This is a genomic window from Oceanobacillus salinisoli (assembly GCF_009733865.1).
GTDB classification, from domain to species: domain Bacteria; phylum Bacillota; class Bacilli; order Bacillales; family Amphibacillaceae; genus Oceanobacillus; species Oceanobacillus salinisoli.
In genome coordinates this window covers 1-57,671 of the sequence record NZ_WOFB01000022.1, presented here as the reverse complement: position 1 = coordinate 57,671, position 57,671 = coordinate 1, and the positions used below count along the sequence as shown (strand labels likewise).

At 39.2% G+C, this 57,671-nt stretch carries 52 protein-coding genes and 6 riboswitches (1 of these 58 running past the window's edge); of the genes, 46 read left to right on the top strand and 6 right to left on the bottom strand.

Going from position 1 to position 57,671, the window contains the following annotated elements:
- The 4 genes from GMJ66_RS15755 to GMJ66_RS15740 form a co-directional block, all read left to right on the top strand.
- On the top strand, positions 1–3,027 hold the 3' portion of the coding sequence (locus tag GMJ66_RS15755; protein WP_156291275.1) for a capsular polysaccharide export protein, LipB/KpsS family. It extends 1,509 nt beyond the left edge of the window; 3,027 of the gene's 4,536 nt are visible here — the last part of the coding sequence; the start codon falls outside the window, past its left edge; the stop codon is at positions 3,025–3,027.
- Positions 3,028–3,309: 282 nt separating this feature from the next.
- Complete coding sequence (locus tag GMJ66_RS15750; protein ID WP_156291274.1) at positions 3,310–4,407, top strand: capsular polysaccharide export protein, LipB/KpsS family; 1,098 nt, start codon at positions 3,310–3,312, stop codon at positions 4,405–4,407.
- 30 nt (positions 4,408–4,437) lie between these two features.
- Entirely contained in the window at positions 4,438–5,142 is a 705-nt protein-coding gene (locus tag GMJ66_RS15745; protein WP_156291273.1) for a CatB-related O-acetyltransferase, read from the top strand.
- 155 nt (positions 5,143–5,297) lie between these two features.
- A complete protein-coding gene (locus tag GMJ66_RS15740; RefSeq protein ID WP_156291272.1) occupies positions 5,298–5,831 on the top strand; it encodes a hypothetical protein in 534 nt (177 codons plus the stop codon).
- A 193-nt stretch (positions 5,832–6,024) separates the two neighbouring features.
- On the opposite strand, the gene GMJ66_RS15735 is transcribed toward GMJ66_RS15740, so the two are convergent.
- On the bottom strand, positions 6,025–7,551 hold the full coding sequence (locus tag GMJ66_RS15735) for a Na+/H+ antiporter NhaC family protein (RefSeq protein ID WP_156291271.1): 1,527 nt from the start codon (positions 7,549–7,551) through the stop codon (positions 6,025–6,027).
- A gap of 925 nt (positions 7,552–8,476) precedes the next feature.
- Between GMJ66_RS15735 and GMJ66_RS15730 the strand changes: the two genes are divergently transcribed.
- The 6 genes from GMJ66_RS15730 (at position 8,477) to GMJ66_RS15710 (ending at position 14,476) form a co-directional block, all read left to right on the top strand.
- On the top strand, positions 8,477–10,522 hold the full coding sequence (locus GMJ66_RS15730; protein WP_156291270.1) for a catalase: 2,046 nt from the start codon (positions 8,477–8,479) through the stop codon (positions 10,520–10,522).
- A 101-nt stretch (positions 10,523–10,623) separates the two neighbouring features.
- Positions 10,624–11,082, top strand: a complete 459-nt coding sequence (locus GMJ66_RS15725; RefSeq protein ID WP_197046729.1) for a PaaI family thioesterase — start codon at positions 10,624–10,626, stop codon at positions 11,080–11,082.
- A 294-nt stretch (positions 11,083–11,376) separates the two neighbouring features.
- On the top strand, positions 11,377–12,057 hold the full coding sequence (locus tag GMJ66_RS15720; protein WP_231514952.1) for a M15 family metallopeptidase: 681 nt from the start codon (positions 11,377–11,379) through the stop codon (positions 12,055–12,057).
- Positions 12,058–12,127: 70 nt separating this feature from the next.
- Positions 12,128–12,505 (top strand): hypothetical protein, encoded by a 378-nt coding sequence (locus tag GMJ66_RS20790; RefSeq protein ID WP_231514951.1) that lies wholly within the window; start codon positions 12,128–12,130, stop codon positions 12,503–12,505.
- Between the two features lie 11 nt (positions 12,506–12,516).
- Complete coding sequence (locus GMJ66_RS20785; protein ID WP_231514950.1) at positions 12,517–13,182, top strand: helix-turn-helix domain-containing protein; 666 nt, start codon at positions 12,517–12,519, stop codon at positions 13,180–13,182.
- Positions 13,183–13,255: 73 nt separating this feature from the next.
- Positions 13,256–14,476, top strand: a complete 1,221-nt coding sequence (locus GMJ66_RS15710; protein WP_156291268.1) for a DUF819 family protein — start codon at positions 13,256–13,258, stop codon at positions 14,474–14,476.
- 296 nt (positions 14,477–14,772) lie between these two features.
- Here the strand turns inward: GMJ66_RS15710 and GMJ66_RS15705 are convergent, their stop codons facing one another.
- The gene (locus GMJ66_RS15705; protein ID WP_156291267.1) at positions 14,773–16,116 is read right to left on the bottom strand and encodes a DUF5667 domain-containing protein; all 1,344 of its coding nucleotides are present in this window, start codon (positions 16,114–16,116) and stop codon (positions 14,773–14,775) included.
- 78 nt (positions 16,117–16,194) lie between these two features.
- A riboswitch (cyclic di-GMP riboswitch) is annotated at positions 16,195–16,276 on the bottom strand.
- 153 nt (positions 16,277–16,429) lie between these two features.
- Entirely contained in the window at positions 16,430–17,836 is a 1,407-nt protein-coding gene (locus tag GMJ66_RS15700) for an alanine/glycine:cation symporter family protein (RefSeq protein ID WP_156291266.1), read from the bottom strand.
- A 204-nt stretch (positions 17,837–18,040) separates the two neighbouring features.
- Between GMJ66_RS15700 and GMJ66_RS15695 the strand changes: the two genes are divergently transcribed.
- From GMJ66_RS15695 to GMJ66_RS15580, 24 genes are all read left to right on the top strand, one after another.
- Positions 18,041–18,718: a YIP1 family protein gene (locus GMJ66_RS15695; protein ID WP_197046728.1), complete on the top strand. Its 678-nt coding sequence runs from the start codon at positions 18,041–18,043 to the stop codon at positions 18,716–18,718.
- A 496-nt stretch (positions 18,719–19,214) separates the two neighbouring features.
- Positions 19,215–22,448: a dynamin family protein gene (locus tag GMJ66_RS15690; protein WP_156291264.1), complete on the top strand. Its 3,234-nt coding sequence runs from the start codon at positions 19,215–19,217 to the stop codon at positions 22,446–22,448.
- Positions 22,449–22,458: 10 nt separating this feature from the next.
- Entirely contained in the window at positions 22,459–24,390 is a 1,932-nt protein-coding gene (locus GMJ66_RS15685; RefSeq protein ID WP_156291263.1) for a dynamin family protein, read from the top strand.
- 6 nt (positions 24,391–24,396) lie between these two features.
- Complete coding sequence (locus GMJ66_RS15680; RefSeq protein ID WP_156291262.1) at positions 24,397–26,181, top strand: dynamin family protein; 1,785 nt, start codon at positions 24,397–24,399, stop codon at positions 26,179–26,181.
- Positions 26,174–26,578, top strand: a complete 405-nt coding sequence (locus GMJ66_RS15675; RefSeq protein ID WP_156291261.1) for a DUF3892 domain-containing protein — start codon at positions 26,174–26,176, stop codon at positions 26,576–26,578. Before GMJ66_RS15680 ends, GMJ66_RS15675 begins: the two co-directional genes overlap by 8 nt.
- 303 nt (positions 26,579–26,881) lie before the next feature.
- A riboswitch (cyclic di-GMP riboswitch) is annotated at positions 26,882–26,966 on the top strand.
- A 134-nt stretch (positions 26,967–27,100) separates the two neighbouring features.
- Positions 27,101–27,358, top strand: coding sequence for a hypothetical protein (locus GMJ66_RS15670; RefSeq protein WP_156291260.1), 258 nt, complete (start codon positions 27,101–27,103; stop codon positions 27,356–27,358).
- 8 nt (positions 27,359–27,366) lie between these two features.
- Complete coding sequence (locus tag GMJ66_RS15665) at positions 27,367–27,579, top strand: DUF2187 family protein (protein WP_156291259.1); 213 nt, start codon at positions 27,367–27,369, stop codon at positions 27,577–27,579.
- Between the two features lie 378 nt (positions 27,580–27,957).
- A riboswitch (cyclic di-GMP riboswitch) is annotated at positions 27,958–28,041 on the top strand.
- A 186-nt stretch (positions 28,042–28,227) separates the two neighbouring features.
- Entirely contained in the window at positions 28,228–28,806 is a 579-nt protein-coding gene (locus GMJ66_RS15660; protein ID WP_156291258.1) for a sigma-70 RNA polymerase sigma factor region 4 domain-containing protein, read from the top strand.
- A complete protein-coding gene (locus tag GMJ66_RS15655; RefSeq protein ID WP_331279692.1) occupies positions 28,769–29,263 on the top strand; it encodes a response regulator in 495 nt (164 codons plus the stop codon). The genes GMJ66_RS15660 and GMJ66_RS15655 overlap by 38 nt, the downstream gene beginning before the upstream one ends.
- Positions 29,260–29,475 (top strand): helix-turn-helix domain-containing protein, encoded by a 216-nt coding sequence (locus GMJ66_RS15650; RefSeq protein ID WP_156291257.1) that lies wholly within the window; start codon positions 29,260–29,262, stop codon positions 29,473–29,475. Before GMJ66_RS15655 ends, GMJ66_RS15650 begins: the two co-directional genes overlap by 4 nt.
- Positions 29,476–29,666: 191 nt before the next feature.
- The gene (motA, locus tag GMJ66_RS15645) at positions 29,667–30,452 is read left to right on the top strand and encodes a flagellar motor stator protein MotA (protein WP_156291256.1); all 786 of its coding nucleotides are present in this window, start codon (positions 29,667–29,669) and stop codon (positions 30,450–30,452) included.
- A complete protein-coding gene (motB, locus tag GMJ66_RS15640; protein ID WP_156291255.1) occupies positions 30,445–31,224 on the top strand; it encodes a flagellar motor protein MotB in 780 nt (259 codons plus the stop codon). Before motA ends, motB begins: the two co-directional genes overlap by 8 nt.
- A gap of 328 nt (positions 31,225–31,552) precedes the next feature.
- Positions 31,553–31,636, top strand: a riboswitch (cyclic di-GMP riboswitch).
- A gap of 111 nt (positions 31,637–31,747) precedes the next feature.
- Positions 31,748–32,323 carry a GTP cyclohydrolase I FolE gene (folE, locus tag GMJ66_RS15635; RefSeq protein ID WP_156291254.1) on the top strand — a complete coding sequence of 192 codons (576 nt, stop codon included), beginning with the start codon at positions 31,748–31,750 and terminating at the stop codon, positions 32,321–32,323.
- A gap of 16 nt (positions 32,324–32,339) precedes the next feature.
- Complete coding sequence (locus GMJ66_RS15630; RefSeq protein WP_156291253.1) at positions 32,340–33,155, top strand: 6-carboxytetrahydropterin synthase; 816 nt, start codon at positions 32,340–32,342, stop codon at positions 33,153–33,155.
- Between the two features lies 1 nt (position 33,156).
- Positions 33,157–33,873: an SDR family oxidoreductase gene (locus GMJ66_RS15625; RefSeq protein ID WP_156291252.1), complete on the top strand. Its 717-nt coding sequence runs from the start codon at positions 33,157–33,159 to the stop codon at positions 33,871–33,873.
- Positions 33,874–33,892: 19 nt separating this feature from the next.
- Complete coding sequence (locus GMJ66_RS15620; protein ID WP_156291251.1) at positions 33,893–34,828, top strand: ATP-binding protein; 936 nt, start codon at positions 33,893–33,895, stop codon at positions 34,826–34,828.
- Entirely contained in the window at positions 34,809–35,864 is a 1,056-nt protein-coding gene (locus GMJ66_RS15615; RefSeq protein WP_156291250.1) for an alpha/beta hydrolase, read from the top strand. Before GMJ66_RS15620 ends, GMJ66_RS15615 begins: the two co-directional genes overlap by 20 nt.
- Before the next feature lie 3 nt (positions 35,865–35,867).
- Entirely contained in the window at positions 35,868–36,098 is a 231-nt protein-coding gene (locus GMJ66_RS15610; protein WP_156291249.1) for an acyl carrier protein, read from the top strand.
- A gap of 341 nt (positions 36,099–36,439) precedes the next feature.
- Complete coding sequence (locus GMJ66_RS15605) at positions 36,440–36,757, top strand: STAS domain-containing protein (RefSeq protein ID WP_231514949.1); 318 nt, start codon at positions 36,440–36,442, stop codon at positions 36,755–36,757.
- Entirely contained in the window at positions 36,758–37,591 is an 834-nt protein-coding gene (locus GMJ66_RS15600; protein WP_156291247.1) for a PP2C family protein-serine/threonine phosphatase, read from the top strand. It begins immediately after the preceding gene.
- 17 nt (positions 37,592–37,608) lie between these two features.
- Entirely contained in the window at positions 37,609–39,696 is a 2,088-nt protein-coding gene (locus tag GMJ66_RS15595) for a flagellar assembly protein A (RefSeq protein ID WP_156291246.1), read from the top strand.
- Between the two features lie 25 nt (positions 39,697–39,721).
- Complete coding sequence (locus GMJ66_RS15590; RefSeq protein WP_156291245.1) at positions 39,722–40,033, top strand: STAS domain-containing protein; 312 nt, start codon at positions 39,722–39,724, stop codon at positions 40,031–40,033.
- Positions 40,034–40,299: 266 nt separating this feature from the next.
- Positions 40,300–40,384: riboswitch (cyclic di-GMP riboswitch) on the top strand.
- Between the two features lie 73 nt (positions 40,385–40,457).
- Positions 40,458–41,186 (top strand): EAL domain-containing protein, encoded by a 729-nt coding sequence (locus tag GMJ66_RS15585; RefSeq protein WP_156291244.1) that lies wholly within the window; start codon positions 40,458–40,460, stop codon positions 41,184–41,186.
- 121 nt (positions 41,187–41,307) lie between these two features.
- Entirely contained in the window at positions 41,308–43,353 is a 2,046-nt protein-coding gene (locus GMJ66_RS15580; RefSeq protein WP_197046727.1) for a methyl-accepting chemotaxis protein, read from the top strand.
- Between the two features lie 210 nt (positions 43,354–43,563).
- On the opposite strand, the gene sda is transcribed toward GMJ66_RS15580, so the two are convergent.
- Positions 43,564–43,713 carry a sporulation histidine kinase inhibitor Sda gene (gene sda, locus GMJ66_RS15575; protein WP_156291242.1) on the bottom strand — a complete coding sequence of 50 codons (150 nt, stop codon included), beginning with the start codon at positions 43,711–43,713 and terminating at the stop codon, positions 43,564–43,566.
- A 534-nt stretch (positions 43,714–44,247) separates the two neighbouring features.
- Between sda and GMJ66_RS15570 the strand changes: the two genes are divergently transcribed.
- From GMJ66_RS15570 to GMJ66_RS15560, 3 genes are all read left to right on the top strand, one after another.
- The gene (locus GMJ66_RS15570) at positions 44,248–44,976 is read left to right on the top strand and encodes an SIS domain-containing protein (protein ID WP_156291241.1); all 729 of its coding nucleotides are present in this window, start codon (positions 44,248–44,250) and stop codon (positions 44,974–44,976) included.
- Positions 44,977–45,233: 257 nt separating this feature from the next.
- On the top strand, positions 45,234–46,694 hold the full coding sequence (gene nagE / locus GMJ66_RS15565; protein WP_156291240.1) for an N-acetylglucosamine-specific PTS transporter subunit IIBC: 1,461 nt from the start codon (positions 45,234–45,236) through the stop codon (positions 46,692–46,694).
- A gap of 88 nt (positions 46,695–46,782) precedes the next feature.
- Positions 46,783–47,679 carry a DUF7916 family protein gene (locus GMJ66_RS15560; protein WP_156291239.1) on the top strand — a complete coding sequence of 299 codons (897 nt, stop codon included), beginning with the start codon at positions 46,783–46,785 and terminating at the stop codon, positions 47,677–47,679.
- Between the two features lie 41 nt (positions 47,680–47,720).
- Here the strand turns inward: GMJ66_RS15560 and GMJ66_RS15555 are convergent, their stop codons facing one another.
- Positions 47,721–48,449, bottom strand: coding sequence for a GntR family transcriptional regulator (locus tag GMJ66_RS15555; RefSeq protein WP_156291238.1), 729 nt, complete (start codon positions 48,447–48,449; stop codon positions 47,721–47,723).
- A gap of 134 nt (positions 48,450–48,583) precedes the next feature.
- Here GMJ66_RS15555 and nagA point away from each other — a divergent pair, with 134 nt between their 5' ends.
- Together nagA and nagB are read left to right on the top strand one after the other, a co-directional pair.
- On the top strand, positions 48,584–49,756 hold the full coding sequence (gene nagA, locus GMJ66_RS15550; protein WP_156291237.1) for an N-acetylglucosamine-6-phosphate deacetylase: 1,173 nt from the start codon (positions 48,584–48,586) through the stop codon (positions 49,754–49,756).
- A gap of 5 nt (positions 49,757–49,761) precedes the next feature.
- Positions 49,762–50,508 carry a glucosamine-6-phosphate deaminase gene (gene nagB / locus GMJ66_RS15545; RefSeq protein ID WP_156291236.1) on the top strand — a complete coding sequence of 249 codons (747 nt, stop codon included), beginning with the start codon at positions 49,762–49,764 and terminating at the stop codon, positions 50,506–50,508.
- Positions 50,509–50,585: 77 nt separating this feature from the next.
- Here nagB and GMJ66_RS15540 read toward each other — a convergent pair whose 3' ends face one another.
- Positions 50,586–50,780: a DUF4176 domain-containing protein gene (locus GMJ66_RS15540; RefSeq protein ID WP_231514958.1), complete on the bottom strand. Its 195-nt coding sequence runs from the start codon at positions 50,778–50,780 to the stop codon at positions 50,586–50,588.
- Positions 50,781–51,108: 328 nt separating this feature from the next.
- Positions 51,109–51,219, top strand: a riboswitch (TPP riboswitch).
- A gap of 206 nt (positions 51,220–51,425) precedes the next feature.
- Here GMJ66_RS15540 and GMJ66_RS15535 point away from each other — a divergent pair.
- From GMJ66_RS15535 to GMJ66_RS15505, 7 genes are all read left to right on the top strand, one after another.
- Positions 51,426–52,034: a thiamine phosphate synthase gene (locus GMJ66_RS15535; protein ID WP_156291235.1), complete on the top strand. Its 609-nt coding sequence runs from the start codon at positions 51,426–51,428 to the stop codon at positions 52,032–52,034.
- Positions 52,018–53,130, top strand: coding sequence for a glycine oxidase ThiO (thiO, locus tag GMJ66_RS15530; RefSeq protein ID WP_156291234.1), 1,113 nt, complete (start codon positions 52,018–52,020; stop codon positions 53,128–53,130). The genes GMJ66_RS15535 and thiO overlap by 17 nt, the downstream gene beginning before the upstream one ends.
- Before the next feature lie 12 nt (positions 53,131–53,142).
- Positions 53,143–53,346 carry a sulfur carrier protein ThiS gene (gene thiS, locus GMJ66_RS15525; RefSeq protein ID WP_156291233.1) on the top strand — a complete coding sequence of 68 codons (204 nt, stop codon included), beginning with the start codon at positions 53,143–53,145 and terminating at the stop codon, positions 53,344–53,346.
- Positions 53,347–53,348: 2 nt separating this feature from the next.
- The gene (locus GMJ66_RS15520) at positions 53,349–54,116 is read left to right on the top strand and encodes a thiazole synthase (RefSeq protein ID WP_156291232.1); all 768 of its coding nucleotides are present in this window, start codon (positions 53,349–53,351) and stop codon (positions 54,114–54,116) included.
- Positions 54,113–55,132 (top strand): ThiF family adenylyltransferase, encoded by a 1,020-nt coding sequence (locus tag GMJ66_RS15515; RefSeq protein WP_156291231.1) that lies wholly within the window; start codon positions 54,113–54,115, stop codon positions 55,130–55,132. Before GMJ66_RS15520 ends, GMJ66_RS15515 begins: the two co-directional genes overlap by 4 nt.
- Positions 55,133–55,403: 271 nt before the next feature.
- Positions 55,404–56,375, top strand: a complete 972-nt coding sequence (locus GMJ66_RS15510; RefSeq protein ID WP_156291230.1) for a thiamine pyrophosphate-dependent dehydrogenase E1 component subunit alpha — start codon at positions 55,404–55,406, stop codon at positions 56,373–56,375.
- Between the two features lie 12 nt (positions 56,376–56,387).
- Positions 56,388–57,383, top strand: coding sequence for an alpha-ketoacid dehydrogenase subunit beta (locus GMJ66_RS15505; RefSeq protein ID WP_156291229.1), 996 nt, complete (start codon positions 56,388–56,390; stop codon positions 57,381–57,383).
- The last annotated feature ends 288 nt before the right edge of the window (positions 57,384–57,671 follow it).

Here is a 57,671-nt window from a genome sequence, read left to right as displayed (position 1 = left end):
GGTGCCGGCCATAGCTTGCCAATGTCCATCGTTGCGGATGAAAAGGGTCTTTATTTTGATTCGCGCGGACCATCGGATTTAGAGGAAATCCTGCAAACCTATGACTTTAGAAAACGACCTGATTTACTAGAACAGGCAAAAACGAATATGGATAAGCTTATCCAGACAGGTGTCAGCAAATATAATCATGTCGGTCCGGCAAAAGTAAAGAAAATTTATGGAGAAAAAACGAAGAAACGTGTATTGGTGATCGGTCAGGTAGAGGAAGATGCTTCGATTCAATATGGCTGTGACCGGGAAATCACCAATAATGATTTAGTCTGGGCAGCTTACCGGGAGAACCCGGATGCCGAGATCATTTATAAGCCACATCCAGATGTATTAACCGGACATCGGGATAAGCTCTCTAATCCAAATGATGTTACCCATATTGCTAAGGTGATAAAGGAACCGCTTGGCCTAGTGGACGCGCTGGAGACGATTGATCATGTCTATACGATTACATCCTTGGCTGGTTTCGAGGCACTCATGAGAGGAATCAAGGTCACTTGCTTCGGGATGCCTTTTTATGCAGGATGGGGCCTAACGGATGACAGACAAGTGAATACTCGGCGTACACGAAAATTAACGCTTGAGGAATTATTTGCTGGGTCTTATTTACTGTACCCAAGATATATCAGTTTGCAAATGAATGAATTAATCGATTGTGAACAGGCCATCGATGAGCTGGCAGAAGAAGTCAAACTCGACCGCCTTCAAAAAGAAGAGGAATACAAACGAAAAATAGTGAAAAAGAAAAACAAAAAGAAAAAGCCATTTGTCGAAGTGGGAGAAAACTGGGAGGAGTCGGCTTCTGATAAGCCGATTGCCTATATGATTGGCTTCAATCCATGGAAACGGGAGCATATCAGTCGCTTCTTTCCGGAATACAGAACCGCTTTCACATTTGGAAAAACGGATTTAGAAAAACTATTGCCTTACATTATCGATGATTCCAATTTTGTATTCATTGTTTGGGGATTTAAGGAATCCGATGAAATTCGCGAATATGCAGAGGAACATGGGATTAAGCTCATTCGAACGGAAGATGGTTTTGTTCGCTCCTTAGGTTTAGGTGCTGGTCACAGCTTGCCCATGTCGATTGTGGCCGATGAACAAACATTGTATTTTGATTCCCGCGGATCATCTCACTTAGAGCATATACTGCAAACCTATGATTTTAAGAGCCGGCCGGAATTATTAGAAACTGCAAGACGGAATTTGGATAAGCTGGTTCACACAGGGATTAGTAAATATAATCATGTCGGTCCAACTAATATTGAAAAAATTTACGGAAAGAAAACGAAAAAACGAATTTTAGTTATTGGTCAGGTAGAAGAGGATGCTTCGATTCAATATGGCTGTAACCGGGAAATTACGAATAATGATTTGGTAGGGGCTGCTTACAAGGAGAACCCGGATGCCGAGATTATTTATAAGCCGCATCCCGATGTACTGACAGGTCATCGAAATATGGTGTCTGATCCAATGGCCGTGGCGCATATTTCCAAAGTCGTAACCGAGCCTTTAAGCTTAGTAGATTCCCTGAAGACGATTGATCATGTCTATACGATCACTTCCCTGTCAGGATTTGAAGCGTTAATCCGTGGAATCAGCGTTACATGCTTTGGTTCTCCATTTTATGCTGGCTGGGGGTTAACGGATGATAGACAGCCAAATGATCGACGTACTAGAACACTTACGATGGAAGAATTATTTGCTGGTGCATACTTGTTGTATCCAAGATATATTAGTCTCGAAACGAATCAATTAATCGATTGTGACCGAACGATTGATGAGCTTCTTTCCACAAAAATAGACCATTTGATGGGGAAAGTACAAGAAAATAGAACGGAAGCAGGCATAGCTGACCTGGAACAATTAATCCAAAAAGCAATCCAGCTGGACGTAAATGTTCAGGAGCATTACTTGAAGTTAGCACAGTTGGCTGAATTAAAGCATGCTTATCAAGAAAGCATCAACTACTATGAAACGGTTTTGGATATGTGCAAGGATCAAACATTGAAAGCAGATGTTTGCTATAAAATTACTGATCTGAAAATAAACATTGGTGATTTTTACAGAGTAAAAGATTATCTCTATACCGCAATGAATGCAACGGATCATCATAATTCACTCGTCCTTTTAGTGAAATATATTTGGGAAAATGAAGGGTTAACCGAGGAATGCCTGCAATTAGCAGAAAGGCTGGAAATGAAGCTGGACAGTCTGTCAGCAGAGGAAGTCATCCTTCTCGCAGCAATCAGAAATGATGCTGGTTTATATCATCAAGCATTACAGTTAGTGGAAAAAGCAGTAGCGATGGACAGTAAAGTCATGAAAAACTGCAGATATCTGGCACTGGTTGCCATGCTGGACTATCGAATGCCAGAGTTCATTCCAAATTCAGACATAGAAAATGAGTATTACAACAGATTAACGTATTTTGAAGGAACGTTTGAACAGATGGTGAGAGATGCAGACGGTGATATTTGCATTGTCGGCAACCATCCGTCTGCGGAGGATGCCTGTAAAGGTGAATGGGTGAACAGCAGAGAACTGGTTATTCGCATTAATGACTATTCCATCGATTTCCCTCTGTCACAGGATTATGGAACGAAAACAGACATATGGATCAAAGAACCAGCATATGACCAAAGTTATCGGAGAAATGTGAATGATTTTGATTTAGTCGTGATTAGCGGACCAAATATCGAACATACAAATGAAAATGGAGTGGATCTTTTCATTGATTTTCTCGATGCGGAAAAGCCAGTACAAACAATCCCGCATCCTGTTTATACAGAACTTGCTGGTAAGCTGGATGCAAAGCCAAGTACCGAGCTGCTGGTATTATATTGGATATACAAAATTCAGGGACCGATTCAACGCGATAATATAATAGGTTTCTCTAATGATGAAGCAAAAGAAATGTCTGTATTGGAAAATATTATTTTTCAGGATTATTTAGAGCCTGTGACAACTTGAGATGTGAAATTCGACATAAGTAAGTGCACTGTTGATTTCTGCTTAGGAAGTCACTTTTTGCGGGCAACGTTTCAGTCTCTTCGCTCGCAAAGAACGCTCGCTGCGGGGTCTTCAGTATAGTGATTAGCTATCCAATGCTAAGAATTAATTAGCATAATCAAATGTTAGGAAATAAAAGCACAAAACCGGCGTAGTGTGTTTCCCACGGTCAGTTACTGCGTGTTTTGTATCAGAAGTAACAAATATTTTAGAAACAGCCTATAGGAAAAGTGGATGAAGAGAATGAATACTTATAAACGCAAATTAAAAAAATTAATCAAAATCATACTAGCATATGCAACAATCATTTACTGGAAAATCAGGCCACGTCAACATACGAATAAACCGGTTGCTTTTTTGTTTCACGTATCCAAGTGGAAGCAGCCTTATATATCTGCTTTTTTGGAGGATTACGATGTTCGATTTGTTCCTTTTGATTATAGACTGAAGTTTTTACGCTTTGAATTGGAAAAATACCCGGAAAAGGTTTTTATCGTGTGGGGCTTTCATATGGATGAGGAATTATTTCGTTATGCCAGCCATCATGAAATCGCGGTATACCGAGTGGAAGACGGGTTCGTTCGCTCCAAAGGGCTAGGCTCGATGCATACACCACCCTATTCGCTATGTATAGACAGAAAGGGGATGTACTTTGATGCATCCCGGCCTAGTGATTTGGAGGATATTTTGAATACCTATCCTTTCCATGAGGACAAGCGGCTAATGGAGCAGGCAAAGCACAGTATAAAGCTGCTGATAGAACTTGGTGTTAGTAAATACAACCATGTTGAAATAAAAAATATCGGGGAGATCTATGGACCGAAGTCGAAAAAGCGGATTCTCGTCATTGGCCAGGTGGAGGATGATGCTTCGGTTTTAAGGGGAAGTTTTCAAAAATGGACGAATAATGATCTCGTTCGAATTGCGAGTGAGGAAAATCCAGAGGCAGAAATTATGTATAAACCACATCCGGATGTGTTAACGGGTAGGAGGAAAAAACAGTCGAATCCAGATGATATCCGGCATTTGGCAAAAGTCATCGAGGAGCCCTTGAGTTTAGTAGATGCTTTTCAGACGATTGATCATGTGTATACTATTACTTCGCTTTCAGGGTTTGAAGCGCTCATCAGAGGGCTCCCTGTTACAACGCTGGGAGCTCCATTTTATTCCGGGTGGGGCCTGACCGATGACCGGCAAGTTATTCAAAGGCGAAAGCGAAAGTTAACCATCGAGGAATTATTTGCGGGTGCCTATATTTTATATCCGATGTACAGGGATCCATATACAAAGGAAAAATTGACGTTAGAAGAGACGATTAAACGGATTAGCAATCAGGATTAAAAGGTGAAAGATTTTTAAAGGGGTGTTTTGATGTCAAAGGTGACTAAAAAGGAATTAGCTGCGATGGGGGTATACATAGATGATGTGAATTATCTAATTCAAAAGGTTTTATTCGAACCCCCAGTCAGGTCAAGAAATACGACGATTCATTCGGCAGGAGTAATCGGGGCTTATACGAATTTAAGAGGAGGAGTCATCCGTAATGTAAAATCGATTGGAAGATTTTGTAATCTGGCACCTGGTTTTACAATCGGAATGGGAGAACATCCGGTTCATTATTTAAGTACCCATGACTTTCAGTACAGTGAAACGTTCGGTTTTGGTTCCTGGCAGGAGGCTAAAAATTTTAAAACGACGGTACCAAGAATAAAAAGCAAGCCGAGTCCTGTTATCGGAAATGATGTATGGATAGGAGCAAATGTGACGATTCTTAAAGGTGTAACCATTGGGGATGGGGCTATCATTGCTGCAGGTGCCGTAGTGAATAAAGATGTGGAGCCCTATGCTATTGTCGGTGGAGTGCCAGCGAAGCGAATTAAGTACCGTTTTGACAAGGAAATCAGAGAAAAGCTACTGGAAATTAAATGGTGGAATTATACGCTGGAATCATTAGAGGGCATTCAATTTGATGATGTTGAAGTGGCCCTCAAGCAGTTAGAGGAGAGGAAAGAAAAGGGCTTGTTGGTAGAACGGAAGAAACCAAGAGTGAAGATTGTGAAAGGGGAAATTGTTTGACAGAGGAGAGTCGAGCTGGGAAAGAGAGGGAGTGGGAAAGAGGTAAGGACGCGGATGAATGATAAACGTTATTTGAACTGATGCTGAAGGACCCAAATCTGAGATGAATTTGTTTGACGCCCTACAATAATAAGGTTCATGGAGTGATGGAGCAGATGAAAAATTGTCTTTATATGGTTATATTATCTTTACTTATCGTATTTGTGTCCGGATGTGAAGAGAGGGAAGGTTCGAATGCTGAACATGAGACGTTGGATAGAGAACAGAACCGCATGAAAGACAGCAGGAAAACAGTAGCCGTAGGAAATCCCGGTGCAGAGGAAGAATTATCCGATGAGGCTCAGGAAGCAATCCAGGTCGTACATGATAACATTAAATTTTCTGAAGAAGAGGATTTGAAAGGCTATGTCGATACAGTCAGTTCAGAAATAAAGGAAGAAATTCAGATGTTAGCTGCGGATATTTTTCAAAACTATGATATAGAAAATGAGATTTTAAGCACGAAGGTGATGGAAGAAAATGAGGATACTATCGTTTTGCAGGTGGAACAAAAATCAGTTGCAACCTATATTTCTGAAGGGAATGAATTTGAGGACAACATTTCCATCGTACAGCATGTATTGAATAGAGAAGTTGGAGAGTGGAAAATAGCTTCGTCTGGATTGGTGGATAGGCGGTTGGTGGAATAGGGGAAGCGCGGGGATGGTTCTTGCTTATAGAGGTTTTGGAAGCAGGAGAACCTTCTCCATGCTTAAAAGCTGATTCGATCAACTGACATTTAGTGGGGATCAAGAAAACCCCACTGATTGAAAGTTCACTTTATGGTTAAACGTAGCAAAGGGACGGTGCTTTTTAAAAGCGGTGCAACGTCCCTTTGCTTTTTTAGCCATATTTCTTTTCGTACCTGTTTCCAAGATACCGCAGCAGAAAGAACTGAATGATAATCCCTGCGATTAACAGGATATAGCCATTGCCGACAAAGGAATAGCTTAAATACAGTACACCTGCTATGCTTGCTGGAACGAGGGCATATGGTACCTGTGTATTCACATGGGCAATGTGGTCTGAGCCGGAGAATATCGATGCCATAACCGTTGTATCGGAAATGGGGGAGACGTGATCCCCGAAAATGGATCCGGCAAAAATCGCCCCAACAATGATTGGTACAAGCTCTGTTCCACCAAATGTGTAGGCTAATGGGATGGCGATTGGTGTTAGGATGGACATCGTTCCCCAAGAGGTTCCTGTCGCAAAGGAAATGAACATTCCAATAATAAATATTAAAAATGGCAGTAATGCAGCTGTCATCCATCCTTCTGTTACGCTTACGACAAATTCAGCTGTCCCAAGCTCGGAGGTAACCGTTCCAATTGACCATGCCAAAATAATGATGACAAGTGCAGGGAGCATGGTGCGTATACCTCCAAGCAAGGTTTCCTCACAATCCTTTAGTTTCATTCCCTGTATAAGTCCCATAATCAGACCAACTGCTGTCATGGCAAAAGCTCCCCAGGTCAAGGCAATGGACACATCGGTATCGGCGAGTGCTTCCATGAGTGATTTTCCTTCCGTGCCTCCACCGGTATACCATAATCCCCATAAACTGACGGAAATAAGAGTTAACAGGGGAAGGAAAAAATTCCAAACATTTCCCTCTTTTTTATGAGGCTTACCAAGATCAGCTTCCACGGATGATAATGGGACGGAATCATCAGGAATAAGCTTTCCAGTCGTTTTAGCGCGTTTCTCTGCTTTAGCCATTGGACCGAAATCTTTTCCAAGAATGATCATCGGCACGGCAAACAGACAGAGAATGGCATAGAAATTCCACGGGATTGACTGTAAAAAGGCAAAATATGGTTCCAGCCCGACAATACTTGCACTGACAAATGCCCCAGCGATTAATGAAACCTGAAAACCAATCCAATCAGAAACCGGACCAATGGTAGCAATTGGTGCGGAAGTGGAATCGATGATATAGGATAGTTTTTCCCTGGATACTTTATGTTTTGCTGTAATATCTTTGGAAGCGTTTCCGATTATAACCGAATTTACATAGTCATTAAAGAAGATGATAAGGCCTAATAAATAAGGCAGAAGCTGGACTTTTTTCCGGGAGTTTAATCTTTTCTCGAGGGCGCGAATTAACCCCTGTGCACCGCCCGTTTTAAACATAAATGCTGCACCTGTTCCCAGTAATGCAGTCATCACTAGAAATCTAGCATTCCACGGATCAATCATGACATCCTTCATCCAAGTAAACGTAACAGCTACTGCCTCAAACGGATCTCCGCCTGCAGCAATCATTCCACCAACCCAAATACTAATAAACAGTGACAACAAAACACGCTTCGTAAAAATGGCCAAAACAACAGCAACAATCGGTGGTATAACAGATAAAATCTCCAAACGTATCCCCCCTCCATTTTTTGAAGCATAGGCATGGTCCTCTTGCTTCCGAATATCTTCAGAAGTGAAGTCTCATGTCCTTGCTATCCATCGTGAATCGGTAAAAGTAAAATTTATAAATCATCTCCTTTCCTTATTTAATACGTGGATTATAAGAACGGTAATTACTGGATAAGAGGAATGGTTAGAGTGGCAGCTTTTATGATGATTTTAGAAATTATATGCTTTAGTTGGTTGGATTATGAAAAATGACGGAAAAGCATGAAGATGATTTAACTGCTGGTAATGAAAAAGGATTGTTTTTGTATCTAGTTTAAATTCATGTAGGAGGGAAGTTCCAGGTTCCCGAATGAGCTGGATCAAGGTTGGAAAGGTCAGGTAGAGTGGTTCTAGGTTCCCGAACGATCTCGGTCCAGATTCGAAAAGTCACGTAGAAAGGTTCTAGGTTTCCGAATGAGCCCGGTCCGGATTCGAAAGGTCACGTAGAGAGGTTCTAGTTTCCCGAACGAGCTCGGACCGGATTCGAAAGGTCACGTAGAGTGGTTCTAGATTCCCGAACGAGCCCGGTCCGGATTCGAAAAGTCACGTAGAAGGGTTCTAGTTTCCCGAATGAGCTTGGACCAGTTTCGAAAAGTCACGTAAAAAGGTTCTAGGTTCCCCGAACAATCTCGAAAATAAACGAAAGGTCACATAGCAAAAAACTCTATCATTTAAATTCGATTATAGAGCCTTTCATAAGGGTGCTTGTTTCATTTATAAAACGGAATTGTTTAATATACCTCTTTTATAAACTTTTTAAATTATTTTCATGACTTTCGTGTTTTTTTGTTTATTCTATTTCGAAGCGGAAGTACAGTACGTGTGCTTCCGGGAATATTCTCTCCTTTTCGTTCATATGATTTATGATGGGGAGGGGAAATTAATCATGAGTGATAAGCGTGATATGAGTCAGAACAGCAAAGATGAGCAGTTGGAGTCTTTTCGAGTTAATGATAAGGGGAAGAAGTTAACTACGAATCAAGGCTTGAAGATGTCTGAAGATGAATTTTCCCTTAAAGTAGGTGAGCGTGGGCCTACGATTATGGAGGACTTTCATTTCCGTGAGAAGCTAACGCACTTTGATCATGAGCGTATTCCAGAGCGGATGGTTCATGCACGTGGGTTTGCGGCACATGGTGAATTTCAATTATATGAAAGTATGAGCAAATATACAAAAGCTAAATTTTTGCAGGAACCATCGAAAAAAACACCGGTATTTGTCCGATTTTCTACGGTAAATGGGTCAAAGGGATCAGCTGATACAGTTAGGGATGCACGAGGATTTGCGACCAAATTTTATACAGAAGAGGGAAATTATGATTTAGTTGCTAATAATATTCCGGTCTTCTTTATTCAGGACGGTATCAAGTTTCCGGATCTCGTCCATTCCTTTAAACCGGAACCAGATAACGATATCCCACAGGCTTCTACCGCCCATGACACTTTTTGGGATTTTGTCGCAAATAACCAAGAGTCGGCGCATATGATTATGTGGATTATGTCGGATCGGGCAATTCCGAGGAGTTTTCGAATGATGGAAGGGTTTGGTGTACATACCTTCCGATTCGTCAACGACAAAGGGAAGGCCCACTTTGTCAAGTTCCACTGGAAACCATTATTAGGAACACATTCCCTTGTTTGGGATGAGGCTCAGAAGCTTGCTGGTGTGGACCCGGATTTTCATCGGAATGATCTATCGCATGCAATAGAAAATGGGTTTTATCCGGAGTTTGAATTGGGTGTTCAAATCTTGGCTGAGGAAGATGAATTTAAGCTGGGATTTGATATTCTTGATGCAACGAAAATTTGGCCGGAAGAAGATATTCCTGTCAAAATCATTGGAAAGATGACACTGAATCAGAATGTCGATAACTTTTTTGCCGAAACGGAGCAAGTGGCATTCCATCCTGGCCATGTAGTACCGGGAATTGATTTTACCAATGACCCGTTGTTGCAAGGGCGGTTATTTTCTTATTTAGATACACAGCTGATTCGACTTGGTGGACCTAATTTTCATGAGTTGCCAATTAATCGACCTGTCGTGCCATTCCACAATAATCAGCGTGATGGATACGGACGGCAAACCATCAATCAAGGAAAAGTGGCGTATCATCGGAACTCCATGTGGGGGAATACACCAGCACCAGTTAGTGAAGAGAAGGGTGGTTATAAGAACTATCAAGAAAAAGTAGAAGGCCGAAAAATCCGTGCAAGAAGTGAAAGTTTTACCGACCATTTTTCTCAGGCAACACTGTTTTGGAACAGCATGAGTCCGGCTGAGAAAAAGCATATCATTGATGCATTCAGTTTTGAATTAGGAAAAGTGGACAGTATTTCTGTGAGACAGCAAGTGGTCGATATGTTTGCTAATGTGAGTCTTAAACTAGCTGTTGCTGTTGCGGAAAATATCGGTGTACGGCCCCCTAAAGGGAGAGGGTCAAATATTACAAAGGCATCGCCAGCACTTAGCCAGGAAAATACAATTTTTAAAGCGAAAACCAGGAAAGTTGCTGTGATTCTTACTAATGGTTTCCCGGGACCGGAAGTGAAATATGTACTCGACCGTTTTGTTGCTGTAGGAATGGTTCTGGAAATTATTGGCGAAAACCTAGGGGTAGTCGAAGGAACGAGCGGGGTAAGTTATAATGTAGATTATACGTTCCTCACGGCGGATTCTGTCTTGTTTGATGCGGTGTACATGATTAACGGAAGTAGAAAAAGTCAGAAGTTTAATAAGGATGCAGCATACTTTATCGATGAAGCATTCTCCCACTATAAGCCAATTGGTGCTACCCATGAAGGACGAAAATGGCTGGAGGTAAACCAATTAATTGGTAAGCCGGGAGTTGTAATGAAAGATGACTTAAAGATTTTTGCGGATGAGTTTATTCAGGCCGTTGCAAGCCATCGATTTTGGAATCGAGCAGTTTAACTAGGAGCGGGGGAGATATTCTCTTGCTTCTTTTTTTGTTCATTTGGAAGCGGGAGGATGTACCCATACTTCCTTATGTTATGATAAGTAGGAAAAATAATATGAAAAGTAGGTGCGTACAGGTGGACAAGCAGGAATTTATGAACCTTGTTGAAAGGGCTTACGACGCAAAGGATCTCAAGCCGGAAAGTATTTTTATGTTTAACCTTCTTCAATTTGATTTTACGTATAATGATGAAGAAAAAACATGCACGATTACATGTCCGATTACAGACATCATGCTTAATCCGAGTGGCATCGTTCATGGTGGAATTTATACATTTATTGCAGACACAGCAATGGGCCATTTAAATTTTCATTTGAAGGATGCTCCATATGTCACATTGGAAATGAAAACATCTTACTTTAAGGCTGTCTCAGCTGGGAAAATTATCGCAACTTCACGTTACATAAAAGAAGGATATAAGGTCTCCTTTATGGAATGCGATGTGAGGAATGAAGAGGGGGATGTATTGTGTAAAACAACAGGAACATTTTACCGGTTTGAAAAGAAGGGGTGAGAAGAAACATGGGAGGGAGTTTTAAAAAAACTCCCTCCCATGTTTTATTAATATCCTATCAAATTCAAAGGGTTCAATTAAGGTCTATATTCGGACATTGACACTTAATTGGTGAAGGAGTAATATAAAATCGAATATTGTCAAAATTTCTAAAGAGGAGGGTTCAATACATTTTCATGAATGCTTTTTAGACGTTATAGGTTTTCACGTGGTTAACTTTATTCTTCTGTTTGTTTAAAAAAAATACTACTTTAAAGGTTGGAAATTAAACTGCAGCTAGAAAGGAGCATGAAGGTGGCTGTCACTAAAAAAGAAGATGTTCCTATAATTGAAAACGGAGAAAAACTTATTGCACTTTCTCATCTATCTCAAAAGATTATAGTAGAGCCACAATACTATTTAAATGGCATTTCCGGTGCAATTAATGAATGTTATCTTAGAGAAGGTGCAGTGGAACGACTTTTACAAGCAACGAAACTTTTGCCTAGTGAACATTTCTTTGTTGTGTTTGACGGTTGGCGACCATTTGAAGTTCAAATGGAACTTTATCAGAGATTTAAATTAAAAATGCTGTCTGATGGAGTACCGAGAAAGCGAGTTGAAAACAAAGTAGCCAATTTTGTTGATTTTCCATCCAAAGATCCAGCTAAACCCTCTAATCATTTAACTGGAGGAGCAATTGATTTAACGATTGCAAAGCGAGATGGTCCCTTAAATATGGGGACGGATTTTGATGATTTTTCGAATAAAGCCGTTACGGATGCGTATGAGTGTCTTACCCATGTGAATGATGAGGAAATATTAATCAAGAGGAATCGGCGATTATTAAAAGGTATTATGGAGGATGCCGGCTTTTTAAATTATAAAGAAGAATGGTGGCACTATGATTACGGTAATCAAAACTGGGCTAAAGCTTATGGAAAGACGGCCATTTACGGTGGGATTTTATCGTTAGAAGGAAATTTGAAAACTTAATAATTTAGCTTTTTCGTAAAATAACGGTCAATTAACGGACATAGTACGAAAAGAGGAGATGAAGTGTATCTTGCCAATCAAAGTACTTGCTGTCGGACCAAAGGATTTAAAAAATTTAGTTTTAGAAGTTGGACAGGAATATCCGGAAATAACCATCCATTATGTTACCTATAACAGTGAAAATGAAGTTATTCATCTCGTGAAACAGCATGAACAAGAGAATCTGCAGGAAGATATTGATAATATGGTGAATTTTCACTATAAACTGTGGAAAAATAATCAAATCAATGTAGCAATTACTTGTATTGGTTCCGTGTATGAGAAATTAAAAGAGAAGGGAGTACCAACATCAAGAATTATACCGACAAGATCTTCAGTTAGAAGCAGTATGCAGCATGTGTTACTTGAAGGGAAGAATTTACGTCAATTAAATTACAAATTGCCATAGGAATTATCAATTTGAGCAGCATGTATGAAGAGGAGCATTTTACAGAATATCAATTACAGCGGCGGATACTAGATTTGCAAAATATATTGATTGATTATGGGGAAGAATCACAATCTATTATAAAATGGCCGGAACGTAAAGAGGTTAAATTTATTACCACTCGGGGAGCACTCCAATTCGAAAATAGCCAATCCAAAGAAATGAGGCTTTTGAGAGAAATCTTTAGCAAAACTCAAATTAAAGCTAGCATTGGTATAGGTATAGGTCAAACCGCGAATGAGGCTGAATTGCATGCAAGGGAAGCTTTAAAAAAAGCATCTGTAAATAATCCAAGTTGTTTTGTTATGGATTTAGATGGTACCGTTCATGGACCAATCGGAAATGAAATACAGTTATGTTACTCCATTCGCAGCGATGATCAAAGAGTTCTTGAAATGGCAAAGCTTGCAAATCTGAGCAGTTCTACGATTAATAGGATTCTTTCTTTTTGTGAAGCAATTGGGAAAAATACCTTTACAACGAAGGAATTGGCCAATGGATTAGGAATTACACCGAGAAGTGCCAGGAGAATCTTAACGAAGCTTGAAAAGGTAAAATTGGCTACAGTAACTGGAGAAGAACAACCGGTTCATAGAGGAAGACCTAGACAAATTTATTCCCTGGTCTTAGCTAATTAATTAGGATGTAAACATAATATTGTAAACGATTGCAATCGGGTTGGAAACCTAAAATTTATAAGGGGGCTTACAAATGATTTATTCCATCATACAACCGGATGATACATGGATTCTTTGGGGATTTTTAGCTGGTTGGGCAGCCGTTAGTATTTATTTGGAACAACGATATAAATGGGCATCTAAAATATCGGGAGCAATTATTGCCTTAATTGGTGCGATGGTTTTGGCAAACTTAAATATTATCCCAACGGAGTCACCTGTTTATGATACTGTGTGGGCGTATGTTGTGCCACTATCGATTCCATTATTATTATTTAGGTCTAATATTTTAAAAATCTGGAACGAAAGTGGAAGGCTACTCATTATGTTCCTGTTAAGTTCAATTGGAACTGTTGCCGGAGCAATTATAGGGTTCTTTTTGTTAAAAGATGTGATACCAGGCTTGGATAAAATCGGTGCCATGATGACGGGCTCTTATATGGGTGGCGGTGTAAATTTTGCTGCTATGTCTGCAAAATTTGAAGTACCTGGGGAAACGGTATCTGCTACTGTTGTTGCCGATAATCTGTTGATGGCTTTATATTTTCTTGTTTTAATTCTAATTCCTTCTCTAAACTTTTTTAGGAACCGTTTTAAGACGCCATATGTAGATGACATAGAAAATCATACGGGGAAAGATGAAAATCTAGCAACCTCTTATTGGGGAAGAAAGGATGTCTCATTAAAGGATATTGCACTGGCCATGGGGACTGCTTTTGTTATTGTCGCCATATCTTTTAAACTATCAGAAACATTTGATAACCTAATTCCTACAGGTGAAAATGTTAACTTTTTCTTGAATGCTTTGAACGGAATCTTAGGTGATAATTATTTAGTATTGACTACAATTACCATGCTTGTTGTAACCATATTTCCTCGTTATTTTGAACATATTAACGGAGCACAGGAAATTGGAACTTACTTAATTTACATTTTCTTTGTCGTTATTGGTGTTCCAGCATCACTTCCATTAATTTTGCAGCATGCACCAATGATTCTTATATTTGTAACTATCATGGTATTTATTAATATGATCTTTTCCTTTACTTTAGGGAAATTATTCAAATTTTCATTGGAAGAAGTTATTCTATCAAGTAATGCAAATATTGGCGGACCAACAACTGCAGCTGCAATGGCCATATCAAAAGGATGGACAAAACTTGTTGGACCAATATTAATCGTAGGTACACTTGGTTATATTATCGGGAACTATGCGGGAACTGCAATAGGATATTGGTTTAGTACCTTTTTCTAATTGAAAGATGGAAAAATTTGGCGTTTGCCAGGCTTTTAGGCGAATGCCTTAGTTTTACTTATAAAATAAGAAAGTTTTATATTTGTATATTTATCACGTGATTAACTGGCTGTAAGACCCCCACTTTAAGAATTCGAGATACATTAAAGAATTATAAGTGGGGGTAGGGCAGCCAGTAAACTCCTGATTCGTTCAGAGGCCTTTAGGTCATACCCTTGTGGTACTAACAATCAGTGGGGGATGATAAAACCCCACTGATTGAAGATTCACTTTAGCAGAAAAAGGACAAGGAGGAATTAATCCTCTTTGTCCTCTTCATCCTCATCCTCATCCTCATCTTCATCCTCGTCCTCGTCTTCGTCAGCAACCTCCTCTTCTTCATCTTTATCATCGTCATCATCATGCTTTTCTTGTTCTTTATTAGATTTTCTGTCTTTCTTTTTCTCTTCTTTTTCCTCTTTTTTCTTCAATTCTTCCTGTTTCCGTTGTTCCGCTTTAATATTTGATTCTTCTTGCTTTTTAGCTTTTTCCTGTTTGCGTTCGTCTGTTTTCTTCTTTGTTTCTTCTTTTTTCTTCACAGCCTCGCGTTGCTTTTCGGCTGCTTTTTTATCGTTATCTTCACCATCATCATCTTCTTCATCACGGTCTTTATTTTTAGTTGCTTTGGAAGCGGCTTTCATCGTTTTTTCCGCTTTTTCGTTCATTTCCTCAAGAAGTTCATCCTTTTCTTCGTCCAAATCTTCATTTAACTCAGCAAGTTCTTTATCATACTCTTCCTGGTCGATTTTTCCAGAAGTTAATTTGGATTCAAGATCAGTTCGCTTTTCATCCGCTTTACGTATTTTATCTTCAAGTTTGGTTAACTTTTTATTAATTCTCTTTTCTAGTCTTTCTTGTGCTTTCACAATATTCTTTTGAAGAGCTTCTTTTGCCTCAGGGTTTTCAACTTTATCAAGAGCAGCAGTCAAAGAAAGAAGGTTAGAAGCCATTTTTTCTTCGATTACAGCGCGAACAGAATCTAAGGAATCTGGTTCTACAAGTTCACCGTCATTGGTAACTTCACTGTCACCCTCCACTAATTCCCGAGTTTCTCCAGATTCTGCTTCCTCATAGTATGTCAGTGCTCGTTCTTGTTGTTCCAGTGCTTTTTGAAGAGCTTCTTTCGCTAAATCTTCTTCGCCGACTGCAATTAAAGCTTCTGCTTCTTTGATACGTTCCTCGGTAAATGCTGCCATCAGTTCAGCCTCTTTAACGGAATCGAATGTAAAAGCTAACTGAACATTTTCTCGAAGTGTTTTGAGGAAATAGAAAAAGTCCCCAGGTAGCAGTGAAGGTTCATTTATTTCTATTGGATCTGTTTGATCAGTAGTTTCTTCTTCATATGCTGATTCATTCTCCTGAACAGGCTCTTCTGTGACAGGGTCAGGAGTTTGCTCTTCTTGATTTGTCTCTTCACTAACAGAATCAGTTGTTTGCTCTTCCGTCTTGTCTTCCTGAACGTTTTTTTCCTCGACTTGGGAAGCATCTGATTGCTCATCTTCATTCGCTAGAACCTGGACAGTTCCAAATGAAAAAGCAAAGGTTGTTGCAACTACACCTGTTGCTAAAATAGTGTGTAGTTTTTTATAAAAATTAACCATAAAAAAATCCCTCCAAAAATAATTAATAAAATTGGAAGAATATCGAAATCAACTATAAATAGTTTTCATTCTCCATTCTTCAGCAGCTCAGCCACCATAGTTTCTCCTTAGGCCTGTAGCTTTGCGTCTCTACCTTTCGATAGATTTGCCTTTTTCAAATGAAGAACAATTATTCGTTCATCATTTATAAAAATGATTATACTTCATACCATAAAAGGAAGCAATAGGATGTTTTAATAAAGGGTGGGGACGCTTCTCCTGTTGCTTCCAAATTTATAAAAAAAGGAAGGAAGAGAATTGTCCCCATGATTTGTCACTTCTCACGTCCCCAGCACTCAATCCCATCTTCATTCTCTACTGCATTCCGATAAAAAACAGGATCCTTTCCTTCCTTTTGTTGTTTGCGATAGTCCTGTAGTGCAAGCTTGGCTATCTTGAAAAGTCTTGTAATGGCATATAAGTTGATTAGTGCCATGATGCCCATAGTTAAATCAGCCAAGGCCCAGACAAGGTCAAATGAGGAAAGCGCCCCAAATATAACCATCAATAGTACCACTAGTCGATAAGCGAATAGATATGCTTTGCTTTCCTTAATATAGTTTATGTTGCTCTCACCATAATAATAGTTACCTAAAATGGAACTGAATGCGAACAGGAAGATTGCGAGGGCAATGAATTGTCCTGCCCAATCCCCTATCAGCTGAGAAAATGCAGTTTGTGTAATTTGTATCCCATCTGCATCACTTCCAACAAATCCACCGGCTGTAAGAATGACCAATCCAGTTGCACTGCAGATCAGCAATGTATCAAAAAATACACCCAATGCCTGAATAAGACCTTGTTTAACAGGGTGGGATACGTCCGCTGTTGCTGCTGCATTGGGGGCAGCACCCATACCAGCTTCATTGGAGAATAATCCGCGTTTTACCCCCATCATAATTGCCGCACCAAATCCCCCACCAGCAACTTGCTGAATTCCAAATGCATTGGCAAAAATCAGGGAGATGATCTCGGGTAATGCAGTAAAATTCATGATTAATACGATTAGTGCAAGAACAATGTATAGTAATGCCATAACAGGTACAATTACTTGTGAAACACTTGCAATACTTCTTACTCCACCGAAAATAACTAAAGCGGTTAATACCACTATAATAAGCGCACTGATAGATGGATGGATGCCATACTCTCCAGTAAAAGCCAGACTAATGGTATTGGATTGTACTGAATTAAATACAAGACCATACGTAAATGTGATAATAATGGCAAAAACAATTCCGAGTGAGCGATTGTTTAATCCTTTTTCAATATAATAGGCTGGCCCGCCACGATACATGTTCTTATCCTTTACTTTGTATACTTGGGCAAGTGTACTCTCTACAAATCCGGATGCCGCACCTAGTAAAGCAATCAGCCACATCCAAAACAATGCCCCAGGACCTCCGAGTGCTACAGCAGATGCCACTCCGGCCATATTTCCTGTTCCAACCCTTGAAGCGGCACTAATAGCAAACGCCTGAAAGGAACTCGTTCCCTTCTTTGTCCCGGTACCTAAATACGCGCGTTTGTCCGTAATAACCTGGAACATATCTTTTAAATAAAACTGTACGAACCCAGAACGAATGGTGAAATATAAGCCTAATCCAATTAAGACGATAATTAGAACATACGACCATAACACATCATTTAGAAGAGAAATTATATTCTCAAAAAACTCCATCTTATCACTCCTTTCATGCACACCTTATTAGTATGCTCCAACTAGCTAGAGTCATTCAGTTTTGAACAATCTAAACCTATTCGACAAATTTCGGGAAGTGACAGGCACCAAAAGGGAGGCACCAAAAAGTCATTAAAAAATGAAACTTATTTATACGTTGAGCCGTATATTAAGAGAAAATTTATAGAAGGGATGTTTTGGGGAATGTCAGAAGTAGAGAAAGTAAATATGGAAGAAATGAAACCGGAAAAGCCATCATTATTTGGAATGATTTGGAGTCCAACCGAACAATTCGAACGAATCAAAGAACGTCCATTAATTTGGGTACCATTAGCAATTATTTCGTTATTATTTATTATTGGAACGCTATTGACGATTTTTACTACAGATTTGGGGCTTGAACAAATTCCAGAGGAAGAGATGGCATTAATCAGGATTGTTGCTATGGTTACAGGGGTGATAGTCGGTGTAATTGCTCCAATTTTTGGTGCGTTGTTGAGCACGGTTATTTACTGGATCATTATCAAAATTGCCCGTACAGAAGCAACATTTCAACAACTATTTTCGATGAATGTTTACATGATGATTATTGCGGCGTTTAGTGTAATTGTAAATGGTATTGGCTATGCACTGCTTGGAGGAAATCCGGAAACACTTTTCACGAGCCTTGGATGGATCATTCCCGCAGATGAGGTAATGAGTGCTTTGTATAGCAGCATCGAAGTGTTTACTATTTGGGGTGTTATTCTTGCTGCAATTGGATTACATAAGGTGGGAGGTTTATCGAAAGGCGTTGCATGGACCATTTCTATTGCTTTTTATGTCATTGGCGTGGCTTTTGCCATGATAGGTGCCTATATAGCTGGAATGTTTGTTGTCTAGTAAGCAAAGAGGAAAAGAATTCAACTTAAAGAGCTTGTTTAGGGAGACATTATCTAGTGGAAGGCTGAAGATTTTCCCAATATTTTACAGTTCCCTCAATCAATCTTTTTATAAATAGAAATTCTTGAATTTAAAGAAAACAGAATGGAATCGACAAAGTTTATAGCTTTTGATAAAACCTCCTTGTTAGTAAAGAATTTACTTAAATAAATAGAACCCGGACGGTGCTTGGCCGTTCGGGTTCTATTTATTTGAAACAAAGGAGCATTCGACAAAATCCGAGAAGTGACAGGCACTCAAACGAAGTTATTTGCCTAAATGCTTGTGGTGAGCGGTTAAGCGGGATTCCATATTTAATGTACAAAACTAGTACAAAACTAGTAAAAAACATATATAATAAAAAACATGACTATATTACTAAATAATTAGAAGCGGAAATAAATAGAAAGAACTAAAATATGTTTTACATCATATGAATACGGGAAGGTGAAAGTTTATGAATTGGAGGGGGCAGATTAAGCAAGGGATTGATTCCTGGATGGATATTATGAATGGCCAGGATAAGTACCAGGCTATCATAGAAAGGCTATCGACGATTCGAAAAGATATTGACGATGAGCTGACAGTATTGATTGCTGGAGAATTTAAAGCAGGAAAATCGACGTTTATTAATGCGCTCTTAGGAGAAAAAATTCTCACAAGTGATGTCACACCTGCTACTGCTGTCGTTACTAAACTTGTATATTCAAAAGAGAAGCGGATATTGGCTCACTATAAAAATGGGGAAACCGAGCAATATGATGAAAAGTGGCTGGAGCAACTAACAGCCGAAAGAACTGGTGAGTTTCAACAGATTCGTGAAAAGGTCAATTACATAGAATTACAGCTGCCAAATCATTTTTTAAGGCAATTTACGATTGTCGATTCTCCGGGTTTAAATTCAGATTTTCAACATCATACCGAGGCAACTGAAAAATTTCTGGAACGTGCTGATGTCGTCATTTGGCTGTTTAATTACAGAAATATAGGAACTTCTACAGAATTTACCCATTTACAAAAATTAATTTCGTATCAAATAGAGACCATTGGCGTCATCAACGGTATTGATTTAATGGATGAAGAAGAAGACGATTTAGAAGAGATTATCGATTTTAATAAACGGAGACTTGGTTCACTAGTCCAGAAAATTATGGCTTTATCAGCAAAAGAGGCACTGGAAGGGAAGGTGGTTGGTGATTCGGAACTTTTAGAATACAGTAATTGGCATGAGGTAGACAAACTGTTTGACTCTTTATCACAGCTGTCGAATCGAAAGGTGGAGCGGGTATATCAGAGGTTGATAGAACCGCTGGAGCAGTACGACAAAATATTGCTTGATGAAAAATCTTCACTGCAATTACACCGAAGACTTCCCCTTATCAACCAATTTTCCAGGAAGGACTTTCCTTTAACAGAGGAACTGTACAATGAGGTTAATCAGGCGATCGGCATAAAAAATCAAAAGGAGTTGTATTGGAAGGATGTTTTTCCAAATACAGTTCTTAATCTGTATGATTCAGAAACTGTGATAGGGGATATCGTATCTTTTATCCATCGTAACGGAATTGCCCATGATTATGCTTTAAATCAGCATTGGTCAGATATGCGGTCCATGATGGCTGAGTATAATCAAAAAGAACGGACATTGGAAAAGGCCAGCAATTTAAAACAGCAAATGTCCCAGCTCCAAAGAGATTGGGATGAATTAAAAGGGCGGAAATATTTTAAAAAGAGGAAGCTGCAGACATTTTCCGCTCAACTGGTTGACTTCAATGAAAAAGCTGCAGCTGTTATAAGAGCGGGTAAAGAAATAAAACCATTAGAGAATAAAATCACCAAGCAAATAACGCGTTTGGAGGGAAAAATTCAGGAATGTATAGATAGGGATATGGACAGTATTTTTAAAAATAACCCCCATTTAATTGGCCGCTGGAATGGAAGACTGCAGTATATAGAGGAAAAATATGCGGAAATTACAACAGATTCAGTAGAAGAAATGGCAGTATTCTTCGCGAGTCTAAAACAGTTTCAGGAGGATGTATCCAAGTCATTGACATCGGAACATTCATCTATTAAAGAATTGTCGAGCTTTAAAAAGGTTATACATATTTTATCCAATATAGATTCTTTGTATATGGATTTCCCATTTGATTTCGCGATTTTGCAATTCCAGCAAATGAGTCACTTTGAAAAAATAGATGAACGTGATTTTAAGATCCCATTACCAGATCTGATTCCTGCCAATCAGATGGACAGAGATCCTATTTATCTATCAAAATTAAACTACAATCCGGAGAGAGAAATACGAAAGATTGAGTTTGTAAGGAAGAAGCGATTAGGTTATTCCACATTTACCGCCATCATAGCAGGCTTACTAATTTTCTATTTTGACAGGGAAAAAGAAGCTTACAAGGAATCTGAACAAATGGAGTCTTACCAAGCATATGAAGTGGAAGAGACCATTAACGAAGAGATAGTAGAGGATATGAACAAAGAGCAGGACATAGAAAAGGAACCAGAACCTATAGATCAGCAATTGATATACGAGTTTCTAAGAGACTTGCAAATGGAAGTGAATACTTTATACACTCCAGAAACATTCCATTATCCAGACTGGATGACAGTGGAGGCATGGGATGAATTTGAAACTTATCTATACGAGACCATGGATGCCGAACGTGGGGATGGAGCGGTTACCTATATCGAACATCTGCCTGACGGGAGCGCCAATGTAGAAGCCGTGGTCGATTATAGCGATCATTACTCGGAAAAGGAATACCATTTACGTTTCCAAATCAAACGCCAGAATCAGGAAGATCCGTATACAGAAGAATCATTGCTCATTACTAGCTTTAGTTACGAGATAGCTGAGGAAACGGAAATAGAAATTCCTGTATCCGAAAGCAGCTTTCGTTATTTTATTGAAAACTACCGTTCATCATATATGGACGCATTAAACTATCATGATTTTTCCATTGTAGCATCGTATTTCCAAAGGGATAGTGCAGCCTATCGGGAAATTGAGCAATATATACAGGATATATCAGGTAATGATTTCTATTTTGACTTCGAAACCGTGGAATTGATCGATATACAGCAAATTGCTCCGAATCAATATGTGTTGACTACAAACGAAACCTTTACCTTTTACGATGAAAACGATCAGCAAACCTATTATGAAAGAACAAAGGGTTACACAGTGAATCTACAATATCCGGAAAATATGTCCATCAGCCAGATTGACACCATTCATACGGAAAAACAAACAATCGAAGCGTCAATCGATGAAACAGTAGTTGAATCTGAAATAAATGCATTTATTAACTCCTATTACGAGGATCTTAAATATGCATTTAATGGTTATGGATTCAGCTATTTGGAACCGTACTATAACCCGGATGGGGAAGAGTATACATCGATGTCTGATTATATAGCATATGCCAATGAAGAAAACACAGAAATGGAGAATCGCTATTTAGAAGTAGAAACGATTGAACCCTATGAAAACAATTATTATACCGTAGCCTTCCTGGCAGAAGACGACTATTTTCTGGAAGATGGAACAGGATATAACCAGTTAGCCCGTCATACACTGCTTATCTTTGTAGCGGATGATGGGGATATGCAAATTGAGACATCACAAACAGATATTTTAGAAGAAACTGAATTTACATGGGAAATCAGTTATTAGGGGGACAATCATGAGCTTTTCATTAGAAGGTTACCAAGTAAAACGAAATGCTTTAATAGACAAACTCGATTCATTATCCCTTCTATTAGAAGAAATGGATAATGAAGTTGAGAAAAAACAGGTGGAACATATAAAAAAGGAATTGCTTACGAACACCTTTCAAGTAGCTGTAGTCGGGGAATTTTCACGTGGAAAATCTACATTTATCAATGCTTTACTCGGAGAAAAAGTGCTACCTTCTTCGGTGAAACCAACCACCGCCTTATTAAATATTATTGAATACAGTGAGGAGCCGACCATTAAACTGCACTTTCATAAGGGAAATCAAGTAAAAGAAGTAACGGAGCAAGTATTTACTAAACTCGTAGCCCCAAAGGATCCTATAGAAGGGGATACGCAGTCCGAGAAGGAATATGAAAAGCATGTAGAACTATTAAGCTCCATTAAATATGCGGAAATTGGCAGACCACTGTCGTTTTGTTCAAATGGTGTTACCATCATTGATACGCCTGGTACAAATGATTTGGATCCTATTCGTGAACAGATAACGAATTCCATCATTCCTAGGTCCGATTCTGCAATATTAATTTTATCTGCCGTAAAGATTCTATCGGAATCAGAGATTAGCTTTCTGCGGGATCGGTTATTGGCTAGTGATATTCAAAAAGTATTTATCGTCATTAATTTTAAAGATGATTTGGGTGGTCCGGAAGACGAACAGAAGGTATTGAATTATGCGTATGCCCACTTAAAAGATATTTTAGCAGACCCAAAAATTTTTCTTGTCACTGCAAAGCAGGCTTTAAATGCCCGGAGAAAGGAAGCAGGGGAAGAGCTTGTCGGTAGAAGGGGAAGACCGATTAAAGTATGGGATATCCAGGATACAGGTTTTCATGAACTGGAAACGCAATTAGCCGACTTTTTGGCAAATGACCGAGGGAGAATCAAACTGCAAAAACCAATTACCAGAACAATGAAATTGATGGAACAGACGGTGACAAAGCAACTAACTATGCAAAAGCAGTCCCTTGAAAATGAAATGGATGATTTACAGGAAAAAATTGAAGCCTTCCGTCCGAAACTTGACCAAATGAACAAGTTGGGAATGGAGGCCCAGAACAAATTGTCCTTGGAGCTATTAAAACAGCATGAACAGCTGAAAAAATGGTATCAGCAGGAATTAAATGGGATTTCGGCTGCAGGGTTAGATACATTTAACGAAAACCGCCATCTTTCAGTGGAACAGATTAGCAGACTAGTAGAAGATACGATTGCTCCTCTTGAAAAACAGCTGCATATCGATAAAAAGGAAAAAATAAGCAATGCAGTTAAAATGAGTATGGAAATGGTGAGTAAGCAGGTAAATGAGGAATGGTTTAAAATGGAGGATGAGTTTGATAGTATGCTAAAACCAGATTCCCATTCACCGTCAACGATTCATTACGAAACAGATGACGGCTTATCTATCTTTGATGATATACTAGATGATTTGGATATGGCATGGGAGAGAAGCAATAGTTTTCTCGGAAAGCTGGCCATAGGTGCAGGTGCTGTCGCAACGATTGTCATTGGAGGAATTACTGCCTTATTTAAGTCTGGCTGGGCATGGCTAACTGGTGAGGATGAAAAGTCGAAGTTTAAGAGTAATTTAATCAAACAGTTTGATGATTCGAAAAGACAGCGGCTCAATTCCTTTGATAAAGAATACAAAGCGATAAAGGAAGCGGTGCTTTCCCAATACAAGGAAACCATTGATTCGCATGTAAGGCAAATGGAAAAACAGCTGCAAACGCTGATGAAGCATGCGGAAATGGAAGAGATGGATGTACAGAAAGAATTGGAGATTATCCATCGATATGAATGGAGACTGGAGCAAATAAGAACGGAAATTACAACGATTAATCAGAGTTTGGCAACGAATGCAGATGCGAAGGTTGGGTGATGAAGAATGAATTACACAGAAGCAAAGGATGCCATCTATAAAAAAGCTATGGATCTCGAGCAACACTTGCAAGAAGTTCTTCCTGAAAGTGAGCAGAGAAGACAGCTAATAGATCTTATAGAGGATGTGGAGCAGGACTATTTCAATGTCGTGGTCATAGGAGAATTCAAACATGGCAAGTCCACGTTTGTCAATGCATTGTTAGGAACAGATGTTATGCCTAGGGATGTAACTCCAACTACGGCAGCGATTAATGCTGTACTATATGGTGAAGAGGAAAAAGTACAGCTCGTAAAGGCTGATGGCAACACGGAAGAAATGGAATTATCTAAGGAGAGTTTGCAGCCATTTACGGTGGAGGGTGGATACAATATTAATGACGTAAAATATTTGAAGCTATTCCTAAAGTCGAATCTATTAAAAAATCGAGTGGTTTTAGTCGATACTCCCGGAGTTAATGATTTAAATGAGCATCGGGCACAGATTACTTATCAGTTTATTCCAAGAGCGGATGTTGTTATCTTTTTGACCTCGATGACGAATGCTTTGAAAAAAACGGAACAGCGTTTTATTGAAGATTATTTAATGAATGGACTGGACAAAACGATTTTCGCCGCTAATTTTCTGGACCGAGTCGATGATGACGAGGTAGACGATGTCATGGAACACATGGAAAGAAGACTTCAGAAAATCACCAATCGAAGGGACATTTCGATTATAGGGTTGTCTGCAAAGGAAGCACTGGATGGGAAATTGAAGCAGGATGAGGAGTTGCTGGAGTATTCAGGGATGGTAGACATAGAGAAAGCCTTACAAGAACAAATAAATAGTGGGTTAAAAGGGCAAACGAAAATTAATCATTTTAATGATAGACTTTCTCAGATTACGGAAAAAATTATTGGTGAAATTCAAACTGTCAACACGCTATCAATGGAAAATGCAGAGGAATTGGAGGCGAAATTAGCTTATATCCGTGAATGGAAAAATAATCAGTCGAGTATGGAGAATCACCTAACTCATTACATTCAAGAGCGGGAAGAAGAGATTCGCTATATAATAGAGAAGTCTGTAACATATTTTGGTAACGGACTACAGGAAGATGTTCGGAACAGAATCCATGTCTATCAAGGAGCAGACGTAAAAACGTTAGTAAGTTCCGACCTGCCAGTTGTGATCCGCTCACAATTTAATCAGTGGGTGAACCAGTATAGTGACTATATTTATGACTTGCTCCGCCGGTTGAAAATGGAAATTTCAAAAGGTTTATCCAACTCTTTTAAAACGAATGTTCACGTTCATTTTCAGCATGCAGGAGAGATAAAGTTTTCGAATGAAATTCTGGATTTGAACTATAAGACGGGAAATGCCAATGTGAAAGCAGGATTTCTGATGGGGGGAGCAAGTTCCATTGCATTATTGCTTGGAGGAGGATTTTTCCTACCAATTGTCGGGATGGCGGGAATGCCCTTTCTCTCACAAAAAATTGCTGAGAAGCAGCTGGAGAATGTTAAACCGGAAATAATGAAAGGGGTAAGTGATCAGATTGATATTCTATTAAATGATTTCCAAAAACACTTGGATCACTTCCTGCATCAGGAAATTAGGCAAATAAGGGAAACTTCTATAAATGAATTTTACCGTCAATTGCAATCGTTTCAAACAATAGTGGATAAACAAATCGAGCAGAAGACTGCAGAAACAAACCAAATTAAGGAATATCAAAAGAAACTAGCATCCTGTGAAAGCTATATAAAAGAAATCATTTTAGAGGAGGAACTGGTTAATGAGTGATTGGATTAATACAACAACAGATTTATCTACTGCATTTGATCAAGATTTCAGTAGTGGGACCTTTGAAAATAATGCACTTACAGAAGCATCTACAGCGGAGTATACACCAGTGATTACTGGGAACAGCTTTAATCAGGATATACTGGACTATCAGGATCCATTAAAGCATGCTCACAAATATCAATTTGAACCTTTAGAAATGAATCTCTTTAACACGCATTTTGTGGAACCACATTATGTGGAAGGGTATATGAGGAAAGACGGAACCTATGTGGAGGGCTACTATCGTGATGGGGATGGAAATCCGCTTACTAACCTTACAAAAGAACAAGGTGGCGGTTATGCACGGACCAATCCGGATGGGAATCCGTTTAATAATTTAGGAGAGAAATACTAGTATTGATACAGGTTAAAAAGTTTTAGAGAGCTAGAAAAATTGGTTGGATTCATCATATATCTGAGGACATATAACAGCCACTTGTACATTAAAATTTATCTATATAATTCACCGAAGAAAAATGAGAGCAATTTGCTATTGAATTTCTCTCATTTTTATGAAACGAAGTATAAGTCGTGCGACTGTACCGTTATTCATTTAACTATAAGAGGAGTATTACACAAATTGCCAAATAGGAAATTTGTTTGATTTTAAAAAAATACATTGAAAAATTATTCCTTTAGCATTACTATTTAACTATAAAAATGTAAAAGGCAAACTTATTGAAAGATAAGGACGCAAAGTCACGAGTCTAAGGTTATGAAACTAAGATCGTCGGACTGCCAAAAGTCGGTTAAATGGTTGTTTGAAACCATTGTGCAGATTTGTGTCCACTATTGTCTTTTAGTGGACTTTTTTATTACCTTTGGTTAGTAACGGAACTTTTACATGAATTTAAACATGAAAGGTGGATGTCCCGGAGTGACCGTATTATTTGGAACTGTAGAGTATTTTAGGGAAGAAATATTAAAAGGGATTGGAATGGTTGACAAGGAAACCATAGAAAGTGATTTGCTAGAAATTTACTCAACAATAAAGAGTGATATTTTAAATGATTTTGTATGTGACGAGGGATTTAGAACAGATTGTTTACAAAACCTTGACATCGCATATAAACAGCAGATTATGTCTCATCCTGACAGTTACCTTGCTGCACCATTATTAGTCGGAAAGGAATAGTTGCAGACATGAAAAAAGCAAAGAATAACTTATCCCTAAAAAACAACGTGAGTGTTGGAGATAAAGTGGTGTTTGATAGAAAAAATAACCAATATGAGGGCAAGGTGTTTCAAGTAAGAGATAACAGTGTACTAGTTGAAATATCGAAGGAATCCGCGAGAACATTAGGTTATGAATTGCCAAACACCGTAGTTAGGCATGGCAATTATATGATTATGTAATGTTACAATATGATTAGTCTCTGTACAACTAAATTCTAGTTCTCTACAAGTTTAAATGGCTTAACTAGCTTAATTGATACTAGTTTAAGTCATTTTTTACACAATTGGGTAGTCGAATTTGATGCAGCCAAAATGTTATATCCCAAGTATAAGGTAAATGAATACATTCGATAAAGGACAAGCAAATGCAGTTTTTTTTAATCCGAATTCAAACTATATCGAATGTAAAATTTTTATATAAAAACAAGATTAGATATTGCATATTTCAATTTCGCATATTATGCTGTTATATGTTGAATTTAATTTAGTGAAATAGAATCATGTAGAATGATCGCAAAATGCAACCAACATACAATTAAATTGTAAAAAAATATTATCCTACGATAATGGCAAACTTATTGAAAAGTAAGGACGCAAAGCTACGGGTCTAAGGTTTTGAACTATGATCGCCGAGTTACCGAAAAAGGATGGGAATTAGTAGTTTTTGACTATCCGAAACTACTATAGTCCACCATTCTTTTTGGTGGACTATTTTTATGGGAAAATAGTTGTTTTCATCCACCCTAGGTATATAATGAATGATTTTGTAAGGATTAATAACTACAGCGATAGCGAACGATTCAAAATATTTAAGGGGATGATTAATCAATGGGAATGACATGGAGTAATGAAGAGATTGAATACTTAAAAGATGGCGCGGGCTTTGTAAAAGTATCCACCATCGCTAAAAATTTAGGAAGATCCTATCAAAGTGTGAATTTAAAAATGAAGCGGCTGAATGTATATAATACCAAAACACAAACTGGAATGTTAACGATGCATGAGTTAGCAACTATTATTGGTGTTGATCGGAAAACGGTAGAGGGCTGGGTTATCAGACATGGTTTAAAATGTAAAAAGCGTGTGACAAAGGAAGAAAGAACGTTCTTTCTTATCAGTCCGGAAGACTTTTGGGAATGGGCCGAGGATCATAAAGAAAAAGTACAATTTACTGACATAGAGCCTCATATTCTTGCTCCAGAACCGTTATGGGTAAATCAGGAAAGACGAAACGAAATGGATCAATCTTTGAAAAAGAAAAAGAAGTATCAAGCCTGGACAACGAAAGCAGACAAGGAATTGATTAATTTACGTAAAGAAGGCTTAACCTATAAGAAAATAGGCGAAATTATGAATCGAAGTGCTGTCAGTGTGGAAAGAAGATATAAAAGAATTCATACTAAATAACCTCCCTCCAAAAAAATCAGGACAAAGTAAAAGAGTGTATATGATGAGTACAATTCTAATAGCAGATGATTCAAGGTTTATGAGAAATTGGCTAAAAGATATACTTGCAAATAGTGGATATACCGATATCGTTGAAGCCACTGATGGAAAAGACGTGATTGAAAAATATAAAAGGATAACGCCTGATGTCGTTATCCTAGATATTACGATGCCTAAGGTGAATGGGTTAGAAGCACTAAAAGAAATTTTAGAATTTGACGAAGAAGCTAAGGTGATTATGTGTTCATCAATGGGTACAAAGTCAAATATAATCTCAGCACTAAAAATGGGTGCAAAAGATTTTGTTGTAAAACCGGATTTTAATAATATAGTAGACATAATTATAAAACTACAAAACCACAATGAAGAGTATAATAGAAATAAAAATAGCGTATGTCTGGAGGAGAAAAAAATATGAAGAAATCGGGTATTTGCGTGAATTGCGGGAAAATGGGTCAGCTGTTTCATGACTTGTGTACAGAATGTTATGACGAAGAAATGTATATGGTTAAAGAAATCAGGGGATTTTTAAAGAAACATCCAAAATCAAATGCGATGGATATTTCCTCAGAAACAGGGATATCGATTACGAAAGTTACACGATTAATTAAAAACGGTACATTAATTTAATTTGTAGGTATACCCAAGCTATTTTCACTTTCTAGAAGCCCTCATTTATTTCAATCAACACATCCCAGGACATTTTAAATTTCCTACTAAATATTTCTATTTATAAATCGAATGAATAAACCGATATAATAAACAGTTACATTATTGTACAAACGTTCGTAGCTTAATTATATATTTGCAGGAGGTAAAGCATGGATATTGCATCATTAGTAGGTTTATTATTAGGAATCATTGCCGTTGGGGTGGGGATGGTATTAAAAGGGGTAAGTGTTACGGCACTTATTAATCCAGCTGCCATTCTTATTATCATTATCGGTACTGCAGCGGCAGTTATCATTGCCTTTCCCAGCAGTACATTAAGGAAAGTGCCTAGCCTATTTAAAATATTATTTACAGAAGAGAAGCAAAAAAGCAATATGGAATTAATTGAGATGTTTGGCGAGTTGGCGGATCAGACACGTAAAGAAGGAATATTGTCATTGGAAGGCAAACTGAATACGACGGATGATCCATTTCTGAAATCCGCCTTACAATTAGTAGTAGATGGCCATGATCCAGAATACATAAGGGATGTTTTGGTAGGAAAAATTGATCTTATGGAACAGCGTCATGAAGAGGGCGCTGCCATATTTACCCAGGCTGGTACCTATGCACCTACACTAGGGGTATTAGGTGCGGTTGTCGGATTAATCGCAGCTTTAGCGGATATGTCCGATATCGATGCTCTTGGTTACGCGATTTCAGCGGCGTTTGTTGCTACGCTGCTCGGGATATTTACTGGTTATGTCTTGTGGCATCCTTTTGCGAATAAATTACGTGAAAAGTCGAAAAAAGAAGTACAGCAAAAGGAATTGATGGTTGAAGGAATTTTATCCATTACAAATGGAAATTCTTCTGTCATGGTAAAAGAAAAACTTGGATCTTTCCTTACTTCCAAAGAATTCAGTAAGTTAAATGAGGGTGATCAAGATGCGTAAAAAAAAGAAAAAAGGTCATCATGTGGATGAATCCTGGCTTCTTCCTTATTCTGATTTACTAACATTATTGGTCGCATTATTTATCGTTTTATTTGCAATGAGTGACATCAATGTCCAAAAATATGAGGAGCTGGCCAGTTTTTTCCGCGATGAATTTGCTGCCGATGGGGAAGGAATCTTAGAACAGAATAAAGGGCCAGGTGAGGTTCGACCACCAAGTGATGTGGAAGAAGACAGTAAAGAGGAACACGAAGAGGAAAAAGAAGAGGAATACGTGGATGAAGCTCTATTAGAAAGAAGAGAATTAGAATCGATGCAGGCAAGCATTAATGCCTATATAGCTGAAAATAATTTAGAAGATGATTTAGGGACTACGTTAACGGATGAAGGCCTGCTCGTAACAATATTAAACGATGTTTTTTTTGATTCGGGAAGTGCTGCCGTGAAATCAGATGGCAGATTGGTAGCTAGAGAGATTTCTAACTTTTTATATTCTGACCCACCACATCAAATTGTCATTAGCGGACATGCCGATGATGTTCCTGTGAATAACAGAAGATTCGCATCTAACTGGGAATTAAGTGTGACAAGAGCGGTTAATTTTATGACATTGGTTTTGGAAAATGGCAATCTTGATCCGACCCTCTTTAGTGCAAAAGGCTATGGTGAGTATAACCCAATCGTGCCGAATACCAGTGAAGAGAATCGAGCAAAGAACAGAAGAGTAGAAGTGCTTATTTTGCCTAATTATGAAATTAATATGGAGGAATAATGGACGGTCATTCTTTGTATAAAGAATGGCCTTTTATAATGGTCAAGAAAGCAAACCATTTTATTCCCCCTTTTATGGTTAAACTTACCACTATTAGAACGAATATGTTTAACCGATATAGGTAATAAGAACTCTTTTTCGAGTATATTCTTGATGTGGTTATGAATAAGTAGTACTATTGTAATGGGAATTTTGTCGAAAAATGTAGATTAATGTATTATATCCAAAAATAGGAATACCTTCTCATAGATTTACAGACAAAATAGCACTGCATGGCTATATCTATATTTTAGGAAAGGAACGATAATTAAATTATAACAAAATCATCCAACGAAAATGGCAAACTTATTGAAAAATAAGGACGCAAAACCACGGGTCTAAAGCACTATGCAAGGACGGCCGGGTTACCGAAAAGGATAGGATACTGATAGAATTCCTTGCTAAAAGCATTGAACTTTAGTCCACCATTCTTTTTGGTGGACTATTTTAATACAACAAAAAGGTAAGTGACGGAGGAGTAACTATGACAACAGAATTAATACAACGCGATATTGTGGAAGGATACATTCGAGGATTATTGGATGTAATGGGGGAAGATACGGAAAGGGAAGGGTTAAAAGAAACACCAAAGCGGGTAGCGAAAATGCTGGAAGAAGTATTTGCTGGTATCGGGGTGGATCCGGAGACGGCTCTTACGACAACATTTCAATCAGAAGGCTATGACGGCATGATCGTTGTGAAAGATATTGATTACTATACTTTTTGTGAGCATCACTTAGTCCCATTTTTTGGGAAGGCGCATATTGGTTATCTTCCAGGTAATCGCATTGTTGGGCTTAGCAAGTTTGCGAGATTAGTTGAATTAACTTCCAAGCGTCCTCAGGTTCAGGAGAGAATGACAGACCAGATAGCCGGTGCAATAGCGAATGTACTTCAGCCAAAGGGTGTCATCGTTACATTAGAAGGGCAGCACTTATGTATGTGCGCGCGAGGAGTGAAAAAGCCGGGATCATCTACGGTCACAACGGTGAAAAAAGGAATATTTAAAGAACAGGAATCACTCATTCGCGAGTTTGAAAGAAATATAGACGCTAGGTAGGAAGGAGGTAAGGACCATGCTTTATTTGTCAAGAAGAGTTGATTTTTCGGCCATGCATAGTTATGAAATTCCTGATTGGAGTGAGGAAAAGAATGAGCAGGTTTTCGGGTTGTGCAGTAACCCAAGTGGTCATGGACATGACTATAAGTTAGAGGTCATGGTGAAGGGTGAATTGAATGAAAAATCCGGAATTGTGGTAAACACGGTAGATATTAAACAACTGGTTGGAGGATTGGTTGAGCGGGAACTGGACGGGAAATTTCTGAATCGGGACCATGCTTATTTTCAAGAACATATTCCGACGACCGAAAATATCGTTACTTATCTTTGGAATTCCATCGCACCTCAATTGGAAAATTGTACACTGCATCGACTTCGCTTACATGAAAATCCTTATTTGTTTGCAGAAAAAGGAGAGAAAAACATGGTTACATTAACAAGAAAATATCACTTTAGTGCGGCACATCGTTTACATAGTGAACATCTGTCCGCAGAAGAAAACATCGAGTTATTTGGAAAATGCAATAATCCCAATGGCCATGGTCATAACTACTACCTTGACGTAACTGTCCAAGGCGAGCCAAATCCAGTTACAGGGATGATCACAGATTTAGGAGATTTAGATAAAACCGTTGAATCGGTCGTATTGAAGAAGTTGGATCATAAGCATTTGAACTTGGATACGGAGGAATTTAAAGGCTTAAATCCAACATCAGAAGTTGTTGCCAAAGTCATTTATGAAATGCTGGATCCCCATTTGTCTAACCTTCATAAGATTGGCTTATGGGAGACAGAGAAGAATTACTTCGAATATTTTGGGCCAGGTGAATAATATGACATTAAATCTATCGCAATTGAAAAATAAAGTCATTGTCATTACTGGTGCCAGCCGTGGAATAGGAAAGGCAACCGCTGAAGCATTACATAAATGGGACGTAAAGCTGGTGCTTGGCGCAAGAAGCGTGAAGAAGTTGTCTAATGAATTTAACTCAGAAAATGTGCTACTGATTCCGTTGGATGTTCGGGATGAAAATTCTGTTCAGCAGTTTACAGAAAAGGCGAAGGAAAAATTTGGACGTGTGGATGTGCTCATTAATACGGCAGGGGTTGGCACGTTTGATAGTGTTCTAGAGTCTAAAACAGAAGACTTTGATGACATGTTAGCCGTAAACCTTCGTGGTACCTATTTAACGTGCAAGTATTTTGGCAGGATGATGAAAGAGCAGCAGGACGGTCAAATCTTAAACTTTGTCTCGATTGCAGGAACGACGGCATTACCCGGCAATGGTGGCTATTCAGCTTCCAAATTCGGTGTCTATGGTTTAACAAAAGTACTTCAAGCAGAATTAAGACGTGAGGGCATTCGAATCACTTCTGTTCTACCGGGATCGATTGATAATTCATTTTGGGATGATAAGGACTTTGATCTTGATAAGTCCAACATGATTCCACAGGACTCTATCGTAGAACATATTTCTTATCTATTATGCCAGCCTAAAAATTCCGTAGTAGACGAGATTACAATCATGCCTCCTTATGGAATTCTGTAGGAGGATGTGATTATGAAAAATGAAGGATTTTTTTTCAAAAATACTTCGGGAGAAACCTAAGAAAAAGGAAGAACCATCCGCATTATTCGAACCTAAGCTTTCCCATTTAACAAGCTATGATCAGGTTAAAAGAAGAGCATTAATCGGGTGGATGGTTTCTCGCTGTGCAGCAGCTCTGGATTATGATGAACAGGAGCGTGAAGCACTGTTCTTCATAGCCTTTACTGCAGAATCCTTTGAACAGCTGGAAAATGAAGTGGTTAAGGAACTTCTCGTGTTAGCTAATTCAGCGGTGGATTGGATTGAGGCGAATGCTGTGATTGAAGAGGAAATGAAAGCTATTCAGCCTTTATTTTCACCCAAAAAAGTGTTAGCACGTGCATTCAATGAGGTTCAGTTAGACGTGAAATATGATGAACAGATTGATGAATGCAGTTCCGTATGGGAAGTGTACCGGGACGTTATTTATGCAGCCACACATGGACAGTTTCTGTTAATTAAAAAATCGGATGTCATGAATTATAAAAGTGGAGACCTATTATGTGAAGTGGATGTAGTAGAGCGGCATGATATTGCCAAGGCGAGAAATGCGGCAAAAGATGCCTTTACCGAAAAGGGTGTTAAGGGCTCGAAAATCCTTAGTTACAATTTGATTATTTCCGAAGCCGTTACGAATATTTTAAAGCATGCAGAGTATGGAAAAATGCTGGTGTATCAAGCGGGTGATTTGTTTTATGTCGTTATCGAGGACAAGGGTCCAGGATTTCCTTTAAAAATTCTGCCAAAGACAACACTCATGGCTGGATTTTCCACGAAAGAATCCCTTGGCCAAGGATTTACGCTCATGATGAAAATGGCGGAACAGGTAGTATTGGAAACTTCGGAGACGGGGTCAACACTAATTCTAATTTTAGATGGAAAAGGAAATGAAATGAATGAAAAACATGGAGCCTAATGTAAATAGCACGATTCCAAAAACATTAATGACTGCTAAATTATTTGCTGGATTTTGGGATAGATGGCTTGCACATGGGATAGAACGTGAAGTAGTGGATAATGCCAAGCATGAAATGGAAGACATTAAAGGGTGGACAACATATTTTAGCAGTTTTGGAGAAGAGCATTTTCAAATCGCGCAGAATAATGAAGTGAATGGGCAGAAGAAGAAGGCCATAAAGCATTATCAATTATCAGGAGTCTATTTCAACCTTAATCATTGGATATTTCCAGACAGATTGGAAGAAAAAATAGATTGGTATAAGAAATCACTTGATTCCTTTGGCAATGCGGATCGCCTGTTTGATATTCCGTGTCGTTATGAAGCGGTTAGTTTGGATGGAACAGCTTGTCCAGGAAGAATTCGAATTCCTTCTCAACCTAAGGGAAGCGTGATTATTATAAACCCAATTGATTCGAGTAAAGAAGAGCTTTACTCCTATGAAAATCATTTCATTGAATTAGGCTATGCAACATTCAGTTTTGATGGTCCTGGTCAAGGGGAAACATTCACATTAAATGGATTAAAGGCAACAACTGATAGGTGGAGCACATTTCTTGACCGTGTTATTTCCCTTGCACGAAAGGAATTACCTGAAACCGAAATCTATTTATTTGGAACAAGCTCAGGAGCAAATTGGTCCATTATGGCCAGTAATCATCCGTATGTGAACAGGGCTATCGCTGTTAGTCCAGCGGTTAGCGTTCAGATCGAGATGCCCGATTATTTTACGGAAAGAATGCATGGGATTTTGGAGCACTCAACTGGAATGCTTCCTGATATACAAGAGCTAAATACGACAAAACCAATATTATTATTTCATGGGAATAAAGATGTCATGGTCATGGATCAGGATATGTACAGTCTTTATGACAAACTGCCTGATGGTAAACGATTGATAGAATACGCGGATGAAACACATTGCTGTAATAATAAGCTTGCTGAGATTCGTGAGCTTGCAGATAGCTGGTTCCGTCAAGAGCTGGGAGGATAATAGATGACGTTCGAACAATTTTGTACGTTAATTTCAGAAATTAGTCATGTCCCGTTAGAAGAAATAAAGGAAGATGCTTCATTTAGAGATGACCTGGGTATTGATTCCCTGCAAATGGTTAATGTTCTCGTTGAATTAGCAGAGAAAACGGGAGCAGGACTTGGAAGTTTAACAGATTCTGAACAGTTTTCTACACCAAAAAAATTATATAAAGCCCTGTATGGAGGTAACTAAATGGAGACGTTATTTGATCTATTTTAAAAAGAGGTACACGCTAATCGAGTAGTCCTAGGCACATTTGAAAAAGATTTTATGGTGAAAGAGATTGAAAGGTTATGTTATTCCTTTAATTGAAGATGATAAATCATAGGATGTTCGCAATCAAATTCATGATATACGTCAATTATTCAAGGAACAGTCCAACTCTGCTGTAGAGATGACAATTACTTTAGCAGATTTGCTGAAATCCTTGCACAGTTAATCCGAATCTCTTTCAACCATTTCTAAGAAACTACTGAAAAATATGGAAAAATTTGATTTGAAGGGCGAACCTTCCAAAGGGGGAAATAATAGAGATGATCAAACTAAGTAAGAAAGTAGAAGGAAATCTATGTACGATTTACGTAAATGGCATCCTTGATTATGCCACCATGGAACCTTTTAATAAAGAAATTCAAGCGATTGAAGAAGGTACGAAAAAAGTAATCATTAATTTTGCAGAGCTGGAGTTTATTGATTCTACTGGTGTTGGTTCCATTATTAATCTTGTTCATGAGGCGAACACGAAGCATTTCGAAGTCGAACTGGATGGTGTTTCGGACTTTATTCATGAAATCCTGGAAACGATTGGTGTATTTCAAATAATGGAGACACTGCAAAAGGAGGGGCAGTAAATGTACAGACGTGAATTTGCTTATGATAATAGCCAAAGTAATGGGGATGTAAACAAAACGTTGCAACGTGAAATCAAACTTGCCCAAAACATTCAAATGAAGCTGTTAAATGGGGATAAGCCGAAAATTGAAAGTGGAGAAGTTTCTGGAGTTTCCATTCCTGCCAGGTTAATTGGAGGAGATTACTACGATTTTTATTTGCTTCCAAATGGAAAACTGCGCATCGTTATTGGAGATGTGATGGGAAAAGGAATTCCAGCAGCGATGTTAATGATTTTAACACGTGGCGCTTTCCGGAGTGCTTCGGAGAGTACGAAGGGTCCTGGTGAAACGTTAACGGCAATGAATAAAGCCTTATATGCTGATCTTCGTGCACTCGGTTCGTTTGTTACTGTACTCTGTGCAGAATGGGACCCGGAAACAGATACATTAACGTATGCAAATGCTGGTCATAGTTTGCCAATTGTTATCGAGAATGACGGAGACTTAAGGGAAATCCCGAAAGTAAAAGGGGTAATGCTTGGAGGTTTACCAGAGTCTCAATACAATGAAAATGCCATCCACCTCGGTGAAGAAAGTCTTGCCTACTTCTATACAGACGGTATTACCGAAGCGGTCAATAAAGATGGAGATATGTATAAAATGGAACGTTTACAAGACACACTTATACAATACTATTCTCTTCAGGTAAATGAGATTGAGGAGTCTGTCGTCCAGGCATTGGATGACTTTACAGAAGGTGTCCCGCAAAAGGATGATATTACGATGGTATTGTTAAAGATTAGTAATGGTAAAACAGATATTACCAGTTATAATTCCCCAATACTAAATTAATAGAGGGGTGTATGCAAATGCAAAGTATAATTTCTCAGGGGAAAAACATTGAAGAGGCAATTCATTTAGGCTTGGAATTATTGGAAGTGAATAAGAGAGATGTCGATATTGAGATTATCCAGCAGGCAAAAAAGGGATTTGCTGGGTTAGGGAGAAAACAAGCCATCGTTAAGTTATCATTAGGCGGGAATCCAAGTGGTGCTGAGCCAACAGCACCTGAACACGGAAATACCCCTTCTATGGATGAATTTATCGATACATTTCTTGAAAGTGAATCCCCTAAAGCTGCTGATATGGCAGAAATTGAACAGAACGAAGCAAATGACACAGTTGAAATGGAAATGGATGAATTAGCAGGGAAAGCTTGGGTAAAAGATAGTCAAATTCATGTGAAAGACTCTCCGAATAAATATGCAACCGTGAAAATTGGTGAAGGTATTCAATTAATGAAAAACAATGAATTGGTTACAGAGAAGTCAACGATTGTGTCTGAACGGGATCATTTAATGTTAAACATAAAACCATTGGAGACGCAATATACGGTTTGGGATGTTCGTGTAGAAAAGGATAAATTAAGTGCCATACTAGAAGTGAAACCGGGGTTCAAGGTTGAACGGAGAGTAAGAGATATTGAACCAGATGAGCATATCGAATTAAGTGTAGAAGAGACAAAAGAGGTAACAAACACACTAAAGTATGATCAGGTCGTTCGGATGCTGGAAAATCTTCGGGTCATTTACGGAATCAATCACAATGAAATCATCAGAGCAATAGATACGACAGAACCCGGAACATTCGAAATTGCAACAGGAAAGAAAGCAGAACCTGGCAAAAATGGCTGGATAGACTTGAAGGTAGAAACGGATCCAATGAATGGCCTAATTGAGGATGAATCCGGTAATGTGGATTTCCGGGAAACAAATGTCATTCCTTCTGTTGAAAAAGGGACAATTATTGCTACACTGCATGATCCCATCCCTGGAAGACCGGGGATCACCGTAACAAATGAGCCATTACCAGCAAAACAGACACATCCTTTGAAAGTTGTTGCCAAAAATGGAATTATCGAAGTAGATGCAAAGTTAGTTGCTACCGAGTCTGGACGTCCATCCATCGAGCAAAGGGGCCAGTTAGTTAAGGCAATGATTCTTCCCAAGCTGGTTCATCAAGGGAATGTTGACTTAGCCTCCGGAAACATTCGGTTTAACGGAGATGTTGAAATTATAGGTGAAGTGGAAGAAAATATGCTTGTTGAAGCTGGCGGGGATGTTTTTATCCATAAAGCAACGAGTGAGGCTACGATTACTACCTCCAAATCAATCGTTGTAAAAGGAAATGTGATAAGTTCAGAGCTATCTGCAGGTAAAAATAATATGTTAGTTGTAGAATTAGGTCATCTGCTTGGAATTATGCATGTGCAGGTTGAAAAAATGATTACAGTAATTAAACAGCTGACGACCTCTCCTGCCTTTAAATCAAATGATTTTTCTGTGACAGGATTGCAGCCACTTATTAGGATTTTATTGGAAAAAAAGTTTTATAATTTCTTACCCTATGTCAAACAATATCAGGAAGTAGTGGAAAAAGGCAGGGAATATATTGAGGGTGAAGAATGGCATCAGGTAGGAGTGTCGATTAAGCAAATATTCATTGTTCTTTCTAATCAAGTAACGACAATGGAGCGGCTAACCAATTTATCACAGAAAATGAAAGAGCTGTCTGATACAAGTGATATTCCTGTTGAACCCAATTCCTACATTACCGTATCCGATACGATCAATAGTAGCCTTTACTGCAGTGGAGATATCAATATTATTGGAAAAGGTTGTATTAATACAAAAGTGCATGCAGGTGGTAAGTTACATGTTAGAGGAATTGTTCGAGGTGGAGAAGTGTATGGTCGACTTGGTGCTACGATCCATGAAGTAGGGACAAATAGCGGTACAAAAACCATTGTAGCCGTCCCTAAAGATCAAAAAATTCAACTTGCCAAAGCCTTTGAAGGTACTGTACTAAAAATAGGGAAGATATCTTATAAACTTCAGGAAGAAAGAAAGCATATAACCGCACGATTAAATGATAATGATCAAATTATTTTTGAATGAGCTAAACAGGATAGGAGAGTTTCCAATGCTTAAATATAATATTGTAAATGAAGAAAATGGTGTACAGGTTACTTTACATGGTGATTTGGACATCGAAGGAACAGAAATTATTAAAGAGGAATTACTTCCAAATCTTTTGAACTCGAAAGAAGTAAATGTCAGTTTTGAAAAAGTCCCTTTTGTGGACTCGTCTGGTATGGGATTATTAATTACTCTTGTGAACTCATTAAAAGAAAATAACTCAAAAGTGACCATTTCCAATGTAAAGGAAGAGGTGTTCGAAATATTCGAGCTTTTACAGCTTCCGGAGATTTTAGGTGAGGAAGTATTTGTTTAACTTTTTTTGTATGAAGGAAGTTGGAAATGCACAGAAATAAGGAGAAGTGATTATTGGATTAAAGACAATAAAGTGAGTTTTCATTCAATGGTTTTATCAACTGCATTGATTGTTAGTACCACAAGGAGAGACCCATTTCTGAACGAATCAGTAGTTTACTGGCTGCCTGTCTCCATTTATCATTCTTAAAGTATCTCGAATTCTTCTCGCTAAGGACTTGCAGCCAGTTCATCACGTGAGAAATAAAATGAAATTAGGAAGACATATTCCGATAAGGGCAAACTTGCTGAAAGGTAAGGACGCAAAACTACGGGCCTAAAGCGATGAAGCTATGGTAGCCGGGTCACCGAAGAAGATGGTTTTGATTAATACCACCTTTTTGGGGTGGTATTTTTGATTGATTTTCTAAAAAGGAGTTTATATTATGTCTACAAATAACCTAAAAAGTCTAATCGATGATGAGCAATTCTTTCATCATTTTCAGCCATTATATCATTTAAAAAAAAGGAAAAGAATCGGATATGAGGTATTATTTCGGTCGAAATTGTTTCAAAATCCCGAAATGGCATTTCAAACAGCTATTGCAGAAAACTGCCTGTATGAACTCGAAATCAAAAATATCCAAAAGGCAATTTATTCGTATTCCCGTATAAGTGGGATGACAGAGAGGGATAAATTGTTTATCAATGTTTATCCTTCCACACTGACTCAACCAGCATTCCTGAAATTTATGCACAAACTTCTATTAGAAACTCACATCAAGAGTTATCAAATTATCTTAGAAATAAATGAATCAGAAGTAGTTTGTAACACATCTTTACTGCAAGATAGAATAGCAGAATTGAAAAAGCTGGGATATTTTATTGCCATTGATGATTTTGGCAAAGGAACTGCTTCGCTACGGGCACTTATAGAATTCACTCCGGATTTTATAAAAATGGACAGGTATTTTGCCGATGGGTTAGCAGCATCAGAATCTAAACAGGAAATGATTAAATCGATTGTAACTTTTTGTGAAAGTACCAATGTCTATCTTATTCAGGAGGGAATCGAGAATCAAAAGGAACTTTCCATTATTCATACGCTTGGAGTTCAATTTGGACAAGGATATTTACTGGGGAAACCTGCACCTTTACGGGGCGTAGAGGTATAAAGTTTTCAGGAATATATCAAAGACAGGTTCTTAGGCTTCATATGTTGGAAATCACATCCATGGAATGTCTTTACCTGCCGGGGAGTTTATCCGTATAAAGGGAATGCGAGGGAGCATCATAATGAAAAACAAACGATATAGTAGTAATTTATTTGTCAAAATGTCCAGCATATTTTTAATTTGTTTGCTGGTTCCTATGATTATTATCTTTTTTTATACAACCAAATCTTCAACGGATGCTTTAGAGAGTGAAGCTAGCAGTTCGCTGTCAAGATTGGCAATGGAAAAGAAAAATCAAATAGATATGGTTTTTGATCAGCAATTCAAAATATCGGATGCCATGGTTAAGGAAATTGCGACGATTGATTTTTTTGAAGAGGTTTTTGAGGAAGAAGATATCGATGAGATGAAGCGAAATGCAATTACCAATAACATCGAGGACAGATTAGCCAATTCAGATGGACTCTATGAAAATATCTTTTATTCGTATGATGATAAAGTATTTATAGATGCTATTGGTGGAGGATCGGTTGGACACGTCTTTGATACGGAATCTGAGGCCTATTATTATGAGCAACTGGACAATCCAGGAGTATCTGCTAGTGGTTATTTGTATTCACCAGCAACGGGCCGACCTGTTGTTGCAGTTTCGAATTCGATTATGGATGAGCAAACAGAGGAGATAATGTCGGTACTCGTTATTTCTGTAGACATCAATAAATTAACCGAAGACTTAGCTCAGGGAAGCTCGGAGCAAAATGTCAATACGATGATTTTGGATGGATCGGGTCTTGTGATTGCCTCAGACCAAGCCGAGTATGTTCTTGATTTGAATTTTAGTGAAGAAAATGGATTACAGAGCTTTTATCAAACATTAAATGTAACGGGATCAGGGCAGGCACGCTTTTCTCTTGATGGAGTAGAAAATATTGCCTCATTTGAAAAGAATGAGAAGTACGGATTATATGTAGTTTCCTATATGCCGGTGCAACAATATATGAGTAAAATAGACGGATTGGAATCTGGTATTTTTACAGTTGGTTTGATTAGTTTAGTTATAGCTATTGTTCTTGTACTATTTTTCATTCGGTCGATTGTTAAACCGATTAAGCTGGTATCCAACACTGCAAAGCAAATTGCCAGTGGTAATTTAACTATTGAAAAAATAGACATTAAAAATAACGATGAAATCGGGGAAATGGCAGGTTCATTCAATCAAATGCTTTCCAGTCTTCGTGCCATGGTGGAACAGTTACGATTGACATCAGAAAAGGTTGCTGCTTCTGCTGAAGAATTTACGGCAACGTCCGAACAGTCCTCTGAAGTAAGTCAGCAAGTAGCAGAGGCTATCCAGCAGGTTGCTGCAGGAGCGGAGGAACAAGCACAAAATGCTGCATCCAGCTCTGAAATGGTGAAGGAAGTTTCCAGTGGGGTATGGCAAGTTTCTACTAATACACAAAAGGTTGCGGATTTTGCTTCCCAAACGACAGAAAAGGCAAACTCTGGTGCAGAATCGGTCTATTCATCGGTTTCAGAGATTGAGTCAATTAATGAAAACTTCCAGGATGTGGCTGTGAAAGTTAAAAGCTTAGGAGAAAGATCAAAGGAAATCGGAAAAATTGTTGAAGTGATTACAGGAATTGCTGAACAAACCAATTTGCTTGCATTAAATGCTGCTATTGAAGCAGCAAGAGCCGGTGTACATGGACGTGGTTTTGCGGTCGTCGCTGATGAAGTAAGGCTTTTAGCGGAGCAGTCCAAGGAGTCCTCGAATCAGATTAAAGAATTAGTTCAGGCAATTTTAGGAGAAACCGAGCAAACCGTGTTATCTGTAGATCATACCGTTCAAAAATCGTCACAGGGAATTGAAGCAATCAAGTCGGTGGAGCATACTTTTGATGACATACAGACTTCTGTTCGTCAAGTGACCGATCAAATTCAAGAAGTATCATCTGCAACACAGCAAATGAGTGCAGCGATTGATCAGATTACTTCTAATATCGAGCAAATCAATAGCATTTCAACAGAAACGGCATCGCAAACCCAGGAAGTTTCCTCCGCGGTAGAAGAGCAATTAGCTTCATCAGAGGAAATAGCAGCTTCTGCCAACGAGATGGCAAAAATGTCGGAAGAATTACACGAGATGTTGAGGAAATTTAAGATTTAAGTTTGTAGACATAAAGTGAACCTTCAATTAGTGGGGGGGGATTTATCCCCTGCTGATTGTAAGGTGAACAATCACGTGATAAATATTAAACCGAACGGTGCCAGGCACCGTTCGGTTTTTTAGTAAGTAGGGAGGAGAAATCCCCTGGCAAGCAAGGGATAGAGGTCAAAAAACATTCGACAAATTTCGGGAAGTGACAGGCACCATACGTTATTTAGCCGGTGCCTGTTTAGATTGGTCTGGCTGAATGTTCCTTCTGTCCAATTCATTTGTTATCAGTTTTACAAAGTCCTCTGCTAATTCTATTTCAACAGCTTTGTTGTATGCATCGATTAATGCGCTATTGCTTAAAAATTCCATTTGATTACCCCATTTTCATATTAGAGCTGTTTAAACAGAAGTGTTTTGAGATGCATTTTTTGCGATTCGCTTCATATTTCTTTTTCTTACTGTTTATATTAAAGTATAAAAGTGGAGTGGGGAATAAGAAGGTATTCTTATTTTGGGTAGGAAATGGTTCTTATTTGAAGGGTGGGATGTAGAGGTAGTTGGGGCGGATTAGGTTGTTTTCCGGTAATTGGCTGGGTTGTTACAGAAACAGGTTGAGTTGTTTTGCGAGAATTGGGGGAATTCTCGCGCGAACAGGATAGGTTGTAGCTCGAATTGGGGATGTTCTCGGACGAACAGGATAGGTTGTAGCTCGAATTGGGGATGTTCTCGGACGAACAGGATAGGTTGTAGCTCGAATTGCGAAAGTTCTCGCACGAATTGAATGCATAATCGTACGCTTAAACCAATTTCCACGCTATTAAAACTGAATGTTACTTGTTTAATTAATTTATACAAAAAGGAAGCAGGAGAAACGGTCCCCATGCTTCAAAAGGAGGAAATGTGATGATTTATCAATACTTTGGGCAAATCAAGGGCATACTAGATACTGTGGTAGCTAAAGAGGCTGAGAAAATGTCAGAAGCTGCAGATAAAATTGCTGAATCCATCCAAAAAGATGGAGTGGTGCATTTATTTGGATGTGGGCATTCTCATATGCTTTCCGAGGAAGTTTATTACCGTGCAGGTGGATTGGTTCCGATTCATCCAATCCTGCATGAGCCATTAATGCTGCATGAAGGTGCGCTTCGGTCGTCGGAATTGGAACGAACCCCTGATTATGCAGGAAGCTTTATGGAGGAACAGGATATACGGGAAAATGATGTGATGGTGGTAATTTCGACGTCAGGCAGAAATCCTGTACCGATTGATGCAGCGCTGATTGCAAAGGAAAAAGGGGCTTTTGTAATAGGTATCTCATCCTTTGTTTATGCTGAAGGACAAACGTCCAGGCACAAAAGCGGGAAGTTTTTGCATGAGGTGGTCGATTTACCGATTGATAATCATATACCAGTGGGAGATGCACTGTTGTCTGATGAGAATGTGGCGGTAAATTTTGCACCTGGTTCGACCGTAGTGGGTGCATCGATTATTAATGCGATGGTGGCCGATACCATTTCACAAATGGCGAAAAATGGGTACGAGCCACCAGTCCTATTAAGTGGAAATGTTGATGGTGCAGATGAGCATAATAAAGCGGTAATGGAAAAATATCGGGATCGGATTTCCTTCTAGTGCATAAGCAAAGCATAAAAATATAGCTGAGAAGTAGCGAACAAATTCGTTCATGCCTGGAGAATACGAGTTTTTCTAAAGTTCATCATAAAGTATAGTGGTATAGACAACTATATTTAAAAGTGGTATAATTTTTACGGATTGTAAAGGCTTACTTTCATAAAGAATAGTACTGAACACTTATTTGGTAACAGATATAGTAAAATGGACTAGCCTTTTCAACAAAATTTTAATTTTCAAGGGAGGTTTTATTACTTATGATGAAATATCTGCAAAACCTAGGTAAGTCATTAATGCTTCCAGTTGCCGTATTGCCTGCAGCTGCGGTGTTAATGGGTATTGGTTACTGGATTGATCCGGAAGGATGGGGATCTGGCAATGTCGTTGCAGTATTTTTGATTAGTGCGGGTAGTGCAATTTTAGACTTTATTCCGATATTATTTGCAGTCGGTGTCGCTATTGGGATGACACGGGCCAAAGATGGGCCAGCGGCACTTAGTGGTTTAGTCGGCTATCTTGTTATTACGACCGTTTTATCAACGAACAATGTTGCTAACTTGCTGCAAATAGAAGCGGAAAATGTAAACATGGCATTTGGTGCGATTGAAAACGTATTTATTGGTATTATCTCTGGTTTAATTGCAGCGGCTTTATATAACCGCTATAGTAACGTGAAATTGCCGGATGCACTGGCATTCTTTAGTGGAAAACGGTTAGTGCCGATTCTTACGGCTGCTGTTATGCTGATTGTTTCTATCATTATGCTATATGTATGGCCGGTTGTGTACACTGGTTTGGTTACATTTGGTGAGGCAATCAGTGGATTAGGTGCAGTTGGTGCAGGATTATACGGATTCTTTAACCGTATTTTAATCCCAACAGGTCTTCACCATGCCTTGAATAACGTATTCTGGTTTGATGTTGCCGGGATTAATGATATCGGTAACTTCTGGTCTGGTGAAGGTGTTAAAGGGATTACTGGTATGTACCAGGCAGGGTTCTTCCCGATTATGATGTTTGGTCTGCCGGCAGCTGCCCTGGCGATGTATCATACAGCAAAAACGAAGCGGAAAAAGCAGGCTGCTTCCCTATTAATGGCAGCGGCTTTTGCTTCCTTCTTTACGGGTGTTACGGAACCACTTGAATTTTCATTCATGTTCTTAGCACCAGTACTTTATGTGATTCACGCAGCATTAACTGGTTTATCCTTATTTATAGCAGCTTCCTTTGAATGGACAGCAGGATTTAGTTTCAGTGCTGGATTAGTTGACTTTTTCTTAAGTTCACGACTTCCATTAGCGAATAATCCATACATGCTGCTCGTTCAAGGTCTTGCATTTGGATTGGTGTATTACTTCCTGTTCCGGTTCTTAATTGTTAAATTTGACTTCAAAACGCCTGGTCGTGAAGAGGATGAAGGAGATGAAGTGGTGGATGCAGAACCGGAAGCGGATACTGCTGGCAAAGATAAATATGCAGTCATGGCTGAGACAATCTATGATGCACTTGGCGGAGACGAAAATGTTACATCGGTTGATAACTGTGCCACTCGCTTGCGTTTAGAGGTAAAAGACATGGACACTGTGGACCAGAAGCGAATCAAAGCTACCGGGGTTCCTGGAGTCAATGTCGTTGGAAAAAACAGTATTCAAGTCATTGTCGGAACACAAGTTCAAGCAGTGGCAGAAGAAGTGCATAAATTGCGCAAGAATAAATAAGCGAAAGGGCCGGTATCATAAAGATACTGGCCTTTTTGAAATAAGACAAACTTGGGAAGTGAAAGGCACCATATTGGAGGAATGTGAAATGAAACGTTTATTAAATTGTACAGCATCTGATTTTGCGAAAATGGATAAAAGTGATTTGCTGCAGGCGATTCAGGCATCGGAAGGGAGAACGATGATTTCTGAGGTAATTGTTCAGGCCACTCCGTTGTATCCGGGGTTGACCAATGCAGAGTATGTGGCAGCATTTGGGGCGGATTTGATTTTACTGAATTTGTTTGATGTGAATGAACCAAGAATAGAAGGCTTAGACAATGCGGAAACAACTGAAATAATCAGGGAAATGAAGCGATTAGTTGGAAGGCCGGTTGGCGTTAATTTGGAACCGGTGGATGAGGAGGCGGATTCGTTAGAGGTATTGGATGAACTGCCAGAGGGAAGAAGAGCGACAGAAGACTCATTGAAAAAGGCTAAAGAATTAGGTGCTGACTATGTATGTCTAACAGGCAATCCGAAAACAGGAGTTACGAATGAAGCAATTTTAAAAAGCATTAAGGTGGCGAAAGAGGCTGGCTTGATGATTATTGCTGGAAAAATGCACGGTGCCGGTGTGAAAGAGGGATTAGCCGTAGAAGAAACAGTTAAAGAGTTTGTAGCTGCAGGTGCGGATATTGTTCTTGTACCAGGAGTTGGGACGGTTCCCGGTGTAACACAGGAAAAGACATCTAGACTGATCGATGCGATTCATGAAGGAGGGGCACTGGCTCTGACCACGATTGGAACAAGCCAGGAAGGGGCGGAAAAAGAAACGATTCAGCAAATCGCCTTATATAACAAAATGGCAGGAGCAGACATCCATCACATTGGAGATGCTGGAATGAATGGCATTGCCGTTCCTGAACGTATTATGGATTACTCCATTACTATACGTGGAAAACGCCACACCTACACGCGCATGGCCGCCTCCATCCTAAGATAAGCTACACACACATTCGACAAATTTCGGGAAGTGACAGGCACCTAATCGCGTTTGAGTTGCATTTTGAATTTGTATTTATCAGAGCGGTAGGTGGATTTGACGTATTCTATTGGTGTTTCCTGGTCGTTTTCTAAGTAGCTTATTCGTTGCATGACAAGTACTGGGTCACCTTTTTTGATATGCAGGTGCTTGGTTTCTTCCTGATTTGCCAATGAAGCTTCAATGGTTTGCTGGCCATAGGTGATTTTTAATTGTAGTTTTTGTTCAATATATTTATAAAAGGAAATGGAAAGGTCCGGTTCCTGCAATTCACCAACTAATTTCTTTGGGGTGTAAATGGTTTCCAGTGCCACAGGTTCCTCATTTGCGAGACGGACTCGAATGACCTCATAAATTTCGGCATTCGGTTCTGTCTTAAGGATGGATGCAACATGCGGATCATTGGAAATGACTTTGAAGCTTAATAACTTATTAGAAGGAACCATCCCGCGATTTCTCATATCTTCACTGAAACTGGATAAGCCGGAAAGATCCTGTTCGAACTTTTTCTCGGCAACAAAGGTTCCTCTCCCTTTTTGTCGGTAGATTAATCCTTCCTTTGCTATGTTTGTAATCGCCTGTCGGACGGTCATTCGGCTTATATCGTATTTTTCAGCGTATTCCCGTTCAGATGGAAGCAAGTCCCCAGGAGAAAGTTCATCCTGAATCATACGCTTAATTTCTTCTTCTAATTGGTAATAGATGGGGATTGGTGAGTTTTTATCAATCATGAAAATTCCCTTTCTTGTCAGCGTATTTTACAATATTTTAACAAATTAAAATCAACTTGTACACATATACAAATGTATAGACAACTATATATATTTATGGTACTTTGATAGTAAGATGAAAGGAATGATTGTTGGTGGAAGCTTCTATTTTTATAAAAAATGCAATTATTTTCTTAGAGAACGGTGAAGAAGTGAATGGTGGTCTATGGTTGGAAGCTGGTAAGATTAAATCCATTCTTCCTGGAAAAGACCTGCCTACCCAGTTGCCAGAGTCGGTTCAAATCATGGATGCTGCAAATCTGAAGGCAATCCCAGGCTTTATTGACGGACATATACATGGTGCAAACGGAGCGGATACGATGGATGCAACAGAAGAAGCGCTTAATGCGGTGGCCTCCTTACTTCCGGAAGAGGGCACAACCAGTTTCCTGGCAACAACGATTACCCAGTCTCACGAAAATATTGATAAAGCACTAATAAATGTCGCAAACTATAAAAATAAACGAGGCAAAGCAGAAATGATCGGGGTTCATTTGGAAGGACCATTTGTTGAAAAGTCAAAAGCAGGTGCCCAGCCTTTAGCATACATTAAAAAGCCTGACCTGGATCAGTTTAATAAATGGCAGGAAATTTCAGGTAGCCACATTCGCACGATTACGATGGCTCCTGAACATGATAAAGACGGCTCATTTATTGGAGCGTTATCCGAAAATGGCATCAATGTTTCTGCAGGCCATACGGATGCAGGATTTGCAGGAATTAAAAAAGCTGTAGAGCAAGGAGTAGCCCAGCTGACACATTTATGCAATGCGATGAACGGAATTCATCATCGGGATATTGGTGCTGTTGGTGCGGCGTTTCAATTGAAAAATCTAAGTGCAGAGCTTATTGCCGATGGAATTCATGTTGTTCCGGAAATGCTGCAGCTTATTTACAACAATATAGGAAGTGACCGGCTCATTCTTATTACCGATGCGATGCGGGCAAAGGGGTTGCCGGCAGGAGATTATGAGCTCGGCGGACAACCCGTTAAAGTAACCGAGGACCGTGCCGTTTTGGAAGATGGAACATTGGCTGGCAGCATTTTGAAAATGATTGACGGAGCTCGAATGATGATAAATCTCGATGGTGTTACATTGCAGGATGTTATAAAGATGGCTTCTGTTAACCCAGCAAAACAAATCGGTGTATATGATCGAAAGGGAAGTATTGCAGAAGGGAAAGACGCAGATATATTGCTTGTAGATAACGATTTTAATATCCAATACACCATCTGCCGTGGTGAGATTGCGTTTAAAGGAGAGTAATTGTAATGAATATTATTAAAGTAAAAGATTATGCTGCAATGAGTGAAAAAGTTTGCACATATCTTATCGATAAAATTCAAACGCTGGATAATCCTGTATTGGGGCTGGCAACAGGGTCGACTCCAGAAGGCATGTACAAATGTTTGATTGAAAAGTATAACAAGGGTGAAGTGTCATTTAAAGATGTTTTGACATTTAACCTGGATGAATACGTTGGATTGGAGAAGAATGATCCGAATAGCTATTATTTTTATATGAACGATAAGCTGTTTCGTCATGTGGATGTACTTGAGAGAAATACCCATCTACCTAATGGCACTGCAGAAAATTTAGATCAGGAGTGTAAGGATTACGAACGGGTTATTCGAGATGCTTGCTATGTGGATGTACAAGTTTTAGGATTGGGCCTCAACGGACATATCGGTTTCAATGAGCCGGGAACCCCGTTTACAAGCAGAACTCATGTGGTGGAATTGGATGAATCCACACGCAACGCCAACTCACGCTTCTTTGATTCGATGGAGGATGTGCCAGCGAAGGCGATCACGATGGGAATTGAAACGATTATGGAAAGTAAAGAAATTGTGCTGCTTGTGTATGGCGAGAAAAAGGCGGATGCAGTTGCACGATTGCTGGAGGGCGAAGTAAGTGAAGACTTCCCAGCTTCTGTATTGCAGCAGCATGATTATGTAACGATTATTGCGGATGAAGCGGCTCTCAGTAAAGTTGGAAATCAGATTTTAAATAAATAAGAGGGAAAAGCTGTCATGGTGGATGGTGCGTGACAGCTTTTTTGAAATAACGTAGAAAACAAAATAGTCCCGTGAGATTAGTTATTGATTTTAAATTTCTTATACTTAATCCCTTTTAGTCTTTCTTCATATTGCTCCTGGAATAATTCTTCTTGTTCATCTATGTATTCTTCAAAATAGATTTTTTCAATATTTTCATGATTAGAGAAATAAACCTGTTCCTCTATTTTTCCACTTGGGATAGATGCAGGCAGAATAATCAAAGTAGCCAATTTCACCATTTTGATTATATAAAGGAGCTCTATTCAAAATCATGAGTTTGACGTCGCCGTTTTTTAGACGGACGACACTGCCGATTGGTAGTATTTTCAAGTGGTTTATATCATCGCTACTATTTTAAAACTTAAGTATTGAATATAGTACTACTAATTATTATGTTAGAATGTGGCCACATAGATGTTCGCACATTTATATATCAACAACACTTACTTCCCCTTTCATCCATGTCACTTTTTAATATTTAAGAATTATTATAAAAAATAACTCTTTCCAAATATTCCTTTTTATGTTAAATTAAAGATGAAAATTAAATAATGATTTGTTTTACACTAGGGGAACCCTTGATAAGGGCTGAGAGAAAAGTAGTTTACTTTGAAACCCTTCTGACCTGAACAGGCTTGTACCTGCGTAGGGAAGTGGTAAGCGCGACTATGTATTTTATGTACTTTTTCATAAATATGAAACCACTTTCCAGTATGGAGAGTGGTTTTTTATTGCAGCAATCCAATTCCCACTCCGACAGAAGATTCACTTCCTGTTCGGAAAAAAGTTTGTTTCTAGGCAATATTTTACTTCCTTTTCATTCTGTAAATGTAGAATTCCCAATATTCAGTACCTTGAGGGGGAGGAGGGATCACATGAAACTGATCGCAGTAACCGATGACAGCCACCCGGTAAAGGAGCTTGCTGAAACGATTATTGCCATAAAGGATTGGATCGATTTTGTGCAAATTCGTGAAAAGACGAAATCCGCTCGAGAAATTATCACTTTACTGGATTATTTACAAGCTGGTGGTGTAAGGAACGAGAAAATCATGATAAATGATCGATTAGATATTGCACTGCTTATGGGCATTCCAAATCTTCACTTACCAGAACATGGTTTACCGGTGAAAAGGCTGAAACAACGTTATCCACAAATCAGGGCTGGCTGCAGTGTTCATTCGTTCGAAAAGGCAAAAGCAGCAGAAAAAGACGGAGCAGATTATGTATTATTCGGCCATTGCTTTGAAACAGATAGCAAAAAGGGGTTAGCACCCAATGGAGTGGAACCGATTTTGCAGATGAAAAGGGAACTTGCTATTCCTGTTTATGCGATTGGCGGAATGACGATAGACAAAATGCCAATTATGAAGCGGGTAAAAGCAGATGGAGTGGCTGTCATGTCCAGTATTTTTCAAGCAGAGGAACCACAATTAGTGACAAAAAAATTCTGTGAGGAGATTCATGATGAAACGAAAGTATGAAGTAGTGGTCATTGGGGGTGGGATTATTGGCTGTTCCATTGCCTACTACTTAGCAAAGGAAAAAGTGGAAGTTGCGGTATTGGACAGTGGCAGTATTGGAGCGAAAACGACGAGTGCGGCTGCTGGGATGCTTGGAGCCCACTCAGAATGCAATGAGAATTCCTCCGCCTTTTTCCCATTCGCAAGAGAAAGCCAAAAGAAATATTTCGAGTTAAAAGATGAGTTATACGCGTTAAGTGGTGTGGATATCGGATACAGGGAGGGCGGAATTTTAAAGCTTGCATTCTCAGAAGAAGACATTCACGCTCTGAATCATCTTCTCGTTCGGCCAACAGTAGAATGGTTAAACGAGAGTGAGATAAGGAAAATGGAGCCAGGTCTTTCTCCCGATGTATTAGGTGCAGCATATATCAAGGATGATGTCAATGTCATTCCTACTCGTACGTGTGAGAGTTTTGCCAAAAGTGCTCAGACTTTAGGTACACAATTTTTCGAATACAGTCATGTCTATGGCATCGAAAAGCAAGATGGCAACTATATTGTTCAAACTGCCAATGGTGATATAGAAGCAAGGCATGTGGTGGTTGCTACGGGTGTTTTTAGTAAGGCTCTTTTTAAGAATCTTGGTATTACTGAAGAACTCACACCTGTCAAAGGGGAAAGCATCATTGTTCACTATGAAAAACCGGTTTTAACACATACGCTATTTCATGATAGCTGTTATATCGTTCCAAGAAATAATGGAAAGCTGATTATAGGTGCCACGATGGTGGAAGATGACTGGAGTGACACGGTAAGCCTCCAAGGGGTGAACTTTTTAATTGAAAAAGCAAATACCATGCTTCCGGCTGCATCAGCATTTAAAATAGCTGGTTTTAAGGTTGGACTGAGACCTGGAACATTTGATGGGCATCCATTTATTGGAAGGCATCCAGAAGAGGAGCGAGTTCTCATCGCTAGTGGTCATTACCGTAACGGAATATTACTTGCTCCAGAAACCGGACAAATGATCTGTGATTTTATTCTGGATAAAGAAATAAAGTCAGAATGGGTGGAGGCGTTTCGTGTCGATCGCCGTCAGTACATGAGGGTTTAGGAGGTGAAAGGCTTGAATGTTCAGCTAAACGGGAAACAGGTGGAAATCCCGGAAGAAGTAAATTCCGTGGAAAAGCTCTTGGCCCATTATCATTTACAATCACGCATTGCAGTTGTGGAAATTAATAAGGAAATCGTGATGAAAGAGGACTATGTACATCAAAAGCTATCTCATGGGGACGCAGTGGAAATTATTCATTTTGTAGGAGGAGGATGAGGATGTTAAAAATTGCTGATCGTACTTTCCAATCACGTCTTTTATTAGGAACAGGAAAGTACCCATCATTTGAAATTCAAAAAGAGGCTGTGGCCGTATCAGAAACGGAAATTTTAACGTTTGCTGTAAGGAGAATGAATATCTTTGAAGAAAGCCAACCGAATTTTCTGGAACAATTGGACTTAAGTAAATATACCTTTCTTCCCAATACGGCTGGGGCAAAAACAGCAGAAGAGGCTGCCCGAATCGCCAAACTGGCCAAAGCATCCGGATTATGTGACATGATTAAGGTAGAGGTGATAGGTGATGAGAGAACACTTTTGCCAGATCCGGTGGAAACATTAAAAGCGTCCGAAATGCTTCTTGAAGCGGGGTTTGTTGTTCTGCCATATACGTCAGATGATGTGGTATTGGCTAAACGCTTGGAAAACCTGGGTGTTCATGCCATTATGCCAGGAGCAAGTCCAATTGGATCAGGAAAGGGAATTATTAATCCATTAAACTTACAATTCATTATCGAACAGTCCGAGGTTCCAGTGATTGTTGACGCAGGAATTGGTTCTCCAAAAGATGTTACATATGCGATGGAACTTGGAGCAGATGGGATTCTTCTTAATACGGCGGTTTCCGGTGCTAAGGATCCTGTTAAAATGGCAAAGGCTGTCAAATACGCGATAGAAGCTGGCAGATTAGGCTATCTTGCAGGGCGTATTGAAGAAAAAGACTATGCGGTGGCGAGCAGTCCAACAACAGGGATGGTAGGATCTTGAAAAATCGGTATGCACGACAGGAATTATTTTTAGGGGAAAAATCACAAAGTAAAATACAGAATAGCAGTGTGATTATGATTGGAGCAGGCGCCCTTGGGTCAAGTAGTGCGGAAATGCTCACAAGGGCTGGTGTTGGCGAACTCACCATTGTTGACCGGGATTATGTGGAATGGAGTAATTTACAGAGACAGCAGCTTTATAGTGAAGAAGATGCCAGGAACAAGCTGCCTAAAGCAGTTGCGGCAAAAAACAGGCTACAACAGATTAATAGTGAAATAACGATTCATAGTCTTGTTAGTGATGTCCATGGTCTCAATATCCAGGAAATGATAAAGGGGCATGATGTCATAGTTGATGCCACAGATAATTTTGAAACAAGGTTAATCGCAAATGATGCTGCCGTAAAACATGGTATTCCCTTTATTATGGGGTCCTGTGTCGCAAGCTATGGTACCACATTTGCGGTCATTCCGGAAAAAACACCTTGCCTGCATTGTTTATTAAACCATTTGCCAGTCGATAACATGACCTGTGAAACGGTTGGCGTTATTAGTCCAATCGTTCAAATCGTTGCGGCAACACAAGTGACACAAGTTTTAAAGATTCTATCAGGAGAACCTGTAAAACCGTTACTCAAGTCAACGGATGTATGGAAAGATGAAAAGGCTGAAATCGATGTGACGCGTTTGAAAAATGAACATTGCCCAACATGTGGCAACGAGCAAACCTTTCCGTATTTACAATATAAGAACCAAACGAAGTCCGAGGTATTATGTGGAAGAGACGCAGTACAAATTAGACCTGCAACAACACAAACGTTTGTGCTTAACGTCTTTATGGAAAGGTTAAAAGGAATGGTTACCAAACCAATCCTCAATCCTTTCTTACTTTCATGCGGGTTTGAAGATTATCGTGTCGTTTTCTTCAAAGATGGGCGTGCCATCATACATGGCACCAATGACAAAATGGTTGCCCGCTCGATTTATAATCGGTTTTTGCAGTATTATTCGGAGTAAGGTGAGTTTATTTCCCCAGTCCCATGCTGATGTTAAACAGTTGGGCTGGGGTTAGCGAGTAGGATGGGGCTGTATGTTGTTTTTGATTTTTCTGGGTGGAGGATGAGAGCATATTAACGCGGTTAGATAGTTAACTTGAGTATTAAACTGTAAATTTTAGTGCATTGAAAGTTAACGATAACCTATTCCTTGTGAACCTCAGCAATTTCCATTTCATCGTCGGACGTCGTGATCAAGGACTAGCAACACCTTCCAAAAGGAGTGTAAAAATATGAAACTCATTCCAGATATAACAGATGAAAAGCTCATAAGTCTTTACAAACAAATGTGGCTAATCCGGCTCTTTGATGAGAAGTTGGAACAATTTTTTGCTGAAGGTAGTATGCATGGCACAACCCATTTAACGGTAGGACAGGAAGCAACCGCTGTGGGAGCATGTGCTGTGTTAAGGGATGAGGATAAAATAACGAGCACACATAGAGGGCATGGCCATTCCATCGCAAAAGGGGCGCGAGTGGATAAAATGATGGCTGAAATGTTTGGGAAAATAACTGGCTATTGTAAGGGAAAAGGTGGTTCCATGCATATTGCCGATTTGGAGCGTGGAAACTTAGGGGCGAATGGAATTGTTGGTGGCGGAATACCGTTAGCAGTTGGATCAGCACTTACTGCACAAATGAAGGAATTGGATTATGTTACGGTGTGCTTTTTCGGTGATGGTGCCACAAATGAAGGGAGTTTCCATGAGGCTGTTAATATGGCCTCCATTTGGGATTTACCTGTTGTATTTTTTTGTGAGAATAATCATTATGGGATGTCCAGTCCTGTATCTGAATTGGTAAATATCGAACATATCGCGAACCGGGCTGGAGCTTACGGAATTCCCGGTGTCATCATTGATGGGAATGACATGATAGAGGTTGTGAATGCAACATATCAAGCAACCGAGCGGGCACTTCGTGGGGAAGGGCCCACTTTGATTGAAGCAAAAACGTATCGATGGAAAGGCCATTCGAAAAGTGATGCAATGACATACCGTACACGCAAGGAAGAAGAAGCATGGCGTGCAAAGGATCCCATTATCCGGTTGGAAAAGGTATTAGTGGAGGAAGGAATTTTTACAAAGGAAAAAGCAATAGCAGTCAGGCAGGAAGCATATCAGGAGATTGAGGATGCTGTTGAATTTGCAAAAAATAGTCCTATGCCACCTGTTGATGAACTACGAACCGATGTCTACGCATAGGAGGAGAGCACCTTGAGAGAATTAACCTATCTGGAAGCAGTAAGAGAAGCAATGAGCCAGGAAATGCGAAAAAATGATGATGTATTTTTAATGGGGGAAGACATTGGTGTGTACGGTGGAGGCTTTGGTGTCACAAAGGGAATGGTGGAAGAGTTTGGAGATAAGCGGATTCGCAATACACCGATTAGTGAAGCGGCAATTGCTGGGGTTGCGGTCGGTTCTGCTCTAACTGGCATGCGCCCGATTATTGAACTGCAATTTTCTGATTTTATCACCATTGCAATGGATCAACTTGTTAATCAGGCTGCTAAAATACGATATATGTATGGAGGAAAAGGGAAGGTTCCATTGGTTTTAAGAACACCAAGTGGATCTGGAACAGGGGCAGCTGCACAGCATTCACAAAGTTTGGAAGCATGGGTAGCACATATTCCGGGACTTAAAGTTGTACAGCCTTCTACCGCATATGATGTGAAAGGATTGTTAAAGACCGCAATCGATGATGACAATCCGGTTATTTTTTACGAGCACAAACTGTTGTACAAACAGAAAGGAGAAGTGCCGGAAGAACCATATAGCATTCCATTTGGTAAAGCGGATATCAAACGGAAAGGAACGGATGTAACGATTGTTGCAACGGCTATGATGGTTCATAAAGCATTAGAAGCTGCCGACCAATTAGAAAAGGAAGGTATCCATGTAGAAGTGGTGGATCCAAGAACGCTTATACCATTAGACGAGAAAACGATTATAGAATCCGTCATAAGAACTCGTCACCTAATCGTGGTCCATGAAGCAGTAAAACGTGGGGGGATTGGTGGAGAAATAGCTAGCATGGTAGCGGAAAGTGAAGCATTTCATCACTTGGCTGCACCGATTAAACGACTGGGCGGGGCAGCTGTACCTATTCCATTTAATGAGGAACTTGAGAAAGCAGCGGTGCCACAGGTTGTGGATATTGTGGAGGCGGTTAGGGAGGTGTTGGTTGGGGGGATGGTTGTGAGGTGAATTACAAAGGAAGCAATTCCGGATACATGGGAAACAAAAGGAAACCCATCCCTTCATATAGATCGTGCAGAAGTATCAGTGAAAGCGACCGTAGAACCACCAGAAGAAGAATGGGTGAAAGTACGTAACGCAATTAAAGAAAATACAGGGTATGTGTTACAGTTGAATTTAAAAATAATTATTTTCACGTGATGAACTGGCTGTAAGACCCTTGCGAGAAGAATTCGAGATACTTCAAAAATGATAAGTGGGGTCGGGCAGCCAGTAAACTCCTGATTCGTTCAGAGG

Excerpts from the sequence above, each read along its gene's own strand:
- GMJ66_RS15690 (WP_156291264.1), top strand. The coding sequence starts at position 19,215 with ATGAATTGGAGGGGGCAGATTAAGCAAGGGATTGATTCCTGGATGGAT.
- GMJ66_RS15750 (WP_156291274.1), top strand. The coding sequence starts at position 3,310 with ATGAATACTTATAAACGCAAATTAAAAAAATTAATCAAAATCATACTA.
- GMJ66_RS15560 (WP_156291239.1), top strand. The coding sequence starts at position 46,783 with ATGAAACGTTTATTAAATTGTACAGCATCTGATTTTGCGAAAATGGAT.
- GMJ66_RS15630 (WP_156291253.1), top strand. The coding sequence starts at position 32,340 with ATGCTTTATTTGTCAAGAAGAGTTGATTTTTCGGCCATGCATAGTTAT.
- GMJ66_RS15740 (WP_156291272.1), top strand. The coding sequence starts at position 5,298 with ATGAAAAATTGTCTTTATATGGTTATATTATCTTTACTTATCGTATTT.
- GMJ66_RS15605 (WP_231514949.1), top strand. The coding sequence starts at position 36,440 with ATGATCAAACTAAGTAAGAAAGTAGAAGGAAATCTATGTACGATTTAC.
- GMJ66_RS15685 (WP_156291263.1), top strand. The coding sequence starts at position 22,459 with ATGAGCTTTTCATTAGAAGGTTACCAAGTAAAACGAAATGCTTTAATA.
- GMJ66_RS15730 (WP_156291270.1), top strand. The coding sequence starts at position 8,477 with ATGAGTGATAAGCGTGATATGAGTCAGAACAGCAAAGATGAGCAGTTG.
- GMJ66_RS15570 (WP_156291241.1), top strand. The coding sequence starts at position 44,248 with ATGATTTATCAATACTTTGGGCAAATCAAGGGCATACTAGATACTGTG.
- GMJ66_RS15700 (WP_156291266.1), bottom strand. The coding sequence starts at position 17,836 with ATGGAGTTTTTTGAGAATATAATTTCTCTTCTAAATGATGTGTTATGG.
- nagE (WP_156291240.1), top strand. The coding sequence starts at position 45,234 with ATGATGAAATATCTGCAAAACCTAGGTAAGTCATTAATGCTTCCAGTT.
- GMJ66_RS15725 (WP_197046729.1), top strand. The coding sequence starts at position 10,624 with ATGAAAAGTAGGTGCGTACAGGTGGACAAGCAGGAATTTATGAACCTT.
- GMJ66_RS15675 (WP_156291261.1), top strand. The coding sequence starts at position 26,174 with ATGAGTGATTGGATTAATACAACAACAGATTTATCTACTGCATTTGAT.
- sda (WP_156291242.1), bottom strand. The coding sequence starts at position 43,713 with ATGGAATTTTTAAGCAATAGCGCATTAATCGATGCATACAACAAAGCT.
- GMJ66_RS15650 (WP_156291257.1), top strand. The coding sequence starts at position 29,260 with ATGAAGAAATCGGGTATTTGCGTGAATTGCGGGAAAATGGGTCAGCTG.
- GMJ66_RS15580 (WP_197046727.1), top strand. The coding sequence starts at position 41,308 with ATGAAAAACAAACGATATAGTAGTAATTTATTTGTCAAAATGTCCAGC.
- GMJ66_RS15665 (WP_156291259.1), top strand. The coding sequence starts at position 27,367 with ATGAAAAAAGCAAAGAATAACTTATCCCTAAAAAACAACGTGAGTGTT.
- GMJ66_RS15595 (WP_156291246.1), top strand. The coding sequence starts at position 37,609 with ATGCAAAGTATAATTTCTCAGGGGAAAAACATTGAAGAGGCAATTCAT.
- GMJ66_RS15620 (WP_156291251.1), top strand. The coding sequence starts at position 33,893 with ATGAAGGATTTTTTTTCAAAAATACTTCGGGAGAAACCTAAGAAAAAG.
- nagB (WP_156291236.1), top strand. The coding sequence starts at position 49,762 with ATGAATATTATTAAAGTAAAAGATTATGCTGCAATGAGTGAAAAAGTT.
- GMJ66_RS15520 (WP_156291232.1), top strand. The coding sequence starts at position 53,349 with ATGTTAAAAATTGCTGATCGTACTTTCCAATCACGTCTTTTATTAGGA.
- GMJ66_RS15705 (WP_156291267.1), bottom strand. The coding sequence starts at position 16,116 with ATGGTTAATTTTTATAAAAAACTACACACTATTTTAGCAACAGGTGTA.
- GMJ66_RS15680 (WP_156291262.1), top strand. The coding sequence starts at position 24,397 with ATGAATTACACAGAAGCAAAGGATGCCATCTATAAAAAAGCTATGGAT.
- GMJ66_RS15590 (WP_156291245.1), top strand. The coding sequence starts at position 39,722 with ATGCTTAAATATAATATTGTAAATGAAGAAAATGGTGTACAGGTTACT.
- GMJ66_RS15615 (WP_156291250.1), top strand. The coding sequence starts at position 34,809 with ATGAAAAACATGGAGCCTAATGTAAATAGCACGATTCCAAAAACATTA.
- folE (WP_156291254.1), top strand. The coding sequence starts at position 31,748 with ATGACAACAGAATTAATACAACGCGATATTGTGGAAGGATACATTCGA.
- GMJ66_RS15710 (WP_156291268.1), top strand. The coding sequence starts at position 13,256 with ATGATTTATTCCATCATACAACCGGATGATACATGGATTCTTTGGGGA.
- GMJ66_RS15660 (WP_156291258.1), top strand. The coding sequence starts at position 28,228 with ATGGGAATGACATGGAGTAATGAAGAGATTGAATACTTAAAAGATGGC.
- thiO (WP_156291234.1), top strand. The coding sequence starts at position 52,018 with ATGAAACGAAAGTATGAAGTAGTGGTCATTGGGGGTGGGATTATTGGC.
- GMJ66_RS15510 (WP_156291230.1), top strand. The coding sequence starts at position 55,404 with ATGAAACTCATTCCAGATATAACAGATGAAAAGCTCATAAGTCTTTAC.
- GMJ66_RS15745 (WP_156291273.1), top strand. The coding sequence starts at position 4,438 with ATGTCAAAGGTGACTAAAAAGGAATTAGCTGCGATGGGGGTATACATA.
- motA (WP_156291256.1), top strand. The coding sequence starts at position 29,667 with ATGGATATTGCATCATTAGTAGGTTTATTATTAGGAATCATTGCCGTT.
- GMJ66_RS15625 (WP_156291252.1), top strand. The coding sequence starts at position 33,157 with ATGACATTAAATCTATCGCAATTGAAAAATAAAGTCATTGTCATTACT.
- GMJ66_RS15555 (WP_156291238.1), bottom strand. The coding sequence starts at position 48,449 with ATGATTGATAAAAACTCACCAATCCCCATCTATTACCAATTAGAAGAA.
- motB (WP_156291255.1), top strand. The coding sequence starts at position 30,445 with ATGCGTAAAAAAAAGAAAAAAGGTCATCATGTGGATGAATCCTGGCTT.
- GMJ66_RS15535 (WP_156291235.1), top strand. The coding sequence starts at position 51,426 with ATGAAACTGATCGCAGTAACCGATGACAGCCACCCGGTAAAGGAGCTT.
- GMJ66_RS15695 (WP_197046728.1), top strand. The coding sequence starts at position 18,041 with ATGTCAGAAGTAGAGAAAGTAAATATGGAAGAAATGAAACCGGAAAAG.
- GMJ66_RS15585 (WP_156291244.1), top strand. The coding sequence starts at position 40,458 with ATGTCTACAAATAACCTAAAAAGTCTAATCGATGATGAGCAATTCTTT.
- GMJ66_RS15600 (WP_156291247.1), top strand. The coding sequence starts at position 36,758 with ATGTACAGACGTGAATTTGCTTATGATAATAGCCAAAGTAATGGGGAT.
- GMJ66_RS15610 (WP_156291249.1), top strand. The coding sequence starts at position 35,868 with ATGACGTTCGAACAATTTTGTACGTTAATTTCAGAAATTAGTCATGTC.